Source organism: Streptomyces olivochromogenes (genome assembly GCF_001514115.1).
Taxonomy (GTDB): Bacteria; Actinomycetota; Actinomycetes; order Streptomycetales; family Streptomycetaceae; genus Streptomyces; species Streptomyces olivochromogenes.
On record NZ_KQ948461.1, the window covers coordinates 280,861 to 337,074 of the forward strand.

A 56,214-nucleotide genomic window follows, 5' to 3' on the forward strand; every position below is an offset into this window, starting at 1 on the left:
TACGTGGACTTGTCGCCCTGGTTCTGGCACGTGGTCTCGGCGTTGGCGAGATCGTCGTTCGTGGCGAACGCGTCGTTCGACTGGTTGCCGACGTAGTCGTGCAGGTGATGGGCGCCGTTGGTGACACCGGGGGCGACGATCACGTTGTCGGTGTTGAACTTCTTGTTGGCGTTCACACCGCACGCACTGGTGAACGTGCCGGTCGAGGCGTTGCCGCCGTTGCCCGGCTTCTGCGGCACGTTCGGCTGGAGCGTCGTGATGTCGACGAAGTCCGCTGCGACGGGGCCGCTGGCGGCGCTCGCGCCGCCGCCCTGCTGGCCGCCGCCCTGTTGCCCGCCCTGCTGGCCGCCGTTGTTGTTCTGCTGCTGGCCGTTGCCGTTCTGGCCATCGCCGTTGTTCTGGGTCTGGTCCGCGGGGACCGCGGTGCAGGTGGCCAGATCGTCGAGCGAGTTCGGGGCCTCGGCGCCCGCGTTCTTGAAGTCGGTCTTGATGCGGTCGATGACCGCGCCCCGCTTCTCCTTCAGCGGACCGAGGATCGCGTTCTGGACGAAGTCCGCGTCCTGCGCCTTGGCCTGCTGCTCCGAGGTCATTCGTGCGTACGCCTCGGAGACCTGCTGGTCGAGAAGGGCGATTTCCTTGTCGACCTCCGCCCTCGCCTGCTGTGGCACCTCGGCGAGCTTGCTGCCCACGTCCGGACAGTCGATCGTGGCGGCACCCGGTGCCCAGGTCTGGTTGCTCGATTTCGCCTGACCGGGCGCACCGGCCGAGCCGCTCTCGGTCGCTGAAGCGTAGACATTGACCGCTACCAGCCCTCCTCCGCCCAGTATCAGCGCGGCTGCGGCAAAAGTTGCACGCTGTGCACCCATGGGGCGTCTGCGCGTGTTGCGTCTCACGTGTGTACTCCTACGTCCCGTGGCAGGCCAGGCATGGAAATCCCCCGTCCCATACGCAGGCGGGCCCGGTAGCGTTCAAACGCCGCACGAATTCACAGCAGCCTCGTAGCTCGCGGCCAAACCTGCCACGCCGATCCCGGGCCAGCACCCGTCAAGCCCGCCCGTGTGCCTTCTGCGAGCGGCGCGACAGCGAGTCGATGACCACCGCGGCGAAGAGCACCCCGCCCGTGATGACGAACTGGACGGCAGCGGGGGTGTCCGTGAGCGCCATGCCCGAGGCGATCGACTGGATGATCAGCATGCCGAGCGCGGCGGACCAGGTCGTGCCGCGTCCTCCGAACAGGCTGGTGCCCCCGATGACGGCTGCCGCGATGGCATTGAGCAACAGGACGCCCGAGCCCGAACTCTGGCTCACCGAGGTGATGCGCGAGGCCAGGAACAGACCGCCGATCGCGGCCATGGTGCCCGAGATCGCGAGCACCGCGGTCTGCACCCCCGTGACACTGAGGCTGGCGCGGCGGGCTGCCTCGACGCTGCCGCCGAGTGCGTAGATCTGCCGCCCGTAGTGCGTGCGGCGCAGCACGATGTCCAGGCCGGCCACCACGGCGAGGAAGATCAGCAGGGCGAGTGGCAGGCCCTGGAAACGGTTGAGCAGATACGCGCCGGTGAACGCGATCACCGCGAGTACTCCGGTGCGTGTCACGATTCCCCGCAGCGAGCGATACGGCATGCCGACGGCTTTGCGGCGCCGCCTGTCCTGGTAGCACACGAGGAAGACCATGGCCGCGGCGATCGCCGCCAGGCCGTAGGCGACGGCGTCGTTGGTGAAGTAGTAGCTGGTCAGCCTGGCGACGAGCCCGTGTTCGTCGAGGTTGACGGTGCCGCTGGCCCCGAGGATGTACAGCATGAAGCCGTTCCAGGTGAGCAGGCCCGCGAGCGTGACGACGAACGCCGGCACCCGGGTCTTCGCGAAGGAGAAGCCCTGGATGGTTCCCGCCGCGGTACCCGTGAGCACCCCGATGAGGGCGGCAAGCCATTCGGGCACGCCGTTGTTCACGTTGAGAACGGCGAAGACGGCCGCCGCGAGACCGCTGATCGAGCCGACCGACAGGTCGAGTTCACCGATCAGCAGGACGAAGACGATGCCGACCGCGATGAGCCCGGTGCCCGCGACGTCCACGCTGAGATTGGACAGGTTGCGGGGCGAGAGGAAGCTCTGGTTCAGGGACTGGAAGGTGATCCAGACGGCGGCGAGGACGAGGACGACGGGCAGTGAGCCCAGTTCGCCGGCGCTCAGCTTGCGCCGGGCGACGGCGACCTGGCGATCGACGCCACGGGCGACGGCACGGGCGAAGACCTGCCCGCGGCTGGGCTGCGGGGCCTCGGTGTCGGGTTCGGTGGGTTCGGTGGGGTGGGCCCGAGCGTTGTCCGCCGTCCTGCGCATCCCTTTCACCACCTCGACTCGTGGGAGGCCATGCGGTGGGGCACGTTCTCCGTGGCGCCGGTGACGGAGGAGATGATCTGTTCCTGAGATGCGGTGTTCACGTCGAAGAAGCCGTTGTTGCGACCGAGCCGCAGCACGGCGGCACGGTCCGCGAGAGCTTTGACGTCGCCCATGTTGTGACTGATGAGCAGTACGCCCAGGCCGCGGTCGCGCAGCTGGTCGACGAGGTCCAGGACTTCGCGCGTCTGCTCGAATCCCAGAGCCGCGGTCGGTTCGTCCAGGAGGAGAACCCGCGGGTCGCACAGGAGCGAGCGGGCGATGGCGACTGTCTGCCGCTGGCCACTGGAGAGTGAGACGGTGGGGACCCGTAGATCGGGGACACCTTTGGTCAGGCGTTCCAGCAGGTGCCTGGTACGGCGTTCCATCTCCACCTCGTCGAGGAATCCGAACCTGCGGATCTCGCGCCCGAGGAAGAGGTTGCCGACGACATCGAGGTTCCCGCACAGCGCGAGGTCCTGGTAGACGGTGGCGATACCGAGGTCCCGGGCGTCGTGGGGGCGTTTGATGGGGACCGCCCGGCCTTCCCACTCGATGGTGCCCTTGTCCGCGGGGGCGACGCCGGAGATGACATTGACGAGAGTGGACTTGCCGGCCCCGTTGTCCCCCAGAAGAGCGACGACCTGGCCGGCGTAAATCTCCAGTTCGATGTCCGTGAGGACCTCGACGACGCCATAGCGCTTGCACACGCCACGCAGCGCCAGCAAGGGGGGAGTCGGCACGGTGACCATCTCCTTCCCGGGGCCCGGACCTGCTCGGAACCTGCCTGTCAGGTGAGCCCCGCCTTGCCGCATGCGGCCTCGAGTTGGGGGGTGCAGATCTGCCGGATCGTGTAGACGCCGTCCTTCACCAGGGTGTTCTTGATGTTGCCGACGGTCACGGGCACGGGGGTGAGCATGGTGGCGGGAACCGTCCTCCCGTCGCGGATCCTCACCTTGCCCGTGGCGACCCGGTCGAGGTTTTCGTGGCGGGCCGCGGCCACGGCCATGGCGGCGGCCGCGGAGGCCTCGGGTCCGAAGGGTTTGTAGACGGTCATGTACTGATCGCCGGCGACGATGCGCCGCAGGGCTCCCAGTTCGGCGTCCTGCCCGGTGACGGGAGGCAGCGGGGCGACCTTGTTCGCCTTGAGGGCGGAGATGCTGCCGGCGGCGAGGCCGTCGTTGGCGGCGTAGACCCCGTGGATGGTGGAGGCGCCGAGGGCGGAGATGGCGCCGGACATGTCGAGGTTCGCGGTCTCCGGCCGCCACTGGAGGATGTCGTACGCCTTGCCGATCTTCACTCTGCCGTTGAGCACGGACAGCGCGCCCTTCTTGAACGCGGCCGCGTTGGGATCGCTGGGATCGCCGTTCAGCATGACGATCTCGCCGCTGCGCGCCTTGGCGCCCATCGCCTTCAGCAGTGCCCTGCCCTGGAGCCTGCCGACCTCCTCGCCGTCGAAGGAGGCATAACCGGAGATCGGGCCCTCGGAGAGACGGTCGTAGGCGATGACCGGGATACCTGCCGCATGGGCCTTCTTGACCGCGACGCCGAGCGATCTGGAGTCGACGGCCACGAGCACGATGGCATCGACCCCTCTGGTGATCATCGAGTCCATCTGTTCCTGCTGGGTGGCCACATCGCCCTTGGCGTTGACATGCTCGACCGTGCAGTCGTGGCACAGCTCCGTGATCTTCTTCGTGAGCAGTGGCGTGTCCTGTGTCTCCCAACGGGACGTGGCGGCGTCCGGCAGCAGCAGGCCGATCCTCAGGTTGTCGCCACCGCCGGAGCTGCTCCCGGCGTCGTGCCCGCAGGCCGTGAGAGCGACGGCCGTCGAGATCGCGGTCATGACGACGGCCGCGCCCCGGATGCAGGCCTTCATGCGAGAGACCTCCCTGTCCTTCACCTCGCGCGGCGAGGGCCCGGTGGCAGGACGACCACGTCGTAAGTGTGACACCGGCTGAGGAATATGTCCTATTGATACCCATATACGATTCTGGTGTGTGGGTGCCTGATTTTCATCCGTCGGCACCTGACGCATCGACGGGAGGTAGGTCGCCGACATGCCTCATGAAGGCCGTGCCCGGACCGGGGTCTCGGACCCACGGGCATGCGAGGCCGACGCCGTCGGCACCGGTTCACCGCCTCCGGTGCCGGAGGCGGTCACGAGCGAGCGGGCCCTGACGTTCGTGGGAGCGGCGCTGACAGCGGTCTATCTGCCCGGTGCCGGGCATCAGGAGCTTCGCCTGGTGGAAACGGCCGGATGCGCCCGTGGCGAGTACGGGCTGCCGGAGCGTTTGCCACTGTCCGGTGACTCACCCGCGGCGCACACCTTTCGCACCGGCCGGCCACTGTGGCTGACTCCCGCGGCACTCGCCTCCTACTCCACGGGCGGGCCCACGCCCCCGCGGCCGGAGGCGTCGCTCGCCGCGCTGCCACTCGGGACGGACGGCCGGCGGCTGGGCTGCCTCGTCGTCGTGGGGGATTCGACGGACGGCTTCGAGACCGAACAACGGCGCTTCCTGGAGCCGTACGCCGACGCCGTCGGCGCCGTGCTCCGGACGGGAACCGGCCGGCCCGCTCCGCCTCCGCTGCTGAGTCCGGCCCTGCGGAGTCTGTGCGTCGGCTCCTTCGTCATCACGCCGGACACCGGCCTGATCGAGGCGGACGAGTCGCTGCTCGAACTGGCCGGCATCACGCCCGATGACTTCGACGGCAAGGCGGACACCCTGCTCGCGCATGCCCTCCCGGAGGACATGCACGCGCTGATGTCGGTCCTGGAGCCCTCCACCCAGACGGTCGGCCGGCGGGAACTGGAGTTCCGTGTCCGCCGCCCGACGGGTGAGATGCGCTGGCTGAGCCTGAGCTGCCAGGTGGTGGCGGGCCTCGACGGCCGGCCGGAGCAGGTAGTGGGTGTGGTGACGGCGACCTCGGTCCTGCGGCAGAGCGCCGACGACGTGTCCAGGATCCAGTGGCTGACTGCCGCACTCGACGATGCCGTAACGGTCCGTGACGTCAGCCGGGTGGTGGTCAACGCGCTGGGTGAGCCGCTGGGCGCCGACCGGGTGGCGCTCGCCGAGTTGCAGGACGACCGGCTCGCGGTCACCGTGCTCGATCCGCCCGAGCCCGCCGCCTGGCCGCAGTGGTGGCGTGCCGAGTGGCGTTCGGAGTGGCCCGACGCACCGGTCAGCGCCCTGCCCACCCTGCAGATGGCTCTGCGGGACGGACGCATGGATCTGTGGTCCGCCGGCGCGGCCCTCGAGCCCGGACTCGCGGGCATCGGCGCCGGAGGTCTGGCCGTCCTGCCGCTCCCCGCCAAGGGCTGGGTCGCCGGCGTGTGCCTGGTCGGCTGGGACCAGCCGCACGAGTTCGTCCCCGAGGAGCGGTTCCTGCTGACCGCCACCGCGGCGCTGGTGGGACAGGCCCTCAAACGTGCCCGCGCGCACGACGCCGAACAAGAGCTCGCGACGATGCTCCAGCGCAGTCTCCTGCCCCGGCGCCTGCCCGAGCTGCCCGGCGGGACGGCCGTCGCCCGCTATCTGCCCGCGAAGCGGGGGTTGCAGGTGGGCGGTGACTGGTACGACGTCATAGCCCTCTCCGAGGATCGGGTGGCGCTGGTCATCGGCGACGTGCAGGGACACAGCGCCGGAGCCGCGACGATCATGGGCCAGATGCGCACCGCGATCAGGGCGTACGCCGTGGAGGGCCATCCGCCCGACGTGGTCGTCTCGCACGCCAACCGGCTCCTCGTCGGTATGGAGACCGATCTGTTCGCCACCTGCTGCTACGCCGAGTTGGACATGGAGGAGGGCAACGCCCTGTTCGTACGGGCCGGGCACCTCGCACCGCTGCTGCGCCATCCCGACGGCAGGACCGAGGAGGTACAGGTCGAGGGCGGACTCCCGCTGGGCATCCTCGCGGACGCGGAATTCCCCATGACCACCTGCGCGCTGGCCCCCGGCACGGTGATCGTCATGGTCACCGACGGCCTGGTCGAGGCCGTCGACCTGCCCCTGGACGAGGGCATGGACCGGACCCGCACCGCGCTCGCCGCGGCTGATCCGGCGGATCCGGGGGAAATGGCCGACGAACTGCTCGGCGAACTCGACCCTCGTGAGGACGACGTGGCGCTGTTGCTGCTGCGCTACGACGGCATGAAGACCCGACCCATACGGGCCGGCTGGGCGGTGTGGCGGCTGCCCGACGCCGTCATGCACGCACGCCGTTTCACCGCACGCGCACTGCGCCGGTGGAAGGTCGAAGAAGTGACCGACGCGGCGTTGCTGGTCGTGTCGGAACTGGTCACCAACGGCCTCATGCACACTCAGGGCCCGGTCCGCGTCGACCTGATGCTCCGCGGAGACCGGGTGCGGGTCAGCGTGAGCGACTGCTCGCCGCGTGCCCCGGCCAAGCCGGTGATCGTGGACTGGGACGAGACCGGCGGCCGAGGTCTGCTGCTCGTCGAAGCGATGTCGGAGTCCTTCGGCTCCGTGCCGGTGGCCGGCGGCAAGCAGGTGTGGAGCGAGCTCGTCGTGCCGCACTGCGAGCAGGCTCGCGCGGGTGCGGGGCCCCGGACGGAGCGAGGGGGTCCGCCATGAGGACCCGTACATGGCACGTCGTCGCGGTGCTCGTCGCGGGATTCATGACGACGTCCCTGGCCGCCGCCTGCGAGGAAATGGAAGAGGAGAGGGACAAGGACGGCTTCACCGTCGGCCTGCTGCTCCCGAGCCGAACCGTGCCTCGCTGGGAGCGGTCCGACAAGCCGCTGATCGAGAAGCGGCTGAAGCAACTGTGCCCCCGCTGCACCTTGGAGTACGCCAACGCCCAGAACGACGCGATGAGGCAGCGGCAACAGATGAGCTCCATGATCACCAAAGGGGTCAGGGTCCTCATCCTCGACGCCACCGACACCAGGGCGCTGCGCTCCTCGATCCAGGAGGCGCACGAGGCGGGCGTCCCGGTCGTCGCGTACGACCGGCTCGCCGAAGGCCCGATCTCGGGCTACGTCAGTTTCGACGGCGCGCAGGTCGGCAGGCTCCAGGGCGAGGCGCTCCTGAAGGCCATGGGCGACAAGGCCAACGGCGGAAACGTCGTCATGATGAACGGCGATCCGACCAGCCCCAACGCTGAATGGTTCCGCAGCGGCGCCCTGTCCGTCGTCTCCGGCAAGGTGAGGATCGGAAGGGCGTACGACACCCAGGGCTGGAGCATGGACAGCGCCCACGCCAACATGTCCGCCGCGATGGCGGCCCTGGGCCCGGACCGGATCGACGGCGTCCTGGCGGCCAACGACACCATCGCCTCGGGCGTCATCTCCGCTCTCAAGAGCGCCCGGGTAAAGGACCTTCCTCCCGTCACCGGCCAGGACGCCGACCTCGACGCCGTGCAGCGCATCGTCAGGGGCGAGCAGTACATGACGGTCTACAAACCCTTCAAGGCGGAGGCCGACGCGGCTGCCGCCATGGCCGTCGCCCTGGGACGCGGAGAGGACCCCCGCGAGATCGCCACGACGACGACCGACAGCCCCACCACCAGGAACATCCCCTCCGTCCTGCTCACGCCGAGCGCGGTGACGGTGGACAAGATCAAACCGACGCTCCTCAAGGACGGCATGTACAGCGTCGACGAGATCTGCACCGCGGAGCTCCGGGCCGCCTGTGAAAAGGCCGGACTCACCCGCTGAAAGGCCGGACTCACCCCCCGCTGAGAGGAAGAGTGACGGGTACTCAGCGCACGGGAAAGCCGAAGGAGTACCCCTGCTGCTTCAGCCAGGGCAGGACCTCACGCAGGGCGGCCACGGTCTGGGAGCGGTCCCCGCCGGCGTCGTGGAAGAGGATGGTCGGGCCGTTGGAGATCTCGCTCTTGACGGTCGCGACGATGGCGCCCGTGCCGGGGTGTTCGAAGTCCTTGGAGTCGACGTTCCAGCCGAGCGGTCGCATGCCGTGGGAGGCGGCGAGCTGGCGGCTGTAGGGGGTGAAGGCACCGCCCGGGGCGCGGTAGTACTGCGGCCGGACGCCTCCGGAGGCCTGGGTGATCATGCGTTCGGCGTCCAGGATCTGCTGGGACTGGTAGGCCTGGGACTTCTTGTCCATGGTGGTGTCGTGCGAGACGGTGTGGTCGCACAGCCGGTGCCCGGCGGCCACCACCGCCTTGACCAGGTCCGGGTGGGCCTGGGCCTGGGTGCCCACCATGCAGAAGGTGGCCTTCACGCCGTTGTCCCGCAGCACCTGGAGGACCTCCGGCGTCCACGTGGGGTCCGGTCCGTCGTCAATGGTGATGTTGACACCGCGGGCCCCGCGGTCCGAGGCATGGGCGATGTCCACCGACACAGGCTTCCCGCCCGGAGCCTTGGACCCGGCGTTCGGCGCGCTGGAGTGCGCCGAGCTGCCCGCCGGCGTGTGCTGCCCCTCGACGGGGTTGGCCTGCGCGGTCCACATCGAGGTGGCGGCAGCCGCCGCCGTCACCCCGACCGCCGCCGCGAGAACCCGCCCGTGCCAACCCCGTCCCCCATGCCGCGACATGTCCGCCCCACTCCTCGTCGTCCTTGTGGATCTCGTGCACCCGTGAGGACGGCGATGGACCGCCGGGGGATGCGTCCGTTACCGATCACGGACAATTCCGCGGGGATTCGGAGACAGAGCGGCGACACCACGCAGGAAAAGTCCTCCGAACGAGCGGCGTTGAGCCCGGTGTTGGTGACGGGGACCCCCGCCTCCGGTATGCGGCCCGGGCTACGGCTGACCTGGTCCGACAGGGCTCGCTGCTGACCGACTGTCAGCGTGGGCGCCGCCGGCCGCGGTCCGGGTGTGCTCGCGGTGAGGGTGACGCGGCCCGTGGTGAGATCCTCGACGTCCGAAACGAGCCGCAACGCGGCCGGAGCGCCCTCCGTCCCGAGCGTCGTTCGGCCGATCTCCTCGCCGTCGCGACCGGCGACCGCAGTCAACTCGCCGGGGGCGTACGGCACGTGAACGTGGCCATGGCACGCTCGGGACTCGCGGCGCCGCCCGGGACCTCGGCACCGTTGAGCACCAGCCGCACACTGTCGCCCGGCGTGCAGACATGAACCGTCATCGGGCGACCGGGCTCGACGTCCCAGGTTCAGCTCGCCAACTCGTCGAAGTAGCCCCATCGGAGGGCCACTTGCTCGGTCCCCGGCAGCGTCGGGCGCTCCACCAACATCTCCACGGGGCTCACGCCGGACACGGCCGCCCGCCAGTGGGCGATCGTCGGAGCGGGGGGCATGCTGGCAGGATGGGGGTCATGTCGAGGGAACCGCTGCTGGTCAGAGCCCGTGGGCTGTGGGAGGGCCTGGCCCGGGTGCCGGTGTCGTTCGCGCCGACGGGCGGTGTGAACGTGGTCGTCTCCCCGGAGTCCGGGATGTGCCCGGTCGGCTGGGTCGGAGTGGTCGCCCTGGGCGGATCGGCGATCGTGACCGTGCCGAGCGACAGCGCCGCCGTGATCGTTCGCGACGCGGTGGCGGGTCTGCCGGTCGAAGACGTCGTGGATGGCGTTGCGCTCCGGGAGGTGCTGCCCGTGGCTCGGGTGCTGGGGCCGGCAGCGCTGTCGTACCTGTCTCCGGAGGCCTTCCGTCCGGTGGAAGCCGGTGCGTCGCCGGTGGAGCAAGTGCCGGCCAGTCACCCGGAACTGCGGCTTCTGGAGCGGGCGGCAGGCCGTGCGGACGCCGGTGAGGCCGCACTGGACGAGATCACGTCGCCCGTGTTCGTGGTCCGAGAGCACGGGCAGGTGGTTGCCGCTGCCGGATACCGGGCCTGGCCGAGTCGGACCGCGCACATCGGCGTGTTGACGGCGCCAAAGGCGCGAGGACGCGGCCTGGCGCGGGTGACGGGCTCGGCGGCGGTCGCGCATGCCCTCGCTGCCGGGCTCCTGCCGCAATGGCGCGCGCGGCCTCCCGCCTCCAGGCGTGTCGCCGCCGTACTGGGTTTCGAGGAGCTGGGCTCCCAACTCAGCGTGGAGATCGCCGGCTGAGATCGTCCGGAAGCGGTCGACGGCCGTTCTCGGGCCGCCCGTACCGGCGTCGCACGGTCGGCCTGGGCGACGACCCGCGCCTACGAGGGCGCGTTGTTCCGGCGCTGTTCCGCCGGTGCCGGGCCGGCCGCGGCGGGCGGTCGGCTCTGCGGCGGGTTGTCCTGGACGGGACGCGGCCCGCCGCGCAGGGCCGAGGCGAGGGCGGAGACCAGGGCCATGCCCGCGGCGACGCTGAAGACGATGGTCAGTCCGTGGTGGAACGGGCCGGAGACCAGTTGCGGGAAGAAGGTGTGGCCGGTCAGGGTGGCGTGCTGGGCCGCGGTGAGGTGAGTGAGGGTTCCGCCGGATCCGAGCAGGTGCTCGATGGGGTTGTTGCCGAGGAACGTGGCGAACAACGTGCTCACCGGGGGCAGCGACGCGGCATGCTCGGCGGTCCCGGCCGGTACGCCGTGCGCCTGGAGTCCGCCGCTGAGCGCCGCGGGCAGGGACGAGGCCAGTCCGGAGACCATCAGGGAGAAGAACACACCGATGGACAGGGCGGTGCCCGAGTTCTGGAACGTGGAGCGCATCCCCGAGGCGACGCCCCGGTACTCGGCCGGCACGCTGCCCATGATCGAGGACGTGTTCGGCGCGGAGAACATGCCCTGGCCCAGCCCGTTGAGCAGGAGCAACGCCGCGAAGAGCCCGTAGTCGAAGTCGATGGGCAGCGCGAGCAGCCCGAGGAAGGAGACCGCGACGACGACGAGGCCGGTCGTGGAGAACATCCGGGCGCCGAACCGGTCCGACAGGTACCCCGACACAGGACCCGCGATCAGGAAGCCGAGCGTCAGCGGCAGCATGAAGATGCCCGCCCACAGCGGGGTGTCCTCGAACGCGTAGCCGTGCAGGGGCAGCCAGATGCCCTGCAGCCAGATGATGAGCATGAACTGCAGCCCGCCGCGTGCGATCGCGGTCAGCAGCGCCGCCAGATTGCCCGCGGCGAACGCCCGTATCTTGAACAGCGACAGGGTGAACATGGGGTCGGCGACGTGCGACTCGACGTAGCAGAAGAGCAAGAGCAGTACGACGCCGCCGATCAGGCCGCTGAGGACCCACGGATTTCCCCAGCCGGTGGCGTCGGAGCCGTAGGGCTGGATGCCGTAGGTGATGCCGGCCAGCAGGATTCCGGCGCCCGCGGCGAAGGTGATGTTGCCCAGCCAGTCGATGCGGCCGGGGCGCCCCGCCGAGGTCTCGCGCAGGCTCAGGTACGACCAGATGGTGCCGGTGATGCTGATCGGCACGCTCACCCAGAACACCGCCCGCCAGTCGACGGCGGCGAGGAGGCCGCCGGCGAGGAGGCCGAGGAACTGGCCGGCGAGCGCGGTGATCTGGTTGATGCCGAGGGCCATGCCGCGCTGCCGGGTGGGGAAGGCGTCGGTGAGTATCGCGGCCGAGTTGGCGGTGAGCATGGAGCCGCCGAAGGCCTGCACGATGCGCCAGAGAATCAGCCACATCGCGCCGGCGCCGGCCCGGAAGGGGTCGAGCGACAGCGCGACGGAGGCACAGGCGAAGATCAGGAAACCGAGGTTGTAGATCTTGACCCGGCCGTACATGTCGCCGAGTCGACCGAGGACGACGACGAGTACGGCCGACACCAGGAGATAGCCCAGGATCATCCAGAGCAGATAGCCGATGTTGCCGGGCGCGAGCGGGTCGAGCCCGATCCCGCGGAAGATCGCGGGCAGCGAGATGATCACGATGGAGGCGTCCATCGTGGCGATCAGTACACCGAGCGTGGTGTTGGACAGGGCGACCCACTTGTAGCCGGGGCCCGCGGGGGTGTCCTTCCGGCGTGTCCAGCGCGAGGTGTGCGAGGTGCGCGCGGTCACAGCCGTTCCGCCAGTCGGTCGAGGAGGGGCAGGGCCGACGCGAGTGTCCCGCGCTCCTCCGGGGTGAACTCGTCGAGGACGGCCGAGAGCCGGTGTACGGACTCGGAGCGCCGCTCCGCCAGCATGGCCCGTCCCTCCTCGGTGATCGCCACGATGATTCGTCGCCCGTCCGCCGCGTCGGGGCCACGACCGACGAGCCCGCGCTGTTCGAGTACGGCGAGCGTGCCGGCCATCGCCTGTGGCCGTACGCGTTCCAGGTCGGCGAGGGATCCCGGTGAGCCGGGGCCGTCGGCGGCGAGTCGCGCGAGCACCGAAACGCCGGAGAGCGACACGTCCCCCACGGCGTGGGCCTGGCGCAGTCGCCGGGTCATGCGGCCCACGGCGAGACGAAGGTCGGAGGCGAGCCGGACGGTGTCGCTCGGTCCGTGGGCGTGATCGGTACCTGTTTCTCTATCCACCTGCACAAGTAATAACAATAGGTTTATCAGTCTGGACTGGCCAATCAAATGTTAGTAATGATCGAACGGGTGATCCCCGACGACGGCAGGTGATCCCGACGACGGCAGTCCACTTCCCGTGTGTCCGCGCTGTCGCGGCGCACCCTCTGTCGCGACCGAACGATTGAACGTACTCTGACAAGTCATAGAACTTCGGGCGTGATTGACTGGGGGAGCCGTCATGTCCTGGGACAACAACGGCCCGCGCGCCGGATTCGTCGTACCGCCGATGCCGAGCGCGCCGCCGCCCGCTCCTGCTGACGGGCTGCGAGCGGCCGCGGTGGCACTGCTGAACCTGTGCGGACTGGGCCTGGGCTATGCGCTGGTGCGCCGTTGGGGACTCGTGGCGCTGTGCTGGGTCGCGACCGCGCTGCTGCTCTTGGTGGCCCTCCCCGCGGACCCGGACGGCGTCCCGGGCGGAGCCGTCGTCGCCTACCTGGTCTTCCTCGGTCTCGCAGCCGTTCATGGTGCGGTCGTGGGTCTGCGGACCCGTCTGGTGTGGCCGCCGCGCGCCTTGCTCGCGATCGGGCTCGGGGTCGTCCTTCTGGCCGTGCCGACCGGAGGCGTCGTCCTGTACGACGGTGCGCGTGACGAGGCCACCGAGGCGATGCTCATGGACCGGTTGGAGCGGGCGGACAAGCTCGTCCAGACCGCCGGCAAGCAGCCCTTCGCGACGGCGGAGGCCGACTACCGCCGGGCACTGGGGGTCTATCGAGGCCTGCGCGGCGACCATCCCGGCTCACGCGCGGCCGCCCGGGTCCCCGACCGGCTCAAGACGTACTACGCCACAGTCGGTGCGCCCTTCGACCAGAAGAACTACTGCGACGCCATAGCGCCCTTGAAGTACCTGCGCACCGTTCCGAGGACCATGGGCAAGCGGGAACTCGGAGCACTGTCCACGTGGCCCGACGATCGGCTGGCGACCTCGCTCTACGAGTGCGCGTCGCAGTCGCTGAGCGGTGGCGAGGCGGACTGGACCGCGCACTTCAGCGATCTCCTGACGACGTTCCCGCGGTCCGCGTCGGCCGCGAAGGTGGAACCGACGGTCAAGACGGCGGTCGACAAAGCCGTGAAACAGGTGGCCGGCGGCGATCCCTGCACGGCCGTCCAGCACCTCAACAGCCTGGGCACCCAGGTCCGTGCGCTGCCGGGAGAGGAGGCGGGTGTGGCCGCGGACCTCCGCGAGGACGCCGACCGTGCCGACAGGACCGCGGACTCGGGTACGTACTCCTGCGGAGTGGACCAGTACAGGGACGGGCGCTTCGACGAGGCAGTCACCACGATGAACGACTTCGTCAAGAACAATCCGCACCACACGAACCGAGCCCGCGCCCAGAAGATCGCCATCGCGGCGGAAATCGCCCAGACGGTGCCGGCCGCGGGCAAGCGGCTGCCCACGACGGCGTCCGGGGGCAGTATCTCCGTCACCGTCAAGAACGACAGCCCCGACGACATCACCGTGATGTACACGGGGCCGGTGACGGGAAGCTTCCCTCTCGATGCCTGCGGGAGTTGCAGGTCCTACTCCCTCACCAGCACGCTGGTGCGAGGCTTCACACCGTGCAACGACAGCGGGAAGAACTATCCGCAACGGACCATCCGACTGCCCGCGGGCACCACGTACTTCGTGCACAAGGCCCGGAGCGGAACCGGGAAGTCCCCGGCCTCGGACACGGCCAAGCTGAGGTCCGGCTACATCTACACCGAGTGCGCCTACACGACGAGCTTCGGCTACTGAGGCCCCGGCGTGCGGGACGGTCCGCGGTGCGCGTCGCCCTCTGGCGGGCGATGCACGTGCGGGTCGACTCGCCGCCCCACGCGATCGAGGACGAGATCGGGCTGCGACGGGCGGCACCTGACCCGCTTCATCGAGGACCTGGTGGCCGAGCAGGTCGGCCACGGCGTCGCCCGGTACATCGTGCTGGGCGCCGGTCCGGACACCTTCGCCCAGCGCAGGCCCGAGACCGCCGCCCGTCTGACGTGAGGTTCGAGCCGGATCTCTACCGCGGTACGGCCGGATACTACGACCGGTTCCGGCTTCCCTACCCCGACGCGATGATCGCCGATCTCGTACGCCGGGCAGCCCTCTCGGGGCGTGGGCGCTTGCTCGACCTGGCATGCGGCACCGGCCAACTCGCCTTCCCGCTGCGCGGCTCGTTCGCGGACGTGTGGTGCGTGGACGCCGAACCCGGCATGACCGAAGTGGTCCGCGCCAAGGCGATCGCCCTCGGCGCGGCCCACATTCGTACGATCACCGTCGGCGCCGAGGATCTGCCCGCCGGGCCGGACAGCTTCGAGTCGATCGTCATCGGCAATGCCTTCCACCGGCTGCGCCGCGCTCCGGTCGCCGCACTCGCCCACACCTGGCTCAGGCCCGGTGGCTGCCTCGCGCTGTGCTGGTCGACCTCCCCCTGGGCGGGCTCCCAGGACTGGCAGCGGGCGCTCGCCGGCGTGCTGCGAACATGGCAGAACGCCCTCGGCGCGGCCGCACGCGTTCCGCCCGGCTGGGACCAGCCGAGACAGCGGGACCCTGACCACGACGTGTTGTCCCGTGCCGGGTTCGAGCCCGCCGGACGCCACGAGTTCTCGGTCGAGCACCACTGGACGATCCGTGAACTCGCCGGGCACATCCGGTCGACGTCGTTCCTGCCGCCGCCGGTGCTCGCGGACCACGCCGCCGCCTTCGACGCCGACCTCACCGCCGAACTCGGCCGCCACACGGCCGACGACCGCCTCACCGAGACAGTCGGCTGCGCCTACGAACTGGCCCGCAAGCCGGCACGGGCGTGAAAGCCGGCGGGCGACGGTGGTGGGCGACGGTGGTGGGTTGGGGGGTGCTTCAGGATGGCATCGGCTCGTCGAGGAGGGTGCGGGCGAGACGGCGCAGCTCGTCGTCGTCCTTCCACGTGACGCGACGCGGAGAGGTGGCACAGAGCTCCAGCAGGGGCCGCAGCTCCGGCGGGGTGATCGTGAGGGCACCGGCTGTCCGCATGCCGGCAAGGACGCACAGGGCATCACGGCGCTCGTACCAGGCGGTGTCGTTCGAGGCGTACGTGGTGGTGGGCGCGGCCCGAGCGAGCAGGAAGGGGAGCACGGGCCGCGGGTTGCCGGTGATGCGCCAGTAGGCGTCGGCGGCCTGCGAGCGGCCGTGTTCCCGTGGGTCGTGCAGTATCGCGGCGACCTCCGGGGCGAGTGGCGCCCCGAGCGGGCCCAGCCGTCCGACGGCAGGGAGGATGCCCGGCGGGGACTGCGTGCGCAGCAGGTCGCGCAGGGTCTCGACGGCCGGTTCGGCATCCCCGGTGATCAGGGCCCTGGAAACGGCGGCCTCCGCGTGGACGTCGTGCCGCGCCGTGGGGGCCACGGTGGCCAGCAGTTCGGCGGTCTCGGCGTCCGTGCCGGACGGGCCGAGTTCCCCCAGCAGACGGGCGGCCGCGACAGTGGGGTGTTCGCGCAGGGCCTGCTTGAGCTGAGGGAGGTGCGCGGCGGCCAGGTCGGGCCCGAGGGCGTCGAGCAGCTCCGCACTGCCGCGCGCGATCAGCTCGGGGAGCACCGGGCGCAGGCGGGGCAGGGCCTCGTCACGATGGTGGGTCAGGAACGTGGCGAGGACCGGTCCGCTGAGGTTGCCTGGCTGTTCGAGCAGTCGCAGGTCGCCACAGCCCGCCAGCGCCAGGCGCGCGCACTCGACCACTTCGGCGCGGGCCAGGGCCCGTTGGGCTGCCCGGATCGTCCGCTCCCGCCCCGTCGAGCGGGGTCGGACGATGTCCGGGCCGTCGGTGACCGTGGCAGCGACGCTGTGCGGGACACCGGCACCGTCGTCGTCAGCGCCTTCGACGTCGACCCACAGGAGCCCGTGCCCCTTCCCGCGGCTCGACTGGCGGCCGGCGACGCCGGGAGCGTACGGGGAGCCGGCCGCGTAGCCCTGCTCGTCAGCCGCGGCCTCGGCGAGCAGCAGGTCGCGGACATGGCTGCCGGGGTCCCCGGCCCGGGGCATCAGGCCTGCGATCGCGCGCACGATCGAGGAGCGCTCGGCGCCGTCCCTGTGCAGGGGCAGCGCCTCGGCCAGCGCGGCCACGCACGGTGCCTCACGGTCACGCCACCGCTGATCGACTTGTCCGACCAGGAGGGAGCCCCATCGGTGGGTGTCACCGGCCGCGATCCATGCGCGCGCGATGCTCAGCGCGCCCTCCGGGTCCTCGGTCAGGAGCTCGTTCTCGCGGTCCCGGGGCGCACCGGGATACGGGAAGGGCCGCGGGCGGGCGGTGAAACGGTGTGAGCCCGGGACAGCGGCGCCGTCAGCCGCGACGACCGCCACCAGGGCCGCGGGATACGGAGGTTCGGTCCGCTCCAGGCCGGACAGCGCGGCAGCCAGGCGGACTTGCCGATCGCGGTCGTCAATGGCCGCTGCCTCGCGCTCCCGTACGGTCGCCGGATCGGGATCGAGCAGGGCGAGGGCGGTGAGGGCGTCGGCCCGCGTCGAGGCAGACGGATCACTCTCGTAAAGGTCCGCGAGCGTGCGGACCACGGCGGGGTCGGCCGGACGCGTCCCGACGCACGCCAGCCGGATCGCGGCCTGCCGCACGAAGGGATCGGAGTCGGTCAAACACCCCATCAGCAGCGGGAGTTCGGCAAGGACCGCCGCGCGAACCCGTCCGCCGAGGGACTCCGGCGCGGGCACCCCCCACTCATCGAGCTCGGCGAGCCCGGTCAGCACCTCCAGGAGGGCTTCTCGATGCCAGGACACGTGCAGCGCCAGATGGGCCAGGAACGGCACCGCTTCCAGCGTCGCCGGATACAACGACCCCTGGTGGTTGAGGTTGTTGATCAGCTCCTCACCGACGTTCTCGCCGCGCTCCGTCTCCGGGGACTCTTCCGCGTACAGGACGCGGATCATCTCCGGAACGTCGCCGGCCGGCCCATAGGCATGCTCAAGGGCCGCCCACTCCACCTCGTTCAGTTCCTCGGGCGCACGCACGCCCGCACCCTACCGACCCCGGCGGCGACCTCGGCGGCGACCTGGGGGACGGCATCGTCGACGGACGGGGCAGCGGACGCAGTAGAGTGGTCGAACGGGCGCGCGGGGCGCCTCCGGGTCCGCGGGAAGGGCAGAGCCCACCTGGTGTACACGAGCACATCATGATGGCCTACCGTCCTTCGGCCGGTTCGGCGGACCACCGGTTCACCGAAGGAGGCTCCGTGCCGACCACACCGCAGACCGTGCCCCTGCCCGAACGCGCCAGTCTGGAACAGCTCAAGAAGCGGGCGAAGGACTTGCAGCGGGCCGTGCGCTCCCAGCAGCCCACCGCCTTGGCGCTCGTCGCGCGACACGCGCCTGAGAGTCGGGATCCGCTGGTCGAATTCAACCTCGACACAGCGCAGTTGGTGATCGCCCGCCTTCACGGTTTCCCGAGCTGGCCGCGCCTGCGGCAGCACCTCGCCGCGCGTCCCGGGTCGCCCGGTGACCGACCACGCTCCGCCACTCGTAGGGTGGAGGACTTCTACCGTCTGAGGACCGGGTGGGCCTCCGCGGCGGACGTGCGCCGCTGCGCCGCGGCCGCGACCCGTGCGCATCCCGATCCGGCCGACTGGCAGCCGTTGCTCACCGCGCGGCGCAACGGCATCAGGGTGATCGCGTTCGGCTCGCCGGACGGAGTGGTGTTCGCGGAACTCACCCCGAAGCGGGTCACGTTGTCCCAGCCCGCCGTCGGCGTGTCGGCCGGCGTGGGAGCGTTGGTGACGTTCCACACCGAGTGCGGCACCATCGCGGGCGTTGTCGCCCCCGAGGTCGGCAGCCTGGTCGTGGAACGGCCCGCGGACCGGCGCCCGCTGGGGTGGACGGTGGTCGCCGACGGTGTGTTCGTGGCTCCCAACGCGTTCCTCGTCGACTCCACCGGCCTCGTTCTGCGGACCAACGGCAGCCCGAAGGGCGAGCTCGTGCCCGTCGTGGCACTGCCGGCGCGCGCGAGCGCCGTCGTGGACCGGCCCGCACCGGCCGTCGAGGACCCCGCGCCCGCCACCGAGGAGCTGACCGCGGTTCTCGCGGCGGCCGACGCGCCTCCGATCGTCGATCCGGAGCAGTGGCGACCCGGTGCTCAGGCGGATCTCACACCGCACGAACGAGTCCGGCTCGGCCGCTACGGCAAGCTGCTCGTCTGGCACACCACCGGTGACCGGGCGAGTACCGAGGACCCGTTCGTGTTCGACTTCACTCCTCAAGAGGGCCCGGTTCGGGACTTCACCGTGGTCGGCAAGAACATCGCGGCCACCCGGATGTACTACGACTTCGCGGACGGCGCCAGCGGCACCATCGCCGTTGTGGGCCTGGTGGAAGACGCCCACATCGCCTCGGTCGTCCTGCGCCGCGACGGCATGCCCGACCTGGCGGCACGGATCGCCGGAGGGACGTTCCTCATCGCCGGGCCGGACCTCACCGACCTGCCGCAGCGCGGCCTCGTCACGGCCGTCCTGGTCGCCCGGGACCACTCCGGAAACGTACGCGAAGAGCTTCCCTACCAGCAGCAGGACTGACACGACCGCACGGGAAGGACGTCGACGAGTACGCGCAGGTGCGAGGCGTGGACGTCGTAGAGGGGGGCGTGACGGAGCACTGGGCCGGCGTGCCATTACTCCTCCCACGCCCCTTTTGCCTTCTATGCCCGTTCGCCTAGCGTGGTGGCGCACGACCACCGCCGGGTCCGGACCGTCGACGCGGGGGCGGTCGGCGTGAACTGGGGGGTGGGGACGATCAACAACGGAATGGCACGTCCATGGGGGCGGCGCTCTCGGGCGCGCGGGGTTCTGGGATTCGTCGCGGCCGTCTGCGCGGTGCTCATGCTGAGCACCGCGCCGGCACAGGCCGCGCAGCACCAGGACGCCAACGAGTACGCGATATGGAACTTCAACGGCGCCAACGGGTTCTGGAACATCGACCAGCGGGTCCGGATCACACAGAAGGCGAACCACTCGTACTGGGCCATGATGTGGGACTTCACGGCCACACCGGGCAACGGCGGGTACATGGGCCTGCAGACGGACGGGACGCGCTTCAATCACACGACAGGTGAGACGGCGATCTTCTCGCTCTGGAACGCCAACGCCGGCAGGGGGAGCTGCGGGCCGTTCGACGGCGAGGGAACGGGGCTCAGCTGTCGGCTCGCCTATCCCATCGACCGGCAGACCGACTACCGGCTCCGGGTGTGGCGCCTGAACGCGGACGCGGGAGGGCAGTGGTGGGGCGCGTGGATCCGGAACATGAGGACGGGCGTCGACACCGCCATCGGAAGTCTCCGGGTGCCGCGCAACCAGACCCTGCTCGGCGTCCCCTCCAACTTCAGCGAGTACTTCGGCACTGCCGTCCACTGCGACAGGGTGCCCCAGTCGGTCGCCTACTTCACCCAGCCCGCGGCGAACGCACAGGGCAACGGCACCTACCGGTACGGCTCCACGTACCAACGGTCGACCCGCGGCCGTTGCACGGGCGGAAACGTGCAGCTGGTCGACCTGGGGCGGACGAAGGCCGCCAAGGTGACGCTCGGCGGTCGGTGACATGTTGCCCTTGTGACCGGCCACAGGCCGGCCGGGGCTGTCTCCCCACCGTGTGACCAGGTGAGCTGAGGCAGTCGATGGCCCCGCGCCCGTCGGTGGGCGCGGGGCCGTGCGGTGGAGTGGAGCTACAGGGCGGCCGCGGCGCCCTGCAGGTTCTTGGCCGCCAGGGCCAGTCCCTCGGTCTGGGAGTAGGCGGCGTCCTCGTGTTCGATGTTCACCGCCATGTCGGGGTCGATCTCGGCGAGGGCGCGCAGGAACTCCGTCCAGTAGGGCACGTCGTGTCCGACGCCGACCGCCACGAACTTCCACGCGGGGTTCTCCGGCCAGGCGTTGCACCAGAAGCCGTAGCCGGTGGGGACCTTGTCGGGCGCGTCCGCGGGCACGCGGGTGAACGAGGTGTCCAGCACACCACGGATGTCGGCGCCGGGGCAGAGCGTCGCGTCCTTGGCCGCGGCGTGGAACACCAGCGGGCCCAGCCACTTGATACAGGCGACGACGTCCATGCCCTGCCACATCAGGTGCGAGGGGTCCATCTCCGCGCCCACGTTCGTCGCGCCGGTCTCGTCGACGAGCCGCTTCAGGGTGACCGGGGAGAACACCAGGTTGTGCGGGTGCATCTCGATGGCCACCCGGACGTCGTTCTCCCGGGCCAGCGTGTCGATCTCCTTCCAGAACTCGACGGCCACGCTCCACTGGTAGTCCAGGACGTCCAGGTAGACGCCGTCCCAGGGGTTGACGACCCAGGACGGGTACTTGGCGTCGGGGTCGGAGCCCGGTGTGCCGGACATGGTCACCACGTGCCTCACACCGAGCAGGCCGGCGAGGCGGACGGTGCGACGCAGGTCGTCGGCGTGCTTCGGGCCGACGCCGGGGAGCGGGTTGAGCGGGTTGCCGTTGCAGTTGAGGCCGGTCAGCTCCATCCCGCGGTCGGCGAAGGTCGCCAGGTACTCCTCGCGCGCGGTGGCCGAGGACAGCAGCAGGTCGACCGGGCAGTGCGGGGACGGAACGAAGCCGCCGGTGTTGACCTCCACGGAGGTCAGGCCGTTCTCCTTGAGGATGTCGAGGGCCTCGGTGAGGGGCCGGTCGTGCAGACAGGCGGTGTAGGCGCCGAGCTTGAGGGCCATGTGTGCTCCTTGGACGCGGGTGGGGGTCAGGCGGTCAGGCGGCGGGCGGAACCGTGACGGCGGCGCCACCGGCCAGGGAGGATTCGACGACGGCCCGGATGATCTCCATGGTCCGCAGCGCGTCGGCGAATGTGGCGCAGGCCGGCAGTGGCTCGGCGACGCCCGCGACCTGGTCGAGGAAGGCCCGGGCCTGGTAGGTGAAGTTGTCGGCGTTGCTGGCGCCCACACCAGGCGCCTCCATCGGGACCCCGCCCGCGAAGTACGGCAGTTGCGGGCCGACGATGATCTGGCGCGCGCCTCGGGTACGCGCCTCGGGCTGGGCGTCGTCGAAGAGGTACTCGGCGGGCCGGTGCTGGTCGAACGCGGCCCGGCCACCGACGCCCAGGACGTCGAAGGACAGCCCGTTGGGCAGGCCGAAGCCGGTGCGTGTCACCGAGAAGGTGCCGACGAGACCGGACTCGAAGCGGGCGGTGAAGGACGCGGTGTCCTCGTTCTCGACCTCACCGAACTCGTCGGAGACGGGAACCGCGTGGTGCCCCACGACCGCGCCCAGCGGCAGGGGCCGCTTGGGGATCTGCGTCGACAGCGAGGCCCCGGAGACCGAGGCGATGGGCCCCGCGACGTACTCGGCGGCGTCGATGACGTGCGAGCCGATGTCCCCGAGCGCACCGGAACCGAGGCCGCCCTTGAACCGCCAGCTCAGCGGCCCGTTCGGATCGGTCGCGTAGTCGCACCAGTAGCGGCCGCTGAACAGGGTCGGGTCACCCAGCTCGCCACGCCGGACGTGCTCGCGGATCGCGGCGACGGCGGGGGAGCGGCGGAAGGTGTACCCGACGGCGGTCACGACATCGGCGGAGCGCTCCAACTCGGCCATGGCGCGGGCGTCTTCCAACGACCCGGCGAGCGGCTTCTCGCACAGCACGTGCTTGCCCGCGGCGACCAGTGCCTCGGCGATCGGTCGGTGCAGCGCGTTGCCGACGACGATGCTGACGGCGTCGATCGTCGGGTCCTCGACGACGGCCTCCCAGCTCGGGAGTGCCTTCTCGAAGCCGTAGCGGCGGGCGGCGTCCTCGCCGAGTTCGACGTTGGCGTCGGCGATCGCGGCCAGCCGGACCGGCGGCAGCCCGGCGCCGAAGACCGTGTTGACGTTGCGGTAGCCGGCGGCGTGGCTGCGACCTGCCATGCCGGCGCCGATCACCGCGACGGAGAGGGGTTTGGCGGACGTGGTCATGGGGGTGCCTCTCTAAGGAAGGTTCACAAGGAAGGAATGTCAGCCCGCACCCGGGACGTCCGTGCCGGGGCGGTCGTGGTCCGTCAGGACCAGCTGGCCAGGTAGTCGTCGATCTTCTTCCTCATGAAGACGGAGGACTCCTTGGCGCGCTCTTCCCAGGCGAAGACACAGGCCGTGAGCGTGCCGTCGAAGCCGTTCGCGCGCAGCTCGCGGAAGAGTTCGTCGAAGTCGACCTCGCCCTGGCCGATGTCGAGGTGCTGGTGGATCCGGGCCGACGTGCCGGGCGGGTTGAGGATGTAGCGGTTGCCGGAGGACGCGGTGTGGTCCAGGGCGTCGGCGAGGTGAACGTGGGTGAGCAGGTCACCGGCGTACTCGATGATGCCGGGAGCGTCGTTGCCGATGTGGAAGGTGTGCGGGGCGCAGTACAGGAAGCTGACGTTCGGGTGGTTGATGCCGCGGATCAGGTTGATCGCGTCGTGGCCGTTCTCGATGAAGTCGTCGGGGTGCGGCTCCAGGGTGAGGCGGATGCCCTCCTGCTCCAGGAGCGGCAGCAGTTCGTCCATCGACTTCCAGAACTGGGCCTCGCTGCGGTCCGGATCCTCGGGCCGGCCGTTGAGCTCGGAGATCATGCTGTCCACGCCGAGATCGGCGGTGATCCGGATGGCGCGCTTCCAGTAGCGGACGGCGGCCTGCCGGGCATCCTCGTCCGGTCCCGACCAGCGGAACAGGGGCAGGACGGAGGAGACGCCGACGCCCGCCGAGTCCAGCGCCTTGCGGAACCTCTGTACGGTCGCGTCGTCGACGCGCGGGTGCCGGAAGAAGGGGATGAAGTCCTCCCGGGGGGAGAGTTCGATCCATTCGTAACCCAACTCAGCGACCACAGCGGGCAGTTCGAGGAGCGGAACGTTGCGGATCATGTAGGGGTCGAGGGCGATCTTCACGAGAGTGTGCCTTCCGGTCACGGGGAGACGGTGGAGCGTTGGGGCAGGACGTGCTCGGTCCAGCGGCGGTGCCCGGAGGTGGGTGGACCGCCTTGTGGACCGGGATGCCGTCACGTCATGTCCGCCCTGCGCGTGGGGCCTTTACGTGCCCGAACGAGATCTCGTTCTTGGCGCCCGGGGGAGGACACGCGTCAGAGGGTGCTGCGCGGTCCGCCCGTCGGTCTCCTTGGGGCCGGGGGCCGGCGGTGTGGTCACCGCCGGCTCGGCCTGCTGGGTCACGGTCCTCACCGGGTGCCCTTCGCGGCGAAGGTCGCGACGGTGTCGACGTTGGACTTGTCGACGAAGGCCGGGCCCGTCAGGATCGGCTGCTCGCCGCCGCCGCTGTAGTTGCCGTTCGTCTTGTAGAGCCACAGCGAGTCGACGGCCAAGTAGCCCTGGAGGTAGGGCTGCTGGTCGACCGCGAACTGGATGCTGCCCTTCTCGATGGCCGAGATGAGGTCCTTGTTGAGGTCGAAGGTCGCGACCTTCGCCTTGCTGCCGGCCTCGGACGTCGCCTGCGCGGCCGTCAGCGCGAACGGGGCGCCGAGTGTGACGACCTCGTCGATGGACTTGTCCTGCGCGAGCTTGGCGGTGATCGTCGACTTCACGGACGGCATGTCGGTGCCGTTGACGTAGAGGTTGTCGGTCTTGCCGCTGAAGGTCTTCTTCACACCGGCGCAGCGCTGTTCCAGGTTGACGTCCCCCTGGGCCTGCACGACGCACAGGGCGTGCTTGGCGCCGGTGTCGTTGAGCTTGGTGCCGAGCGCCTGCCCGGAGACGGACTCGTCCTGGCCGAAGAACGACAGCAGACCCTGCTTCTTCCATTCGGACAGGCCGGCGTTGAAGCCGACGACCGGGATGCCGGCCGCCTCGGCCTTGGCGACCACGGCCTTCATGGCGTCGGGCTTGGCGAGGGTGACCGCGATGCCGTCGACCTTCTGGTCGATCGCGTTCTGCACGAGGTTGGCCTGGTCGGCGGCGGTCTCGTCGTTGGAGTAGATGAGCTTGACGTTGTCCTTGGCGGCCGCGGCCTCGGCGCCCTTGCGGATGGTGTCCCAGAAGGTGTCGCCCGAGGGTGCGTGGGTGACCATGGCGATCGTCATGCGGGGGGTGTCGGCCTTGCCGGCCGACACCGCGGCCCCGCTCTCCGCGGCCTTTTTCCCGCCGGAGCTGCTGGAACAGCCGGCGAGGGTGAGAGCGGCCGCGGCGGCCACCGCCACGGCGGGGGCGAATCTGCGGAAACGGGGAGAACGGGGAAGGGATGTGTGGCTCATGGCGCGTGCACCTCGCTGTGCAAGTGAGAGGGAGTGACGGGCAGTGGGCTGTGGGCTCGCGGCTGCTGGATGGGGCCGGGGAGGTCGGGGCCGCGTCGGTCGGGGCGCGGTGCGCGGGGGAGACCTGGCTGTATCGGGTGCGGCGGGCCTCAGAAGCGGGTGGGGTGCCCGGAGCTGTTGGCGGCCGGAGACAGGCCCTCGACCCGGTGGGGTCAGTGGCCTTGGGTGCGATGACCGTCTCGGGGTCGAGACGGCGGTGTGGCTTGGGGAACTGACTTCGTTGGAACGTCAGGACAATTTAAAGCGCTTTAAGTTCTGGTACTATCGGCTCGTTTCGTGAACGTGTCAAGGGTGTTGCCCGAGGAGATGCCGGGAGGTGCGAGTGGACGACGACGCTTCCGCGAGTCGCAGGGACGGCGCGAGCAAACGCCCCCGGCTGGAGGACGTGGCCGCCCGCGTGGGCGTGTCCACCGCGTCCGTCTCCCTGGTGCTGCGGGGTGTGCCGGGCCCCAGCGAGCGCACCCGGCAACGCGTCCTGAAAGCCGCCGCCGAGCTCGGTTACCAGGTGGACCGCACCGCAAGTCTGCTGGCCAGCAGGCGCACCCGGCTGCTCGGCGTCATGGTCGACATCCACAGCCCCTTCCACGCGGATCTGGTCGAGCATCTCCACACGGCCGCCGAGGAGGTCGGCTACGACCTCGTCCTCAGCACCCAGACCCGTACCCGCGACGAACACACCGCCGTCGAGACGCTGCTGGCCTTCCGCAGCGAGGCTCTGATCCTGCTCGGCCCGACCGCCTCCGGGGACGCACTCGCCGCGCTGGACCGCAAGGCTCCCGTCATCGCCGTCGGCCGCCGGATCGCCGACGCCGACCTCGATGTCGTCCGCTCGGCCGACGACGACGGGGTCGGCCAGGTGGTCGACCACCTGGTGGAGCTCGGCCACCGCGCGATCACGTATGTCGACGGCGGCAAGGGTGTCATCGCCACCGACCGTCGCCGCGGCTACCGCGCCGCCATGCGTCGGCACGGCCTGGAGGCGCACATCGGGGTCCTGCGCGGTGACAACACCGAGGCGGCCGGCGAACGTGCCGCCCGCCAGCTGCTCGACGGCGCCGAACTCCCCACCGCCATCGTCGCGTTCAACGACCAGTCCGCCATCGGCGTCCTGGCGGCTCTGTCCCGTGCCGGGGTCGCCGTCCCGGGCGAGGTGTCCGTGGTCGGCTACGACGACGACGCCCTCTCCCGCCTGAGCTGTTTCAATCTGACCACGGTCAGCCAGAGCGCCCGTGAACAGGCCCGGCATGCGGTGGTCGCCGCCGTCGAGCGCCTGGACCAGGGCCGCACCGAGCCCCGCGAGGTCGTACTGACCCCACGGCTCGTCCTGCGTGGCACCACCGCGGAGCGCGTCTGACAGGCGTTTCGGGGTCGCGGCGGTTGTGGTGCGGGTCGGCGTCAGGCGGCCGGGCGCACCAGGCCCGACTCGTAGGCGAAGGCCACCGCCTGCACGCGGGCGCGGGCGCCGATCTTGGCGAGGATGTGGCTGACGTGTGACTTGACGGTGGTCGGCGCGATGGACAGCCGCGCGGCGATCTCGGCGTTGGACCAGCCGGAGGCGACGGCGGTGAGGACGTCGCGTTCCCGCTCGGTGAGCATGTCGAGCCCTGTTTCCTGCTCGGTGGTGCGGGCCGGGCGCTCCTGGCGGACGGCGTCGATGAGCGCGCGGGTGACGCTGGGAGTGGTGACGGCGTCTCCGGCGGCCACGATACGGACGGCCGCGGTCAGTTCGTCGGGGGTGGCGTCCTGGGGGAGGAAGCCCCCAGCTCCGGCGCGCAGTGCCGCATAGGCGTACCCCTCGTGGCTGCTGGGGGTCAGGACCAGTACGCGCGGGGGGCGCCCGCCGGCTCTGACGGTCTCGGGGGCCGGAAGCGGGGTGAGGGGCCGGGTGATGCGGCGGATGGCCTCGACGCCGTTCGGATCGGCTGCGTGGTTGCCCATCACGACGACGTCGGGACCGAGCGTGGCACTCAAGCGGACCGCCTCGGCGCCACTCGTCGCCTCGCCGACGACGGTCAGGTCGGGTTCGGCCGCCAGAAGCATGCGCAGACCGAGACGGTGCAGGGACTGGCTGTGCACGACGAGTACGGAGGTCATGACGGGCGCCCTTCGTGAGGGTGGGGGCGACCGCCGACGTGGGTCGGGTGCCCGCCACCGCACTCCCCGTGAACGAAACGGTTTCGTTCACTTCGGTGTCATCAGCGTAGCTCCGGTGCTATCGAAACGGCATCGTTTCCTTTGTGGTCTCGGTCACTTCTCGACCCGCGGGGCGCTCAACGGTCTATGGAGTGGCCTTGCATGACCATGCGGAATGTTGCATAATCTTGCCATGTCCAAGGTCCTGACTTCCCTCCCCACCGGCGAGCGCGTCGGCATCGCCTTCTCCGGCGGGCTCGACACTTCGGTCGCCGTCGCCTGGATGCGCGACAAGGGCGCCGTCCCGTGCACGTACACCGCCGACATCGGTCAGTACGACGAGCCCGACATCGCGTCCGTGCCCGGCCGTGCCACCGCGTACGGCGCCGAGATCACCCGGCTCGTCGACTGCCGTGCCGCGCTGGTCGAGGAAGGGCTTGCCGCGCTCGCCTGCGGCGCGTTCCACATCAGGTCGGGCGGGCGCCCGTACTTCAACACCACGCCGCTGGGGCGTGCCGTCACCGGCACGCTGCTGGTGCGGGCCATGCTCGAGGACGGGGTGCAGATCTGGGGCGACGGCTCCACGTTCAAGGGCAATGACATCGAGCGGTTCTACCGGTACGGGCTGCTCGCCAACCCGCACCTGCGGATCTACAAGCCCTGGCTGGACGCGGACTTCGTCACGGAGCTCGGCGGCCGCAAGGAGATGTCGGAGTGGCTGCTCGCGCACGGGCTGCCGTACCGGGACTCGACGGAGAAGGCGTACTCCACGGACGCCAACATCTGGGGCGCCACGCACGAGGCCAAGACCCTGGAGCACCTCGACACCGGTATCGAGACGGTCGACCCGATCATGGGCGTGAGGTTCTGGGACCCGTCGGTGGAGATCGCCACCGAGGACGTGACGATCGGCTTCGACCAGGGCCGTCCGGTCACCATCAACGGCAAGGAGTTCGGCTCGCCGGTCGACCTCGTCATGGAGGCCAACGCGATCGGCGGCCGGCACGGCCTCGGCATGTCCGACCAGATCGAGAACCGGATCATCGAGGCCAAGAGCCGTGGCATCTACGAGGCGCCCGGCATGGCGCTGCTGCACATCGCCTACGAGCGCCTGGTCAACGCGATCCACAACGAGGACACCGTGGCCGCGTACCACAACCAGGGCCGCCAGCTCGGCCGTCTGCTCTACGAGGGCCGCTGGCTCGACCCGCAGGCGCTGATGGTGCGCGAGTCGCTGCAGCGCTGGGTCGGCGCGGCGATCACCGGCGAGGTGACCGTGCGGCTGCGCCGCGGCGAGGACTACTCGGTCCTCGACACCCGGGGCCCCGCGCTCAGCTACCACCCGGACAAGCTCTCCATGGAGCGGACCGAGGACTCGGCGTTCGGCCCGGTGGACCGCATCGGCCAGCTCACCATGCGGAACCTGGACATCGCCGACTCCCGTGCCCGTCTCGAGCAGTACGCGGGCCTGGGCCTGGTCGGCAGCGACCACGCGACGCCGATCGGCGCCGCGCAGGCGGCCTCGACCGGTCTGATCGGCGCCATGGACGAGGGCGGCGCCGAGGTGATCGCCTCGCGGGGCGAGGCCGCGGACGAGGAGACGATGCTGGACCGCGCCGCGATGGAGTCCGGCACGGACTGACGCAGGTCACCGGTCGTACACACCCGGGCGGCGGGCCCCGGCGGATTCTGTTCCGCCGGGGCCCGCCGTCGTCCGTTGCGCGAGGGGGAGGGATGCGCCGCCTTGGCTCCCGTCGCCGAACAGCGACCTCACGCGCGGGAAGTGCCGAACAGCGACCTCACGCATGGGAAGTGCCGAACAGCGACCTCACACAGGGGGAGTGGCGGCGCCAGGCTCACCGACGCACCGTCCGCCGACGTTCCCTGTCCGCCGGGGAACTCCCAGCGCATCTGGCAGGGCATCACATCGCGACAGCCGGCGAGCGCCAGTGGCCGGAGGCTGCGGTCCGCAGGGCTACGGGTGCAATATCACCTTCGTGTAGCCCTCGATCCGCTTGTCGAACTTGTCGTAGCCCGACGGTGCCTGATCCAGGGGCAGTTCGTGGGAGACGACGAAACTGGGCTTCGCCCTGCCCTCGATGATCATGTCGCGCAGGTACCGGTTGTAGCGCTTCACGTTGCACTGTCCCGTACCCATCCGCAGGCCCTTCTCGAAGAGCTTGCCGATCGAGACGAGGAGCATGCCCTGCTTGGCCTGTTCGTCCGGGCCGCCGGGGTCGGAGGGTACATAGAGGCCGGGCACCCCGAGCGCTCCGGTGGCTCGCACCGTGCCGACGAGCGAGTTCAGGACGGTCGCCGGTTCCTCGCGGTCCGTGCCGTGCCCTGTCGCCTGATAGCCGACGGCGTCAATGCCCTTGTCCGTGCCGATGCCCTCCGTCTGGTCCTTGATCTGCTCGATCGGGTTGCCCTCGGAGAAGTTGATCGGAACCGCGCCTATCTCCTCGGCCTTCTGCAGCCGTTCGGGGACCCGGTCCACGACGAAGACCTTCTTCGCGCCGCGCATCAGAGCCGAGTAGGCGGCCATGAGTCCGACCGGGCCTCCGCCGTACACCGCGACGCTCTCGCCCGGGCGGACCTGGGCGAGCTCACAACCGTGGTATCCGGTGGGGAAAATGTCGGCGAGCAATATGAAATCGCTCTCGTGCTCGTTTCCCGGCGGCAGCTTCAGGCAGTTGAAGTCGGCGAAGGGTACGCGCAGATATTCGGCCTGGCCACCCTTCCAGGGTCCCATGGCGACGTATCCGTACGCGCCGCCCGCGAAACCGGGATTGACGGTCAGACAGTAACCGGTGAATCCCTCGACGCAGTTCATGCAGAACCCGCAGGCGACGTTGAAGGGCATGACCACACGGTCGCCCTCCTTGAGCGAGGTGATGCCCTGGCCGAGTTCTTCGATGATTCCCATGTTCTCGTGGCCGAAGACGATGCCGGGCTCGGCGGCGGTACGTCCCTCGTACATATGCAGATCGGATCCGCATATCGCGGTGGAAGTGACCCGTACGATCACATCGTTCGGGTGCTGGATGCTGGGCTTTTCAACCTCTTCGACCGCAACGCTGAACGGCCCTTTGTAAACGACGGCCTTCACGGCTGCCACCTCCGCTCGGTGACGCATGTATGAGATGTCCACGCCCCCGCCCGCATTCTCCGCGTGACCCATCTCTCATGATTCTCCGTCCTGCGCGATCGGACAAGCCGGTAACGTCGATGTGAATAACTGCCCGGTGCCGTGCAGAGAAATACAGTGGAGAGGGAGGCCGAAAGATGTCAGCACAGCGACTGGGAACGCTGCTTGTCCCCGTGCCGGGATTGTCCGGCACCACCTATCCGCCGGGAACGACCGTGACGGTCCGCGGCCGAGGCGCTACGGTCGACGCCTTCGTCAACGGCGACTGGCTTCCCCTGTCGTGGTGGGAGTTCTCCGACGGCCTGCGCGAGGACATCGCCGACCGCTGACCTTCCGCGCCGATGCCGTCGTGGGCATCGGCGATGACGATGGTCCTGGGTGCGGTCGTGGCGTTCCTCTGGAGTTCAAAGCCCCCGGCAGTGAGCCTCTGTGCCTGCCGGGGGCTTCGTGTGCCCGCCCACCCGTCATGGATCGGTGGTGCGGGCGTCCGTGTCGGAGTTCCTCTAGCGGTGGGCCGTGGCGGGCCGGCCGCCCTGGCCGGTGTTCCTGTCCCGTCCCGTGCGGAGCCGCTGGGCGGCGAGCGCGAGGGCGCTGAAGGCGATGACGGCCGCGCTGTAGACGACCGAGGTCTCGTGCAGGCCGACGTTCGTGGCGGCGATCCCTGCGACCACGGCCGGGATGCTGAAGGCCAGGTAGGAGATGACGAACGCGACCGCGAACAGTTCGCCCCGCTCGGCCGGCTCGGCGATTCGGGCGAGTGTGCCGAAGCTGGCGAGAGCCGAGCCGCCGAAGCCGACTCCGGCGATGGCGGTGCCGGACGCGGCCATGGTGAGCGAGTGCGCCTCCACACCGCCCAGGCCGACGGCCGTGCCGAGCAGCAGCAAGGTGGCCGCAAGGGCGAGCGTGCGCTCGGTGGGCCAGCCGCGCAACGCGAACGCCGTGATCGAGGCGGGCACGCAGAGCAGGGTGACCACGAGGCCGCCGACGACATGGCTGGACAGGCCGAACAGGTTGGCGGCCACTGACGGACCGAGTGAGAGATACAGTCCGCCCAGTGCCCAGCTCGCCAACAGGATCGGCACGAGTGCCATCAGGTCCGCACGCAGTCGCGGGGCGACGCCGAGGCGCGGCTGAAGCGACCGTACGACGCCGGGTCGGCGCTGTGCCGTCTCGGGTATGAGGGCGACGAGCAGACCGGCGAGGACCAGAGACGCGAGCAGCAGCACGTAGACCAGCCGGGTCGGGTGCGGCCCGTACTCCGCGAGGACACCACAGCCCAGTGCACCGAGGCCCAGCCCGAACGGCGGGGCCGCACCGCTGATGACGCCGGCGCGGTGCGGCGCGTGGGGCGGGTTGAGATCGACCAGGGTCGCGCCGAGTGTGGTCATGGCCGCGCCGGTGGCGATGCCCTGGACGAAGCGGGCCGTCAGAAGGATCGAGACGTCGTCGGCGACGATGAACAGTGCCATCGCCACCGCTTCGAGGGCGATGGCCGAGGCCAGCACCGGTCGGCGGCCGATGTGATCGGACAGTGCGCCGAGGACCAGGAGTGCCCCGATCATTCCGACGACGTACACCGCGAAGACGGTGGTGAGCGTGGTCGCCGAGAAGCTCCACTGGTGCTGGTAGATGACGTAGAGCGGCGAGGGCGCGCTCGACGCGGCCATGAAGAGGACGAAGACGGCCGCGATGGAGGCGAAGGCCACCGGTCGGCTCAGCCCCCGCCGCACACGGCCGGACGGTGGGCCTCCTGGGGCTGAGGCCGACGGGATCTTCTTGTGGGACGTGGGTGCGTCAGGCATGCGCTCTCTCTCCGAATGCAGCGATCACTGCGTTAGCAGTCCTCCCCTAACGCAGCGATCAGTGCGATAATTTCCGCATGACCGAAGCAACAGTCCAGCCCCGTCCCGGCGGCCGCTCCGCGCGGGTGCGCGCGGCCGTTCACCGCGCGGTCGGGGAGCTGCTCGCCGAAGAGCCGGCCGAGGTGCTGACCATTCCCGCCATCGCGGCGCGCGCCGGCGTGCACGCGACCACGGTGTACCGGCGGTGGGGTTCGTTGGCACAGCTCCTGGCCGACGTCGCCACCAGTCGGTTCAGTGGCGATGTCGTGGTGCCGGACACCGGGTCTCTGGTGGGTGACCTGGAGCGGTGGACGGGCGATGTCGCCACCGACCTCGCCGACCCCGACGTCCTCGCCCTGATGCGGGCGACGATCGGCTCGGGGCCGGAGGGCGGCTGCGCCTGCACCGCCGACCGACACGCTCAGCTCGGCGCGATCATCGAGCGGGAACGAGCTCGAGGAGGCAAGGTGCCGAGCGTGGAGCGGGCCGTCGACGGACTGCTCGGTCCGCTGTACTACCGCGCGATCTTCAGCGGGGAGCCCGCGTCCGGCGAGTGGGCGCGGGGTCTGGTCGCGCCGTTGCTCGCGGCGGTCTAGTGCTGTGACCGGACAGGTCACCCGGGGTGGAAGGGCGGTGGCCGCAGCCGATCGTGCGGGGCGGGGGCGCAAGCTCCGTGTGCGTCCGCCGCGCCATGACACCCGGCGAAGCTGCGGTCATCGCGCGGAAGGCGGCGCCCGTCGCGTCACACGTCGTACGCCGAGAAATCGACGACCGCTGGCGAGTCCTCGCCGTACCGCACGACTATGTCTACCGCCATCGCGCCGCCTTCGGCTTCAGGGCGCAGATCGATGTGAGCGCAGACGTCCACCGGTGTCCCGGAGCAGTCCTCCGACGTGAGACGGATGTCGGGATAGGCCTCCTTCAGCCATGCGTCCAGGCCGGTTCGGGTGATCGAAAATCGCGCGTGAGCGGCGGCCGTCACCCTGCAAGACGGACAGGACGCACAAACGTTCCCCGCGGTTCTCGGTCCGTTGTTCCGGGCGCCCATGGCAAGGTCATGGCTCTCGGTGCTCGTGGGCCGCCGATTCCAGCGCCGTGATCTCCGCCTCGGCCAGGCGGGCCTCGGCGTCGACGTCGATCGACCGGGTGAGCAGCCAGTAGAGCACCGCGGAGACGGGCAGCCCGATGAACAGGGCGATGTCCGCACCGCCGAGCGCGTGGGCGGCGGGTCCGACGTAGAGCGTGCCGACGGAGAAGAACGGCACCATGACGGCGAAGCCGACCAGGTAGGAGATGATGCCGTGCCAGCCCCAGCGGCCGTAGATGCCGTGCGGGTTGAAGATCTCGGCGACCGCGTAGTGGCCGCGGCGCACCACGTAGTAGTCCATGAGGTTGACGGCGGTCCACGGGATGAACAGGTAGAGCACCACCAGCAGGAAGTTGTTGAAGTTCTCGAGGAAGTGGGCGGTGGAGGCCAGTGCCCCCACCACGGACAGCACCGCGGTGAGGCCGATCGTCACGAGCCGTACGGCGACGGTGGGCCGCACTCTCTTGAACGAGTCGATCGCGCTGATGAGCGTGAGGGACCCGCCGTACATGTTCAGGGCGGTCACCGAGATCAGGCCCAGGGCGGAGAACAGCAGGACGATCGCGCCGAAGCCGCTGAAGACCTTGTCGCCCGCCGCGTTGATCGAGCGCACGGTCTCGAAGTCCTTGCCCGCCCACGCGGCGAGCAGAGCCCCCAGACACATCAGCCAGATGCCGCCGAGCGCCGACCCGAAGTATGTCCAGTAGAAGGTCTTGCGGACGGTCACGTCCGGCGGGAGGTAGCGGGAGTAGTCCGAGACGTAGATGGCCCAGCTGATCTGGTATCCGGCGACCACGCCGAACTGCGCGAGGAACGGGGTCCACTGGAAGCCGTCGAGGTCGAAGGAGCCCGGGGGATAGTGCAGGGTGAGGAGGATGCCCACGGTGAAGATCCCGAAGACGACCAGGAAGGTGTAGGTGAGGACCCGCTCGGCGCGGTGGATGACGTCGTAGCCCACCAGCGCGATGACGAACCCGATGAGGGTGACCACGACGACCCACAGCTTGACGCCGCCGTGCAAGGTGGTGTGCAGGGCCTCACCGGCCAGGATCGTGTTGAAGATGTTGAACCCCGCGTACTGCACATAGGCGAACAGCCATACGAGCAGGGCCCCGACGTAGCCGAACTGCGGCCGTGACTGGATCATCTGCGGCAGCCCCAGCTGCGGGCCCTGCGCGGAGTGGAAGGCCATGAAGAACGTGCCGAGGATGGTGCCCGCGGCGATCGCGATCAGCGACCAGATGAGGTTGCCGCCCTCGGTGATGCTGATCAGCCCCACCGCCAGGGTGGCGATCTGTGCGTTGGACATGAACCACAGAGGCCCCAGGTGCCAGAGCTTTCCGTGCCGCTCGTCCAGGGGGACGTAGTCGATGGAGCGGATTTCCAGACCCGATACCCGTGGCTGCGACGACGTCGTCACGAGTGCCTCCTTTGAGCGGGTTCATCATGTGATGAGAAGATTAACCGCCTATGATCACGTTCTTCCTCTTGTCGTACCGGCCGAGGAGGGCCGTACCGGTCAGTATGTCCGACCGGTACGCAGTGCAACCCCCGGTGCGTCACGCCACTGAAAGGATGAAATCGGCTCTTCGGCGCCTCGGGGGCCAGCGACGACGTACTCCTGGAAAGGCCCGGGGAGTTCGGCGACGCGATGGGCGACAGCGTCGCCGTCTCGGGCAACGCGAGTGGGGCCGGCGGTGACGACGTCATCGACCTCGGCGAGGGCGGCGGCACGATGGCGACCGGGGACCACTCCGCTTCCGGGAGCACCGCGGTCGGCTCCGGCAACGACCGGATCGCGGGAGGAAGCGTGGGGGAGTTCCTCATCGTCGGCGACAGTTCCCTGGGGGACGCCACCGGGGCGACCGCCGGGCGCGATGTGATCTACGGGCGCGGTGGCAACGACCTCAGGACCAGAGGTCTCCATAGGCCGCGGGTCGGGGATTACGCGCGGCCGGGGAGTTTGCTCGCGAGCACGTCGACGTACTCGATGACGGGCGGTTCACGGAGCAGCTCGGGTCCCTTCTCCGCGAGTGCCTTGCCCACGCCGCCGACCAGATGGGCCCGGCGGTCGGCGTCGTCGGGGAACGCGTCGAAGATGGCGAAGGTGGACTCGTCCAGCTGCACGGCGAACCACGCCACCGTGGCGGGCTCGTCCTCGACGACGGCCCGAGCGCCGGTCAGAAACTCCGCGAGGTCCCTCTCCCTGCCGGGTTTGGCCTGGACCCGGACCCACAAGCCGACGTTGACCATGCCAGCCGCCTCCCAGCACGCAGCTTGTGGTCGTTTTGTCACTGCCTCAACCCTGCCACGCCCGAGGGGCATGTCAACCGGGGCCACTTCTCGCGGGCTCGGCCCGCGGCGCCGCACCCCCCTTCGAGGTGAAGCCGTGTCCGTGCCGGTCCGCAGGACCGGGCCCCGGTTGACGATCTGGCTGCTGACACCGTCGGACACGGCTGCCCCGCTCTTGCCCCCGCGTCTTGCCCCCGTGCCGTTCCGGCCGCAGAGTTCAGTCCGCCGCGCGCCGAGCGGAATGATCGAACGCCAGCGAGTGCTGCTCGGGCTCGGGCCTGCCGTCGCGCCGGGCCTCGTGCTGGTCGAGGAGGGTCAGCAGGCCCTCTACGCTCAACCCGGCCTCGGCCGGGTGCCGCAGGATGGTCCCCGGTTCGATGTGGTAGACGTTGGAGCGGCCCTGGCGGGTGTGGGTGAGATAGCCGTCCTGCTCCAGATCGGAAATGATCTTCTGGACGGCGCGCTCGGTGAGTCGGCACCGGGCGGCGATGTCACGGATACGGGTTCCCTGGTCCCTGGAGATCGCGGCCAGCACTCGGGCGTGGTTGGTCAGAAAGGTCCAACCGGTATGTCCCTGCGGTACTTCACCCATGTCTTGAGGATACGGCTCGGCATTCGCGCATTCAAAAGGGTGAAAGAAAGTTCCTGTATCTCTTGACGTGTGAGGATCCGAAGGCCGACGCTTGGAGTAGTGAGATAGGCGGATGCCCCAGGAGCGACTGCCATGCACGAACGTCCACTCTCCGTCCAGGTCGGGAGCGCAGGCTTCGGCCCGTTCCTGAAGGTCGAGGCACGTCCGGCCGGTGAGCGGACGGCCGGCGCGTTCTCCGGTGACATCGACACCGAGCACCGACTCCAGCGCTCCCTGCGCGAAGCCCCCGTGCGGTCGATCGGTGGACCGCCGACGGCCGTGACAGGCATCCCGGCGAGAACGACTCAGCGCACAAGGAGGATGGGTTGAGCGACGACGCCGAGCAGGACCTGCGCACCGAAGTCGTCCAGCTCAAACGGGCCATGCGGACCCGGCCGGTCATCGATCTGGCCCGGGGAGTCCTGATGGCCTCGTTCGGCCTGAGCGCCGCCGACGCCTGGAATGTCTTGGTCGAGGTGTCCCAGCACACCAACACCAAGGTCCACCATGTCGCCGAAGACCTGGTCGGCGCCGTCAACGGAGATCCGCTTCCCGACCCGCTCCGGCAGCACGTGTCCGCGGCGGTCGCCGAAGTCCTCGGTCCCCATGCCCCCAACCATCCGCGTACCGAGTGGACCTCTCTCGTCGACCGGACGTCACAGGCGGGCGGCGACAACGACACGCCGCCGATGTCCGACCGACATCGCGATCTGTCGTCGGACCCACTCTGACCCCTGGTCCTTGGCCCCGTCACACACGCTTGCGGCCGACGCCCGCGTACACCCAGTACTCCGACGGGTTCTCCGGGATGTGGTCGTCCGGGGCCGGGCGCCACAGGGGTACGTAGACCAGGTCGGGCTGCACCAGGTCGAAGCCCTCGAAGAGGTCCCGGATCTCGCCGCGGGAGCGGGCGGTGACCGGGGATGTGGCCTTGGACCGGTACAGCCGCCCCACCGCGGCGGCCGTGTCCGGGCGATCCTGGTTCGTCGCATGCGTGAGCGCCAGCCAGCTCCCCTCCGGCAGGGCGTCCCGGAACGCGGCCACGATGCCGGCGGGGTTCTCCTCGGGCGTGATGAAGTGCAGGATCGTGATCATCAGCACCGCGATGGGCTGCTCGAAGTCGATCAGCTTCCGTACCTGCGGGGACGACAGGATGTCGGCCGGCCGGCGGATGTCGGCGTCGACGATGTCCGCGCCGGGATTGTCGGCGAGCAGTGCGGTGCTGTGGGCCACGGCCACCGGGTCGCTGTCCACGTAGACCACCCGGGCGTCCGGGCTGGCCGCCTGTGCCACCTCGTGCACGTTGCCCTGTGTCGGGATGCCCGATCCGAGGTCGATGAACTGCCGTACCCCGGCCTCGACCAGAAAACGCACGGCACGGCCGAGAAAGGCGCGATTGGCCCGCGCCAGCGTGCGCACCTGGGGGTCGATCGCCGTGAAGGCCGCCAACGCCTCCCGGTCTATGGGGAAATTGTGCTGTCCGCCGAGCATCGCGTCGTACATCCGGGCAACGCTCGCCTTGTCGGGATCGATCCCCTGTGGGAGACCGTCGTTGTCGGCCAACTCAACTCCCTGTCATGTCCGTGATCTTGACGCTCCATCATATAGTTGCCGACCATGTGTGGCGGGTCGATGCCCAGGCCACGCTGCCGGAGCCGCGCCCCACCGGAAAGGCACAACCCTGCGGAACGAAGCGCACTGTCCCATGGACGACGAACCCGCCATCGCGCGTTCACCCCGTCGGCCGGCCTTTTCCCCCGCGGCCGACGCCATCGGCTCGGAACTCGACCTGCGCCTGACCGGCAGCCATGTCGTCGACGCGCTGACGCCCGGGTTCTGCGACGCGGCCTCCGTCTACCTGCTGGAGCGCTGGCTGCTGGAGGAGAACGCGTACGCCTGCGCGGAACCACCGCAGATCGAGGCCCGCCGACTGGCGCTGCGCATCGGAACGGACGCGCCCGAGGACTGGGAGGGGCTGCTGCCGGTCGGCGAGGTCATCGTCTTTCCGCGCGGTACGCCCTACACACGGGCCATCGCCACCCTCGAGGCGCAACTGCTCGACACGGTCGACGCCCATACGTCCGCGCGGCTCAGCACCTCCGGTGGCGGTGACTCCCGCATGGACGTCCTCCTGCGCACGGCTTCCTTCCTCGTCGTCCCGCTGCATCTGCGCGGTACCGCCGTCGGATTCATCGCCTGCACGCGCGGCCCGGACCAGACGCCCTTCCTGCCCGCCGACGCCGAGGCCGTGGAGTCGCTGGCGGCGCGCGCCTGCGTGGCCCTGGACAACGCGCGCCGATACGAACGCGAGCGTCGTACGGCACTGGCCATCCGTCGAAGCCTGTTCCCCGCCACCGGGCAGGTGTTCGAGGGGTGCCGTATCGCCCACGGCTACCTCCCCGCGGGGCACGACAACATCATCGGAGGTGACTGGTTCGACGTGCTGCCCCGGCCGGGAGGCCGCGTCAGTCTCATCGTCGGGGACGCCATGGGGCACGGTCCGGAATCGGCCGTCGCCATGATCCAGCTGCGCACCGCCGTCCGTACCCTGGCGGGACTGGACATCACCCCGGCCGAGCTGATGCACCGTCTCGACGCGCTCGCCTGTGACACACCGGGAGCTTCCTTCGCCACGTGCATGTACGCCGAGTGGGACGCGGGGCGTCGCATCTGCACCTTCGTCGGAGCCGGCCACCCGCCCCCGCTGATCCGCGATTCGGGCGGACGGACCGGGCCGGTCACTCTCACCAGCCCGGGCCTGCCCCTCGGACTCGGCATGGGGACGTACGAACCCACCGTCCTGCACGTGCCCGACCCGGTGCTGCTCCTGCTCTACAGCGACGGCCTGGTCGAGTCCCGCCACACCGACATCGACCAGGGCATCGCCCGTCTCGCCGGCCTTCTCGACACGGACGGAGACGACCCCGGCCGCGTCACCGGCCCGGACACCCTGGACTCCCTGTGCCGGCGGCTGCTGCACGGCACGTCGGCCACCAACGACGGAGCGGACGACCGCACGCTCCTGCTCACCGAACTCGTACCCGCGAAGATCCCACCCCCGCCGCAGGAGCCGGAGAGCTCCCCCGATCGCCTGGCGCGACCGCGTTAATCGCCTGCCGCGACCGCGTTAGGAGTTGCCCTGCGGTGGTACACGGAGGAGACGAGGGGGGCTCATTGCGGGAGGTTGCAATGCTTGTCCTCGGCATCATTCTGCTCGTCGTCGGTTTCGTCACGGGCCTCAGTATTCTTTGGACGATCGGCGTGATCCTTGTGATCATCGGACTCGTCCTGTGGATCCTCGGGGCTGCCGGACACGCTGTCGGTGGTCGCCGCCACTACTGGTGACTGGGGCCGCGGGCAGCCCCCTGTGCGCGCCGGGTCGTGAAACGGTGGTCGCCGGAGCCGACCTGGTACACCACGTAGCCGTCCTCGGTCCGCAGAAACGTCGCGGGGGTGTGGGTCACCACGTCCGGGTCTTCCCCGGGGACCCACACCTCCGCGGTCGTGTTGGGAGGCACGGCGCACGTCAGGGCGAAGCCGCCGGATCGTTGCCGCCACCCTGTGGAGACCGGGCCGTAGACGGAGGCGAACGTGGCGCGGGCGGTGGTCACGTCGCCGCCCGGGCGGGGGCGTATGACGATCTCGCGGTAGCCGGGCCGGCCCGCCGAGATACCGGCGATGTTGGTGTACATCCACTCGCCCACCGAACCGTACGCGTAGTGGTTGAAGGAGTTCATGGCCGGGGTCTGGAAGCTGCCGTCGGGCTGGATGGAGTCCCAGCGTTCCCACATCGTGGTGGAGCCCTTGTCGATCTGGTAGCCCCAGCTGGGGAAGGAGCGTTGCCCAAGCAGCCGGTGGGCGACGTCGGTGTGGCCGGTGTCGGTGAGGACGGGCAGCAGCCGTGGCGTACCGAGGAAGCCCGTCGAAAGGTGCCAGTCCTTGGCCTCGATGAGCGCGACGAGGCGGTCGGCCGATGCCTTGCGCAGCGCGTCCGGCAGGAGGTTCATCGACAGGGCGAGGACATAGGCCGTCTGCGTGTCACCCTTCACCTTGCCGGCGGCGGTGACGTACGCGTTCTGGAAAACGGTGCGGACTCGCTCGAAGAGGTCGAGGTAGGGGGCGGGGTCCTTGCCGAGCTCCTCGGCCGTGCGGGCCGCGAGGTCGGCGCTGTGCGCGAAGTACGCGGTGGCGATGACGTCCTTCGGAGTCTCGTCGGAGACGTTCAGCCAGTCGCCGTACCCGCCGGCCGGCCGCAGCAGGTGGTCGCTGTTCTTCTCCAGGTACTTCAGCCAGGCCTGGATGGAGGGCCAGGCGTCTTCCAGGACCTGCCGGTCTCCGTACGCCTGGTACAGGGACCAGGGGACCGTGACGCCCGCGTCGCCCCATCCGGCGACACCGTTGCCGACCGTGCCGACCATGGGTGCCACATCCGTGAAGGCGCCCTCCGGGGTCTGTGCGTCGCGCAGGTCCACGAGCCACTTGGTGAGGAAGCGGGCCGATTCCATCGTGTACGCCGCCGTGGGCGCGAAGACGTTGATGTCGCCCGTCCATCCCAGGCGCTCGTCGCGCGCGGGTGTGTCCGTCGGGACGGACAGGAAGTTGCCGCGCTGCCCCCAAGTGATGTTGCTGTGCAGCTTGTTGAGCATCGGGACGTCGGTCTCGAAGTCGAGGGTGAAGGGCGCGGAGGTGTGCATGACGCGGCCCGTCACGGCCGTCGCCGGGGGAGTGCCGGGGAACCCGGTCACCTCGACGTAGCGGAATCCGTGGAAGGTGAAGCGCGGCTCGTACGTCTCCTCGCCGCCGCCCTTGAGGGTGTACGTGTCCGTGGCGGCGGCGGTGCGCAGATTCGCGGTGTAGAGGGTGCCGTCCGGGTTGAGCACCTCGGCGTGCCTCAGACGTACGGTCGTTCCCGCCTCGCCCGCGACGCGCAGCCGTACCGATCCGACCATGTTCTGGCCGAGGTCGAAGACGAAGACGCCCGGCTCCGGTTCGGTCACCGTCCTTGCCGTGAGTTCCCCGGCCACCCGGACCGGGCGGTCCACCTGCGCGACGATCAGGTCGGGAGCGGCGTCGCCCGCGGCGCGGACGCCGAGCCAGGCACGGTCGTCGAAGCCGGGTGAGGTCCACCCCGAGGTCTCCTTGCGCGCGTCGTACGTCTCGCCGCCCAGCAGGTCGGCGGAGACGATCGGTCCGGACGCGGCCCGCCAGTCCGTGCCCGAGACGATGCGCTCACTCGTCCCGTCGGCGTACTCGACCTCCAACTGCGCTAGCAGCGCGGGGTGTTCGCCGTACTGATGGGGTCCGAACATACCGACGTCGCCCGCGTACCAGCCCGGAGCCACGTACGCGCCGACGGCGTTGGCGCCGGGCCGCAGGAGCGTGGTGACGTCGTACGTCTGGTACTGGACGCGTTCGCGGTAGTCCGTCCAGCCGGGAGCGAGCTGATCGCGGCCCACACGGCGGCCGTTGAGATGGGCTTCGTACAGGCCGAGAGCCGTGGCGTACAGGCGGGCGCGGGCCACCTTCTTGCCCGGCAGCCTGAACTCGTGGCGCAGCTGGTCGGCCGCGTACGACGCAGGGACGACCCGCCCCCAGGGCCCGGCTCCCCAGGCGGCGGCCTCCTTCGCCGCCGGCCAGCCGCTGTCGTCGAAGTCCGCCTCGCGCCAGCCGGCGGAGGGCTCCTTGTCCGTCGACCTCCAGGAGTCGTCGGTGACGATCCGCTGTTCGCCGGATGCCGTGTGCAGGACGAGGACGGCGACCAGACCGGCGGGTCCCTCGGTCGCGTTGGTCGCCGAGACCGCGAGGACGTTCTTCCCGGAACGCAGCTGAGCGAGGACGTCGATGACGGCCGGTCGGCGCCAGCCCTCGTTGTCCGTCGCCAGGTCGGTACGGGCCACCTCGGTGCCGTTCACGGAAACGGCGTACACGTTGTCGGCGGTGATGGCCAGGGTCGCCGCCGTGACGCCGTCCGGGAGATCGAGGGCGTGACGGAACCAACGGGTGCCCGCGGGCGCGCTGTTGGCCGGTTCGCCCTCGGGGAACCAGATCCACGCGCTGCCCTCCAGGGATGGTGCGTCGGTGAGAGCCGGAGGAGCCGAGACCCACTCCGCCGACCACTGCGCGGCGTCCATGAGGCCCGTCTCCCACCATGCCGCCGCGCTCCAGGGGGAGGCGTCGCCCTTGGCGTCCCAGACGCGTACGGACCAGAAGTAGCGTGTCCGCGGCTTCAGTCGGGGTCCCGCGTACGGGACGAGTACGGACTCACCGGAGGTGACCTTCCCGCTGTCCCAGACATCAGGGTGCGAGAGGTCCGACGCGCTGGAGGCGACACGGATCTGATAGGCGCTCTGGCGCGCGCCCGGTTCGTCCGAGGCCATCGGCCAGCTGAGCCGCGGGTGTTGCGCGTCGAGGCCCAGGGGGTGCTGGACGTACTCGACGGTGGGCGTGGTGATGCGCAGGGCGCCGCGTGGCGCACCCGTTCGGGCTGGTGCGGACGCCGCCCCGGCCACTGCTGATCCGGTGTCGGCGACGGCCGCGGCCGTCGTGGCCGCCGAAGCCGCCAGGAAGTTCCTCCTGCTGATCACTCGGGCCCCTCACGTAGAAACGATGAATCGATTCACGGCGGTGAACGTAGGGGCGTGCGGGATGGAGGTCAATGAGTGTGCGGGATTTTCTTGCTGAGCTGCCGGGTGCAGACGTGCTTTCGGTAGAGCCCGACGTGTCCGGGGCGAGGGCGATTGAACGGTTTCAATCGCCCCGTGTGCTCAGGACGAACTGACGAGGCGGTCCAAGGAGTCGGCGAGGACGGGGGTGAGGGCCGCGGCGTAAGCCTCGGAGAGGTGGCTCTCGTCGCGGTAGACGGCGGTGTCGGCGACGACGACGGGGCAGATGCCCGTGCGGATCGCGCAGACCCAGGGCCGGGGGTCGATGAGCGTGGCGCCGGTCGCGGTGGCGGCGTTGCGGACGGCGGACTGGCGGGTCGCATCGTGGATCGCGTCCGGCAAGTGGTTGGCGCAGGCGTGCAGTTGCAGGGAGTTGTCGGCGGCGCAGTCGACCGGGTCGCCCTTGGGCCACGGGGTGTCGAGCAGGGCGGCCACCCGGGCCCCGGAGGTGCCGAGGTCCCGGAAGGTGTCCGCGAAGCCGGTGGTCCACTGCCGCAGGGTGTCGTCGGCGGGCTCGGCGGGGTCGCCCGCGTCCGAGGAGGAGACGACCACCAGGGCGGGGTGAAGGGCGTTGATCCTCGCCACGGCGTCGGAACGCCAGGTGTCGCAGGCCGTGTACGGCTTGTGGCGGTTGATGATGGTCACGCCGGCGACCTTGCAGGAGGCCTTCGTCAGTGAGACCAGCTTCCATCCGCGAGCGGTCGCGAGGCCCTGCAGAGCCGGGAACCACTGGGCCGCGTGGGAGTCGCCGAACAGCACGACGGTCCGGGAGGACGCGCGGTCGCCGTAGACGCACGGCGGATTCCGCGTGCTGTCGTAGTCGACGTGGCAGCCGTCCCGGTAGACCGCGGACCGGGAGGACTTCACCTTCGGCAGGGCCGGAGTGAGGTTGTTCGGCAGGCTGCCGGAGGACGCGGCCAGGAGCTCGGCCAGCCGCGCCTGCGGGTCCGGCGCGTCGGCCAGCTCCCGCGCCAGTACCGGCGCGGGGCCGCCGACTTCGATCGTGGGCGGGACCGCCGCCGCCGTCAGCGCCAGCACCGTCGCCCCCGCCGACAGCCCGACGCCGAGCACCAGCGCCCGGTTCGGCCGCCCCCGGAACGCCCGGTGGAAGCGGACCGGGTTCTCGACGAGGCGCAGCGTCAGCCAGGCCAGGCCCAGGGCGACCGCGCACAGCCCGAGCGCGAGCGGCACCCCGGCGGTGCCGTCCGTGAGGCCCAGCGCCACCGGGCCTACGACCAGCAGCGGCCAGTGCCACAGGTACCAGCCGTACGAGAGCCCGCCCAGCCACACCATCGGCCGTCGCCCGAGCAGCCACCCCGCGCCGTGCGAGGCGGGCGCGCAGCCGCCGGCCAGGACGAGCGCGGCGCCGAGGACCGGCAGGAGGGCGTGGTAGCCCGGGAAGGGCGTCTGGTCGTCGTACCAGACCGCCGCCAGCGCGACGCAGGCCAGGCCGAGCCAGGACAGCGGGGCCGCGAGGGCGGCGGGCAGCCGTTCCAGCCGGGCCGTGGCCAGCGCAACCAGCGCGCCGGCGCCGAGCTCCCAGCCCCGGGTGGGGGAGCCGAAGTACGCCCAGGGCGCCGAGGAGTTCGTCACCAGGACACTGACCACGAACGACCCCAGGCACAGCGCCCCGAGCACCAGCGCGATCAGTCGGCGCCGGCCGCGGGCGGCCCGCCAGCTGAGCAGCAGGAGCAGCGGCCACACCAGGTAGAACTGCTCCTCCACGGCGAGCGACCAGAAGTGCTGGAAAGGCGAAGGCGGACTGTTCTGGGCGAGATAGTCCGTACCGGCCGCCGCCAGCCGGAAATTGACCGCGTACAGCGCGCTGCCGAGGGCGTCGCCCGCGTACTCGGCGAGCCGCGCCTTCGACAGGAACAGCCATGACCCGGCCAGCGTGACCGCGATGACCAGGGACGACGCAGGCAGCAGCCGCAGCGCACGGCGGGCGTAGAAGGTGCGGACCGACAAGCGACCGGTGGTGGCGAGTTCACGCAACAGCAGCGACGTGATGAGGAAGCCGGAGATCACGAAGAAGACGTCGACCCCGACGTATCCGCCGCTGACCTGAGACACCCCGGCGTGGGAGAGCACCACGAGCGTGACGGCCACCGCGCGCAGCCCCTGGATGTCCCACCTCAACGAGTGGCCTCGGGGTGGTGCGGTTCCGCCGCCCGCTGGGATGGTACGGACCTCGGCGGGCGTGGTGCTCGGCATCAGGCGCAACTCCTTGGGGGACTGACATGGATTGATGCCGTACTGTCCGGCCGCCGCCCGGAGTTCGGGTGAACAACGCCTCAACTTCAGGAGAATCCCCGGCGTGACGAGAATCCCCTGCGCGCCTGTGCGAAACCCGCTGGTCGGAGGGTTGACCCCGTCATGCGGATGCCAGTCGGTCGAATGGGGGAGGGCAGGTAATCCGTTCGAGCGTCGCGGTCCGCCACCGGTCCGTGGCGATGGTGGCGGCGGGGCGGCTCCCGCACGATCTCCCGGGGGATTCCTGGAATGTCGTGCTCGAGTGAGGGACGTCTTGTCGACCGATTCCGCGACGGCGGCCGACCATGCCGCCGTTCGTGCAATTCCGCTGGGTGAGGCGCTGGACGTTGCGCCGCTGTCCCGGTTCCATGTCCGTTTCTGGCTGCTGGCGGGACTGGGCATCCTGCTGGACGGCTTCGACTTCTTCATCATCGGGGTGGCCAATCCGCTGGTCGCCAAGGACTTCGCGGTCGGCTCCGCGCTGCAGGGACTGGTCTCGGCTGCCGCGATCGTCGGTGCGATGTTCGGCGCCGCGCTGCTGGGGCCGTTGGGGGACCGGATCGGCCGTAGCCGGATCTTCCGGCTGGACCTGTGGATGTTCGTCGTCTTCTCGGTGCTGTGCACCCTCGCCTGGGACGCCTGGTCGCTGGCGGCGTTCAGATTCGCTCTGGGGCTGGCGGTCGGTCTCGACTATCCCATCGCCGCCGGCTACCTCGCCGAGATCCTGCCGTCCAAGAACCGCGGGCGGTGGTTGGTGGGCGCGTTCAGTCTGCAGGCGGCCGGGATCCTGCTCGGCGCGGTGGTCGGCGTCGTGGTCCTCAACGTACGGCCGGAGGTCGACGCCTGGCGGATCATGCTGGGGTTCGGTGTGCTGCCCGCCCTTCTGATCATCTGGCTGCGGCGCGGGGTGCCGGAGAGTCCGCGCTGGCTGGCCCAGAACGGACGCGAGGAGGAAGCCTGCGAGATCGGTCGGGTACTCACCGGTGTGCCCGTGAAGGTGACCGGTGCCGACCGGGAACGCCAGGAGAGTCCCCCGGAGGGGTTCCGTGCCTTCCTCCAGCCGCAACTGTTCTCCCGGCGGTGGAGGCGGCGCACGATCTTCACCGCGGTGCCCTGGTTCCTGATGGACATCGCCACCTACGGCGTGGGCATCTTCACCCCCACCCTGCTGGCCTCGTTCGCACTGGCCGGTGCCAACAGCACGTTCATCGCCGATGACATCGCCTCCACCAAGGGCACCGCCCTGCTGGACGTCTTCCTGGTCATCGGCTTCTGGCTGGCCATCGTGCTGGTCGACCGGGTGGGCCGGGTACCGCTGCAACTGACCGGATTCGGCGTCATGACCCTCGCGCTGTGCATCCTGGCCGGGAGCGCCCAACTGCCGGGCGGACCGCAGGCCCACCTCTCCATGGTCGTGGTCGGGTTCGCCCTGTTCAACACCTTCATGAACCTGGGCCCCAACTCCACCACCTTCACGCTGCCCGCCGAGGTGTTCCCCTCCGAGATGCGAGCCGCCGGCCACGGCTTCGCCACCGGGTGCGGCAAGTTGGGCGCGGCCCTGGGCACCTTCCTGTTCCCGGTGCTCCTGGCGCGGCTCGGCGAGAGCCTGTTGCTCTACGGCGTGGCGGTCACCAGCGCGCTCGGCTTCCTGGTGACCTACCTCTTCCGTATCGAACCGCGCGGACGGTCGTTGCAGGAGCTTTCGGGACTCGATGCCGCCGCGCTGGCGCCCCGTATCGCCCCTCCGTGACCCGCCGGCGTCACCGGTCGCGCCCAGGCTTGCGAAGCGGACTGGCGGTCCGTATGCTCCGATGCATACGGACTGTCGGTCCGTTTTCATTCGGGTGTCCCGCCGTGGGGACCGTCATCACTGGATACGCGCTTCTCGTGACGAGTGGCCGTACCCCACGGGCTGGGATCGCCGAGTCTTCGAGCAGAACGGAAACCTTGATCATGGCAATGCCGATGACGGCCGCGGAGCTGTACCGCCACGGTCTGCGACTGCTGCTGGAGAAGGACATCCCCGGCTGGGTGGACCTGTGGGACGAGGCCGGCGTCCTCGAGTTCCCCTTCGCGCCCCAGGGCTGGCCGGAGCGGCTGGAGGGGCGGCAGGCCATCGCGGACTACATGCGCCACTACCCCGACCACGTGGACGTCCACGACTTCCCCGACGTGACGATCCACCAGACCACCGTCCCCGAGACGATCGTGGTGGAGATGCGCGGAGTCGGCCGCCTGGTCGAGACCGAGGGCCCCTTCGACATGACCTACATCGCCGTGGTCACGGTCAGGGACGGACGCATCACCTCCTACCGCGACTACTGGAACCCCCTCGCCGTTCAGCAGCCCGGCGCCGCCTTCGTAGGAGCCGACCGATGAACGCCGCCGGCGCCACCTTGGTCATCGGGGCCACCGGCACCACCGGCAGCCGCGTCGCCGCCGGGCTGATCGCCGAGGGCCACCGCGTCAAGGCGGCCGGCCGAAGCGCCACCCCGGTGGAGGGCGCGGAGGCTGTCCGCTTCGACTGGAACGAGCCCGCGACCTTCGGTGAGGCCCTCGACGGCGTCGACGGCGTCTACCTCGTCCCGCCGATCGGCTCCTCGGACCCGGCCTCGGTCATGCTGCCCTTCCTCCGCCGGGCCCGATCGGCCGAGGTGCACCGCGCGGTGCTGCTCAGCTCATCGGCGATCCCCGCGGGCGGTCCTGCGGTGGGACAGATCCACCAGGCCCTGCCCGGCCTGTTCGAGCAGTGGGCGGTGCTGCGGCCGTCCTGGTTCATGCAGAACTTCACCGGCTTCACCCCCCACGCGCGCAGCATCCGTGAGGACGGCGCCATCCTGACGGCCACGGGAGGCGGCCGCGTCGGGTTCGTCGACGCGGAGGACATCGCCGCCGTCGCCGTACGCGCCCTGACCGACGAGCAGGCCCCCGACGCCGACCTGATCCTGACCGGGCCGCAGGCGCTGAGCTACGACGACGTCGCCGCGGTCATCACCGAGGTCACCGGCCGACCCGTCGTGCACCGGCATCTGACGTTCGAGCAGCTGCGCGACCGCTGGGCGGCGGAGATACCGCTGGAGTTCGCCACCATGCTGGCCGGCATGGACCGTGCCATCGCCGACGGCGCGGAGGACCGTACCTCGGACACCGTCCAGCGTCTCACCGGCCACCCTCCGGGCACGTTCCGCACCTTCGCCGAACGGGAGTTGTCATGAAACAGCCGATGTTCCACGACGATCCACCCTTCTGGTTCGAGACCCTTCGCAATCTCGGTCTCGCCGCCTAGGGCGGCTCGGACGTCGGCGAAGTCATCGCCACCGCCTCCCGCGTCACTCCCGGCGACTACGACAGCCGGCACGACGCCTGGCTCTCCATCGCCGAACGTCTGGAGGCCGAGGCGCGCGGCAGCCACCCCGTCAGCGCACGCGACGGACTGCTGCGTGGCTCCGGCTGCTACCGGGCGGCCGAGTTCTTCCCCCATGGCTACCCGGGCGGGCCTTCCGGCCGGACTGGGAGAACGTGGTCGGTCCCGTCCTGGACTTCCTCACCCAGGACCCGGGTGCCGATCCGGCCCGTACCGCGCTGCTCGGCGTCAGTCTCGGCGGCCACCTCGCGCCCCGCGCGGCCGCCTACGAGCCGCGCCTGGCAGCCGTCGTCGCCCTCGACGCTGTCTTCGACGCCGTCTCCGCCCTGACCGCGCACCTTCCGCTGCCGCACGAGGAAGCCGTCCGGCGCGCGGCAGCCGAGCACGACGAGGACATGGACCGCCTGATCGCCGATGCCCGGGCGCAGAGCCCGATGGCTTCTACTCCACCGCCGCGGAATCCGATCCGCGCAAGCTGTACCGGCACCTCACCGCGCCGAAGACGCTTCTCAGCTTCACCGAGAAGGAAGGCGGCGACCCTCACTGTCACCCGGGCGCCCTCCGCCTGGCGGTAGCGCGCGTCTTCGACTGGCTCGACGACACGATCTGACCCGTTGCGCGTCACGCGGAACCCTCGGCTGCCGCCCCTGTGCGCGGGAGGTGCGGCCGGGCGCGAGCCGCCACTCACGCGAACCCACCGCATATCATTCCCGGGGGCCGGGACAGGCCGAAGACCAAGGAGGCCCCGTGGCCCAGCGCACAGAACGCGCGGACGCCCTGCGCAACCGAGAAGCCGTCCTGGCTGCCGCCGACGCCCTCTTCGCGGCCAGCGGCAGCCCCCACAGTGTGTCGATGGACGACATCGCCGCGGCCGCGGGTGTGGGCAAGGGCACCCTCTTCCGCCGCTTCGGCGACCGCGCCGGCCTGATCGGCGCTGTGATCGCCTCCCGCCTCGACCCCCTGCAGCAAGCCGTGCGGGAAGCGCAGGACGCAGCCGGATCCTCACCGCGGCAGCTGGTGCTGGACCTCCTCGACGCCTCACTCCGCTTCAAGATCGAGAACCGGAACCTGATGACGGCCGCGGAGGACGCCGGTCTGAGCAGCCCCTACCAGGCCGAGCACTACGGCTGGTGGCACGAAATCCTGCGTGCCGCACTGGAACGGGTGCCCGGTGTCCACAACGCGGATTTCACCGCCCACGCCCTGCTGGCAGCCATCCGCGCAGACCTCGTGGCGCACCTGATCGACGATCAGAAGATGACGCCCGAAGGACTGCGCTCCTCGCTCGCGGCCTACATCGACAACGTCCTCGGCGGCAGTTCCGGTCCGCCCGGCACACGCAAGGACGCGTGAGCGACTGCTCCCGGGCTGACATGCGGTGAGGCCGGGCGGGCGTCGGTCCGGGCTTGGCGCGGTCTTGTATCAGTGACGCGGCGGCGGCCACCAAGGACATCGCGATGGCCAAGGCGAAGACCACGACCAGGCCGTGGTGGAAGGGGCCGGATATCAGGTGCGGGAAGAACTCCCGTCCGGTCACGGTACGGGCGTCGGCCGGCGACAGCTGCGCGAGCAGGTGGGGGCCGAGCAGTTGTTTGACGGGGTTGTAGCCGAGGAAGGCGGCGAAGAGCGTGCCGACCGGGGGCAGGGCGGCGGCCGCGTGTGCGGGGCCGGGCGGCACGCCCTGGGAGGTCAGCCCGGATGTGAGGGTGTGCGGCAGGGATCCGGCGAGCCCGGCGATCATGAGGGAGAAGAAGACACCTATGGACAGCACCATCCCGGCGTTCTGGAAGGTGGCCCGCATGCCGGAGGCCGCCCCACGGGCCTCGGGCGGCACGTTCGACATGATGATGGAGGTGTTCGGCGCCGCGAACAGACCGCCGCCCAGTCCGTTGAGGAAGACGAGCAAGGCGAAGAGCGGATAGCCGAAGTCCGTCGGCAGCACCAGTAGCCCGGCGAACGAGGCCGCCATCACGATGAACCCGGAGACGGCGAACGGCCGCGCCCCGAACCGGTCCGACAGATACCCGGCGACCGGCCCGGCGATCAGGAACCCGATGGTCAGCGGGACGAGGTAGATACCCGCCCACAGCGGGGTGTTGGCGTAGTCGTACCCGTGCAGCGGCAGCCAGATCCCCTGCAGCCAGATGATCAGCATGAACTGGAGGCCGCCGCGGGCGATGGAGCCGAGCAGCGTGGCCGCGTTGCCGCCCGCGAAGGCGGCGTTGCGGAAGAGCCGCAGCGGGAACATCGGGTCGTCCGACCGGGTTTCGACCAGCCAGAAGACGGCGAGCACGGCGACCCCGCCGGTCAGCCCGGCGAGCACCCAGGGATTCGTCCAGCCCATGGTGTGTCCGCCGTACGGCTGAATCCCGTAGGTGATCGCGGCGAGCAGGGCCGTCAGCCCGACGGCGAAGGTGACGTTGCCCCACCAGTCGATGCGGGCGGGCCTGCGTATGCCGGCTTCGTGCAGGGAGCGGTAGGCCCAGACCGTGCCGGCGAGCCCGATGGGCACGTTGACCCAGAAGACCGACCGCCAGTCCCACTCCGCCAGCAGCCCGCCGAGCACCAGCCCGACGAACGAGCCCGCGATACCGGCGACCATGTTGACGCCGAGCGCCATGCCGCGTTGCCGGGCCGGGAAGGCGTCGGTGATGATCGCGGCGGAGTTGGCCATGAGCATCGCGCCGCCGATTGCCTGGACCACCCGCCAGCCGATCAGCCAGAGGGCACCGGGGCCACCGTGGAGCGGGTCCAGGGAGAGCACCACCGAGGTGACGGTGAAGATCAGGAAGCCTGCGTTGTAGATCCGTACGCGGCCCCAGATGTCGCCGAGGCGGCCGAGGGTGACCACCAGCACAGCCATGATGAGCATGTAACCCATCAGCATCCACAGGAGATAGCTGACGTTGCCGGGCTGGAGCGGTTCCAGATGGATGCCGTTGAAGATGGCGGGCAGCGAGATCAGCACGATCGAGGCGTTGACCGTCGCGATGAGCGTGCCGAGGGTGGTGTTGGACAGTGCCACCCACTTGTAGCGCGGATGGTCCACCGCGATGTGGCGGGTGTGTCTCGGCGGGGGCTGCCGGACTCGGCCCACGTCGTCCCGGGCGAGCGTCAAGTGCCGCCCCTTCTTCGGCATGGACTGCTTCACGGCTCACCTCGGCTCGTCATGACGAAGCCGCCATGTGACATCCGCGCCCGGAGGGTCGGTGCCGTGCACCTGGATATGTCCGCGTGGCGATGACCAGGCCGTCGAAGTCGATCCGCTCGCCGCCGGCCAGTACGACCTGTCGGTCGGTCATGTCCAGGGCCACGGCGGTGTGGGTGAGCATCAGGGTGAGGCCTGGCGCTGCCGGCGCGTTCCGGTCGCGCAGGAAGACGCGTTCCGGTGGCCAGGCGCCGGAGAGAACCTGCTTGGACAGTGGCGGCCGGTCGTACGGGATGTGGGGCTCGTCCCCGATGAGGGTCAGCGCGCCGTCGTAGCCCCGGTGGCGCAGGAATTCGGCCGCGGACAGTCCGGCGGCCGAGGCCCCGACGATGGCAATGCTGGGGAGCGTCATGACGGTGCCATCACGCCGGAGGGCTGGTCCGCTCACGGCGGGGCCGCACGCTGGCGATGAACATCGGAATGCCTCCTCTGGTTTTCCCCAAGGGCGGCTGGTCGGGCCGCCCCTTCTGGGTCCGGCAGCGGCGGGAAACGGGCCCGGGTCAGGATTCCGTGACGGTGATGGCCCACGACGGGCAGCTCGCGGCGGCCTCGCGGGCGGCCTCGCGCAGCTCGGGCGGTGGAACATCGGTGCGCAGAATGACGATGCCGTCTTCTTCGCGCTGGTCGAACACCTCCGGCACGGCGAGCACGCACATCCCTGACGCGATGCATTTGTCCTGGTCGACGCTGATGCGCATGACGACCTCCTGGGTGCGGTCCGGTGATTCGGTGGGCCGGTCGTTCGAAGAGGGCCTCACCAGGTCACGGGGAGTTTGTAGACGCCGTAGACCAGTCCGTCGCTCTTGAACGGCAGCTGATCGAGGTCCACGGCGAGGCGCAGGGTGGGGATGCGCCGGTAGAGGGTGGCGTAGACGACCTGGAGTTCCACTCTGGCCAGTGGCTGTCCGAGGCACTGGTGCACTCCGAAGCCGAAGGCGAGGTGTTGGCGGGTCCCGCGGTCGATGTCCAGCCGATCGGGATCGGGGAAGACCGACGTGTCCCGGTTGGCCGCGTCGTTGGCCAGGATCACGCCGTCACCGGCGCGGATGACCACGTCCCCGAAGTCGATGTCGGCCAGTGCCACCCGGCGCCGTCCGGTGTGGACGATGGACAGGTAGCGCAGCAGCTCTTCGACCGCGCTGGCGATCAGGCCGGGGTCGCCGGTTTCGCGGAGCGCCGCAAGCTGGTCGGGGTGCTGCAGCAGCGCCAGCGTGCCCAGCGCGATCATGTTCGCGGTTGTTTCATGCCCGGCTGTCAGCAACAGCGTGCCCATGGCCGCCGCGACGCGCGTGGAGATCTCGCCGGTGGCCACCTGCTCGACGGCCAGCTTGGAGAGCAGGTCGTCGCCGGGGTGCGCGAGCTTCTCGGTGACCAGTGATTCCAGATAGTGCACCAGCTTGTCGATGGCTTCTCCGGCCGCCTTCGGTGATGTGTCGCGCTTGACCAGGATCCGGCTGTTGCTCTGGAAGAAGCCGTGGTCGGCATAGGGCACGCCGAGCAGTTCACAGATCACACGTGAGGGCACCGGGAGGGCGAACTCCTCGACGAGGTCCACCGGCTTGGGTGCTGTCAGCATCGCGTCGATCAACTCGTCCACGATCCGCTGGATCGCCGGCCGCAGGGCCTCGACCCGTTTGATGGCGAACCGGGCGGTCACCATGCGGCGCAGCCGGGCGTGGTCGGGGTCGTCCATGTTGATGAAGGTCGGCGCCCGCTTCCTGCGTTCGAGCGCGCCGGCGCTGACGTGCGGGTAGCCGGGGTGCGTGTTGTCGGAGCTGATGCAGGGGTCGGACAGCAGAGCACGCTCGTCGTCGTAGCGGGTCACCAGCCATGGAGTGCTGCCGTCCCAGAGCCGGACCCGGCTGATCCGGCCTTCGGTCTGCAGCGCTCGCAGAGCCGGAGGTGGGTCGAAGGGGCAGCCGGACGCCCGGGCCATCGGGTACTCGGGTATCCCGGCCGGGGCGGTGGCCGTGGGCGAGGGGGCCGCTGGGTGGGTCATGGGTGACACCTCCTCGGGTTGCTCGCCGAACGAGTGTTCAGTAAGTTGCCAAACACATGTTAGTCGATTCCGGCAATACGGGCAAAAGGCTCTTTTCCTGCTCTTTGAAACGCTTGCGGTGCCCGGACTCCCGGCCCGCCGGAGACCTCAACTGCCGTCGAACACCAGCGACAGCAGTTCGTCCACGAGTTCCAATACCAGGGCCTCGGCGTCCTTGCGTGGGTGGCGGGTGTGCGACAGCGCCACGGTCCCGTGCGCGCCGACGAGCAGCATGATGGCCGCCCGCTCGGTCGGCAGTCGCAATCGCGCCCCCGCCTGTTCGCAGGCGGTCAGGGAGGCGGTCAGTTCGCCGATCACCCTCCAGAGCGGAGCTCGGCCTCCCTTGGCGAAACGCACCCCGAACATCACGCGGTAGTGGCCCGGGTTGGCCATCGTGTAGCGACAGAACGCGTGCAACTGTGCCCGTAGCCGACCAAGCGGATCGGTTGTCGCCACGGCGTCCTGAGCCTGGCGCATGAGGTCGATCAGCTGGTCGTACTCGTGGTCGAGCACCGCGTCGATCAGCTCGGATTTGTCATGGAAATGCCCATAGATGCTGGCCGGTGCGATGCCGACCTCCCGGGCGACACCTCGCAGCGTGAAGCCGTCCTCGGTGCCGAGCTCGCCGAGTAGCCGACTGGCGCCCTCCAGGATCTCGGCGCGCAGCCGCTCGCCGCGCCCCCAGGGATTGCGCGCCCTCCCGCGACCGGCACCGGCGGGGGACTTCGCGACCTTGCCGGCATCTTCCCCGGCCATGAGGGCACCCTCTCTCGACTTCCCCACAGTCACCCATATTGCATCAAATCGTGGTGAAGCGTGGTGAGTGGGCGGCCGGGGCCGGGCCCTGTGACTTGCTCGTGTCCAGCGTGCAGAACACGAGGCGACTCGCGGGGGTTCAACCAATGGGCCGCTCAGCGTCTTGAACATCGTCCGGAGCCACGGCTGAACGCCGCGATCCCGGGCGCCGGGGCAGGCCGGGATCGGAGGCCTGAGCGGGAGCGGCCGGTCCGCTCGGTGCTGCCAGGACGGTGATCAGGGCGAGCCGCAGGATGAGCGGCAGGCCGCCGAGGACGACGTCGTCGGAAGTCGGGCGCGACAGGCTGGAGTTGGCGGCCTCCGCATGGAGTGGGGTCAGCGGGGGAGAGCGGGTGGTGAGCGGGGCCCGTCGCGAGGGGGAGCAGGCCATCGAGATTGCCGCTATATCCCGGATCGATGGATTGCTTTCTTCGTCGGAGAACTGGCGGCAGACGTGGGCGTCAACAAGCCCGTCCAGCCGCGCCCGGCGACAGACCGCCGCCACCCTGCGAACCGTGTCATTTCGGCGAGCGCTCCTGCGCTCGTCGCCGTGCGAGGCGCGACGTCAGTTCGCGGCCTCGGTCAAAAGGGCGCGCGCCTTGCGTTCGACCAGGACCGGAACGAAATCGCGCACGGGCCGCTCACTGAAGGCGGCGTGTGCCGTGGCTACAGCCGCTTCGACCTGCTCGGGCGTGCACGTCTCGTCGTAGGCACTCGTGAGACGTTCGACGACTCCGCGGATGGCGTCTTCCTCGCGCGTCTCGACAGCCATGACGTCCCCTGCCCGAAAGATGTGCTCCTCAGCTTCCGCTGGAATCGTCACGCGGAAGCGCCATGTCCTGGTGATCATTGCACTTGGCCGGCGGCGTATCGCGGGAAACCGGCCACGTCTGATGGGCCTGAAGAGCGACGCTCACCAGGGCCGGCAGCAGGTCCATGTCTGTCTCGACTTCGCGGCGTATCGTCACCCAACGCGAGCCGGGCACCGAACGGATCGCGGTTGCGCCCCTGAGGTGGTCTTCGAAACGCTTGATGGCACGGGCGGTGAGGTGCAGGTCAACGTCCTGGTCCGTAGGGAAGTGGACGATCTCGTCCTGGACCGAGCGCAGCGCCCGCCCCGTGCCACAGCTTGACGGTGTCTCGGCGAGGTCCGGCCAACTCGCCAGTTGCGCCATGGCACGCAAGGCCACCGTCATGTACCCGTTACGCCCAGCTCGCCACGAAGTCACCATGACTTGGGGAAGCCGTAACCGAGGCGTACTGCCCGAATGTCCGGATACCGGATCGCAGGCAGACGGGCTTCTGCGGCGCCGTCGGCCCCCGGAGTCCGCCGTGGGTGACGTGTCGTCACTGGTGCGGCATGTTGCGGCGGGTTGTGACGGCGTAGGTCAGAGCCCGCTTTCGAGGTCGATGAGGACGGCCGTAGCCGGTGAGTGTGCGCCCTCTTCGAGGAAGACGAGCCGGGAGTCGCGGATCGCGTCCTTGTAGGCCTCGGCGACGTTCGAGCGGACCACCACGTCGCGCCGACCCCACAGGATCGATGTCCGCTTCTGGATCCCGCCGGCACGGGCGTTGAGGTAGTAGACCCGGCCGGTACGGATCGCGCGGACCATGGCGTTGGTGTGCCCGCCGTCCCCGCCCTCGCAGTGGACGATGGATCAGTCGGGGAACATCTCCGGTCTCACGCCCCGAGCCACGAGGCGGTCAGAGCCAGTACGGCCGAGCCGTCGGCGTCGGCCAGCTTGACCGCGGTGAAGCCGGCCGCGGACTCGGAGCTCTGGTAGCGGAACCGGGGCTCGGCCGCGGTCAGCGCGCCCACGACGGTCTCCG

51 protein-coding genes and 3 pseudogenes (2 of these 54 cut by a window edge) are annotated in these 56,214 nt (G+C 69.9%); 21 read left to right on the forward strand and 33 right to left on the reverse strand.

The genetic code is table 11. The annotated features are described in order from the left end of the window. From AQJ27_RS28785 to AQJ27_RS28800, 4 genes are all read right to left on the reverse strand, one after another. Positions 1 to 866: the 5' portion of a DUF1996 domain-containing protein gene (locus AQJ27_RS28785; RefSeq protein WP_067374930.1), read on the reverse strand. 1,255 nt of this gene lie to the left of the window's left edge; only the first 866 of its 2,121 coding nucleotides appear in the window; it begins with the start codon at positions 864 to 866; its stop codon lies beyond the left edge, outside the window. Positions 867 to 1,044: 178 nt separating this feature from the next. Continuing rightward, positions 1,045 to 2,337, reverse strand: coding sequence for a sugar ABC transporter permease (locus tag AQJ27_RS28790; protein WP_067374931.1), 1,293 nt, complete (start codon positions 2,335 to 2,337; stop codon positions 1,045 to 1,047). 5 nt (positions 2,338 to 2,342) lie between these two features. Further along, positions 2,343 to 3,125, reverse strand: a complete 783-nt coding sequence (locus AQJ27_RS28795; RefSeq protein WP_067374933.1) for an ATP-binding cassette domain-containing protein — start codon at positions 3,123 to 3,125, stop codon at positions 2,343 to 2,345. 38 nt (positions 3,126 to 3,163) lie between these two features. Beyond that, the gene (locus AQJ27_RS28800) at positions 3,164 to 4,252 is read right to left on the reverse strand and encodes a sugar ABC transporter substrate-binding protein (RefSeq protein ID WP_067374934.1); all 1,089 of its coding nucleotides are present in this window, start codon (positions 4,250 to 4,252) and stop codon (positions 3,164 to 3,166) included. Positions 4,253 to 4,433: 181 nt separating this feature from the next. On the opposite strand from AQJ27_RS28800, the gene AQJ27_RS28805 reads away from it, so the two are divergent. Together AQJ27_RS28805 and AQJ27_RS28810 are read left to right on the forward strand one after the other, a co-directional pair. Then, on the forward strand, positions 4,434 to 6,968 hold the full coding sequence (locus AQJ27_RS28805) for a SpoIIE family protein phosphatase (RefSeq protein WP_067374936.1): 2,535 nt from the start codon (positions 4,434 to 4,436) through the stop codon (positions 6,966 to 6,968). After that, on the forward strand, positions 6,965 to 8,053 hold the full coding sequence (locus tag AQJ27_RS28810) for a sugar ABC transporter substrate-binding protein (protein ID WP_067374938.1): 1,089 nt from the start codon (positions 6,965 to 6,967) through the stop codon (positions 8,051 to 8,053). The genes AQJ27_RS28805 and AQJ27_RS28810 overlap by 4 nt, the downstream gene beginning before the upstream one ends. 43 nt (positions 8,054 to 8,096) lie before the next feature. Here AQJ27_RS28810 and AQJ27_RS28815 read toward each other — a convergent pair whose 3' ends face one another. Both AQJ27_RS28815 and AQJ27_RS57955 read right to left on the reverse strand, forming a co-directional pair. Then, positions 8,097 to 8,891 (reverse strand): polysaccharide deacetylase family protein, encoded by a 795-nt coding sequence (locus tag AQJ27_RS28815; RefSeq protein WP_067374940.1) that lies wholly within the window; start codon positions 8,889 to 8,891, stop codon positions 8,097 to 8,099. Between the two features lie 577 nt (positions 8,892 to 9,468). Further along, a complete protein-coding gene (locus AQJ27_RS57955; protein ID WP_201264403.1) occupies positions 9,469 to 9,612 on the reverse strand; it encodes a hypothetical protein in 144 nt (47 codons plus the stop codon). 18 nt (positions 9,613 to 9,630) lie between these two features. Here AQJ27_RS57955 and AQJ27_RS28820 point away from each other — a divergent pair, with 18 nt between their 5' ends. After that, positions 9,631 to 10,356: a GNAT family N-acetyltransferase gene (locus AQJ27_RS28820; protein ID WP_067374942.1), complete on the forward strand. Its 726-nt coding sequence runs from the start codon at positions 9,631 to 9,633 to the stop codon at positions 10,354 to 10,356. Between the two features lie 80 nt (positions 10,357 to 10,436). Here AQJ27_RS28820 and AQJ27_RS28825 read toward each other — a convergent pair whose 3' ends face one another. After that, on the reverse strand, positions 10,437 to 12,224 hold the full coding sequence (locus AQJ27_RS28825) for an MFS transporter (protein ID WP_079065322.1): 1,788 nt from the start codon (positions 12,222 to 12,224) through the stop codon (positions 10,437 to 10,439). Further along, the gene (locus AQJ27_RS28830) at positions 12,221 to 12,682 is read right to left on the reverse strand and encodes a MarR family winged helix-turn-helix transcriptional regulator (protein WP_235613723.1); all 462 of its coding nucleotides are present in this window, start codon (positions 12,680 to 12,682) and stop codon (positions 12,221 to 12,223) included. The genes AQJ27_RS28825 and AQJ27_RS28830 overlap by 4 nt, the downstream gene beginning before the upstream one ends. 220 nt (positions 12,683 to 12,902) lie before the next feature. On the opposite strand from AQJ27_RS28830, the gene AQJ27_RS28835 reads away from it, so the two are divergent. The 3 genes and pseudogenes from AQJ27_RS28835 (at position 12,903) to AQJ27_RS28840 (ending at position 15,511) form a co-directional block, all read left to right on the forward strand. Next, positions 12,903 to 14,459 (forward strand): hypothetical protein, encoded by a 1,557-nt coding sequence (locus AQJ27_RS28835; RefSeq protein WP_067374946.1) that lies wholly within the window; start codon positions 12,903 to 12,905, stop codon positions 14,457 to 14,459. 50 nt (positions 14,460 to 14,509) lie between these two features. Beyond that, a pseudogene (locus AQJ27_RS52615) lies at positions 14,510 to 14,699 on the forward strand (class I SAM-dependent methyltransferase); the annotation flags it as partial. 2 nt (positions 14,700 to 14,701) lie between these two features. Continuing rightward, entirely contained in the window at positions 14,702 to 15,511 is an 810-nt protein-coding gene (locus AQJ27_RS28840) for a class I SAM-dependent methyltransferase (RefSeq protein ID WP_067374948.1), read from the forward strand. Between the two features lie 49 nt (positions 15,512 to 15,560). Here AQJ27_RS28840 and AQJ27_RS28845 read toward each other — a convergent pair whose 3' ends face one another. Beyond that, a complete protein-coding gene (locus AQJ27_RS28845) occupies positions 15,561 to 17,693 on the reverse strand; it encodes a HEAT repeat domain-containing protein (protein ID WP_067374950.1) in 2,133 nt (710 codons plus the stop codon). Positions 17,694 to 17,914: 221 nt separating this feature from the next. Here AQJ27_RS28845 and AQJ27_RS28855 point away from each other — a divergent pair, with 221 nt between their 5' ends. Continuing rightward, positions 17,915 to 19,246 carry a hypothetical protein gene (locus tag AQJ27_RS28855; RefSeq protein WP_159064412.1) on the forward strand — a complete coding sequence of 444 codons (1,332 nt, stop codon included), beginning with the start codon at positions 17,915 to 17,917 and terminating at the stop codon, positions 19,244 to 19,246. A 144-nt stretch (positions 19,247 to 19,390) separates the two neighbouring features. Beyond that, a complete protein-coding gene (locus AQJ27_RS28860; RefSeq protein ID WP_067374956.1) occupies positions 19,391 to 20,263 on the forward strand; it encodes a DUF3472 domain-containing protein in 873 nt (290 codons plus the stop codon). Positions 20,264 to 20,388: 125 nt separating this feature from the next. Here the strand turns inward: AQJ27_RS28860 and AQJ27_RS28865 are convergent, their stop codons facing one another. The 5 genes and pseudogenes from AQJ27_RS28865 to AQJ27_RS28880 form a co-directional block, all read right to left on the reverse strand. Beyond that, the gene (locus AQJ27_RS28865; RefSeq protein ID WP_067374958.1) at positions 20,389 to 21,387 is read right to left on the reverse strand and encodes a sugar phosphate isomerase/epimerase family protein; all 999 of its coding nucleotides are present in this window, start codon (positions 21,385 to 21,387) and stop codon (positions 20,389 to 20,391) included. Positions 21,388 to 21,421: 34 nt separating this feature from the next. Next, positions 21,422 to 22,618, reverse strand: coding sequence for a Gfo/Idh/MocA family protein (locus AQJ27_RS28870; protein ID WP_067374960.1), 1,197 nt, complete (start codon positions 22,616 to 22,618; stop codon positions 21,422 to 21,424). 83 nt (positions 22,619 to 22,701) lie between these two features. Beyond that, complete coding sequence (locus AQJ27_RS28875) at positions 22,702 to 23,559, reverse strand: sugar phosphate isomerase/epimerase family protein (RefSeq protein WP_067374962.1); 858 nt, start codon at positions 23,557 to 23,559, stop codon at positions 22,702 to 22,704. Positions 23,560 to 23,733: 174 nt separating this feature from the next. Beyond that, positions 23,734 to 23,847, reverse strand: a pseudogene (locus AQJ27_RS60855) (ABC transporter permease); the annotation flags it as partial. Further along, positions 23,844 to 24,872: a sugar ABC transporter substrate-binding protein gene (locus AQJ27_RS28880; RefSeq protein WP_067374964.1), complete on the reverse strand. Its 1,029-nt coding sequence runs from the start codon at positions 24,870 to 24,872 to the stop codon at positions 23,844 to 23,846. The pseudogene AQJ27_RS60855 and the gene AQJ27_RS28880, both read right to left, overlap by 4 nt. Positions 24,873 to 25,254: 382 nt before the next feature. On the opposite strand from AQJ27_RS28880, the gene AQJ27_RS28885 reads away from it, so the two are divergent. After that, positions 25,255 to 26,286 (forward strand): LacI family DNA-binding transcriptional regulator, encoded by a 1,032-nt coding sequence (locus tag AQJ27_RS28885; protein ID WP_067374966.1) that lies wholly within the window; start codon positions 25,255 to 25,257, stop codon positions 26,284 to 26,286. A 41-nt stretch (positions 26,287 to 26,327) separates the two neighbouring features. Here the strand turns inward: AQJ27_RS28885 and AQJ27_RS28890 are convergent, their stop codons facing one another. Continuing rightward, entirely contained in the window at positions 26,328 to 27,026 is a 699-nt protein-coding gene (locus AQJ27_RS28890; protein ID WP_067374968.1) for a LuxR C-terminal-related transcriptional regulator, read from the reverse strand. A gap of 232 nt (positions 27,027 to 27,258) precedes the next feature. Between AQJ27_RS28890 and argG the strand changes: the two genes are divergently transcribed. Then, a complete protein-coding gene (gene argG / locus AQJ27_RS28895; protein ID WP_067374970.1) occupies positions 27,259 to 28,707 on the forward strand; it encodes an argininosuccinate synthase in 1,449 nt (482 codons plus the stop codon). Between the two features lie 333 nt (positions 28,708 to 29,040). Here argG and AQJ27_RS28900 read toward each other — a convergent pair whose 3' ends face one another. Next, positions 29,041 to 30,174 carry a glutathione-independent formaldehyde dehydrogenase gene (locus AQJ27_RS28900; protein WP_067375114.1) on the reverse strand — a complete coding sequence of 378 codons (1,134 nt, stop codon included), beginning with the start codon at positions 30,172 to 30,174 and terminating at the stop codon, positions 29,041 to 29,043. 176 nt (positions 30,175 to 30,350) lie between these two features. Here AQJ27_RS28900 and AQJ27_RS28905 point away from each other — a divergent pair, with 176 nt between their 5' ends. Continuing rightward, on the forward strand, positions 30,351 to 30,542 hold the full coding sequence (locus AQJ27_RS28905; protein WP_030190387.1) for a hypothetical protein: 192 nt from the start codon (positions 30,351 to 30,353) through the stop codon (positions 30,540 to 30,542). A 174-nt stretch (positions 30,543 to 30,716) separates the two neighbouring features. On the opposite strand, the gene AQJ27_RS28910 is transcribed toward AQJ27_RS28905, so the two are convergent. After that, entirely contained in the window at positions 30,717 to 32,015 is a 1,299-nt protein-coding gene (locus tag AQJ27_RS28910) for an MFS transporter (protein WP_067374972.1), read from the reverse strand. Positions 32,016 to 32,092: 77 nt separating this feature from the next. On the opposite strand from AQJ27_RS28910, the gene AQJ27_RS28915 reads away from it, so the two are divergent. Further along, positions 32,093 to 32,650, forward strand: coding sequence for a TetR/AcrR family transcriptional regulator (locus tag AQJ27_RS28915; RefSeq protein ID WP_067374974.1), 558 nt, complete (start codon positions 32,093 to 32,095; stop codon positions 32,648 to 32,650). A 146-nt stretch (positions 32,651 to 32,796) separates the two neighbouring features. On the opposite strand, the gene AQJ27_RS28920 is transcribed toward AQJ27_RS28915, so the two are convergent. The 4 genes from AQJ27_RS28920 to AQJ27_RS28935 all read right to left on the reverse strand — a co-directional run bounded on the left by AQJ27_RS28920 (position 32,797) and on the right by AQJ27_RS28935 (position 36,025). Then, positions 32,797 to 33,036, reverse strand: a complete 240-nt coding sequence (locus AQJ27_RS28920; protein WP_067374976.1) for a hypothetical protein — start codon at positions 33,034 to 33,036, stop codon at positions 32,797 to 32,799. Positions 33,037 to 33,109: 73 nt separating this feature from the next. Beyond that, on the reverse strand, positions 33,110 to 34,561 hold the full coding sequence (locus AQJ27_RS28925) for a purine-cytosine permease family protein (RefSeq protein ID WP_067374978.1): 1,452 nt from the start codon (positions 34,559 to 34,561) through the stop codon (positions 33,110 to 33,112). A gap of 524 nt (positions 34,562 to 35,085) precedes the next feature. Further along, positions 35,086 to 35,394, reverse strand: coding sequence for a putative quinol monooxygenase (locus AQJ27_RS28930; protein ID WP_067374979.1), 309 nt, complete (start codon positions 35,392 to 35,394; stop codon positions 35,086 to 35,088). A gap of 256 nt (positions 35,395 to 35,650) precedes the next feature. Then, entirely contained in the window at positions 35,651 to 36,025 is a 375-nt protein-coding gene (locus tag AQJ27_RS28935) for a helix-turn-helix transcriptional regulator (RefSeq protein ID WP_067374982.1), read from the reverse strand. A gap of 132 nt (positions 36,026 to 36,157) precedes the next feature. Between AQJ27_RS28935 and AQJ27_RS28940 the strand changes: the two genes are divergently transcribed. Both AQJ27_RS28940 and AQJ27_RS52620 read left to right on the forward strand, forming a co-directional pair. Continuing rightward, positions 36,158 to 36,394 carry a hypothetical protein gene (locus AQJ27_RS28940; protein WP_067374984.1) on the forward strand — a complete coding sequence of 79 codons (237 nt, stop codon included), beginning with the start codon at positions 36,158 to 36,160 and terminating at the stop codon, positions 36,392 to 36,394. Continuing rightward, a complete protein-coding gene (locus tag AQJ27_RS52620) occupies positions 36,391 to 36,795 on the forward strand; it encodes an ANTAR domain-containing protein (protein WP_235613722.1) in 405 nt (134 codons plus the stop codon). Before AQJ27_RS28940 ends, AQJ27_RS52620 begins: the two co-directional genes overlap by 4 nt. A 19-nt stretch (positions 36,796 to 36,814) precedes the next feature. Here the strand turns inward: AQJ27_RS52620 and AQJ27_RS28950 are convergent, their stop codons facing one another. Next, positions 36,815 to 37,627, reverse strand: a complete 813-nt coding sequence (locus tag AQJ27_RS28950) for an SAM-dependent methyltransferase (RefSeq protein ID WP_079065323.1) — start codon at positions 37,625 to 37,627, stop codon at positions 36,815 to 36,817. Positions 37,628 to 37,769: 142 nt separating this feature from the next. On the opposite strand from AQJ27_RS28950, the gene AQJ27_RS28955 reads away from it, so the two are divergent. Beyond that, a complete protein-coding gene (locus AQJ27_RS28955) occupies positions 37,770 to 39,173 on the forward strand; it encodes a PP2C family protein-serine/threonine phosphatase (RefSeq protein ID WP_067374986.1) in 1,404 nt (467 codons plus the stop codon). Between the two features lie 80 nt (positions 39,174 to 39,253). Beyond that, a complete protein-coding gene (locus AQJ27_RS57435) occupies positions 39,254 to 39,409 on the forward strand; it encodes a DUF6131 family protein (protein ID WP_096240213.1) in 156 nt (51 codons plus the stop codon). Here AQJ27_RS57435 and AQJ27_RS28960 read toward each other — a convergent pair. Continuing rightward, a complete protein-coding gene (locus AQJ27_RS28960) occupies positions 39,400 to 42,648 on the reverse strand; it encodes an alpha-L-rhamnosidase (RefSeq protein ID WP_067374988.1) in 3,249 nt (1,082 codons plus the stop codon). The two genes, AQJ27_RS57435 and AQJ27_RS28960, sit on opposite strands and share 10 nt — an antisense overlap. A 180-nt stretch (positions 42,649 to 42,828) precedes the next feature. After that, a complete protein-coding gene (locus tag AQJ27_RS28965) occupies positions 42,829 to 44,940 on the reverse strand; it encodes an acyltransferase family protein (RefSeq protein ID WP_079065325.1) in 2,112 nt (703 codons plus the stop codon). 313 nt (positions 44,941 to 45,253) lie between these two features. Here AQJ27_RS28965 and AQJ27_RS28970 point away from each other — a divergent pair, with 313 nt between their 5' ends. From AQJ27_RS28970 to AQJ27_RS60210, 5 genes and pseudogenes are all read left to right on the forward strand, one after another. Further along, positions 45,254 to 46,729, forward strand: a complete 1,476-nt coding sequence (locus AQJ27_RS28970) for an MFS transporter (protein WP_159064413.1) — start codon at positions 45,254 to 45,256, stop codon at positions 46,727 to 46,729. Between the two features lie 203 nt (positions 46,730 to 46,932). Continuing rightward, positions 46,933 to 47,358, forward strand: coding sequence for a nuclear transport factor 2 family protein (locus AQJ27_RS28975; protein WP_067374990.1), 426 nt, complete (start codon positions 46,933 to 46,935; stop codon positions 47,356 to 47,358). Further along, a complete protein-coding gene (locus AQJ27_RS28980; RefSeq protein ID WP_067374992.1) occupies positions 47,355 to 48,194 on the forward strand; it encodes an NmrA family NAD(P)-binding protein in 840 nt (279 codons plus the stop codon). Before AQJ27_RS28975 ends, AQJ27_RS28980 begins: the two co-directional genes overlap by 4 nt. A gap of 304 nt (positions 48,195 to 48,498) precedes the next feature. Further along, a complete protein-coding gene (locus AQJ27_RS58890) occupies positions 48,499 to 48,918 on the forward strand; it encodes an alpha/beta hydrolase family protein (RefSeq protein ID WP_067374994.1) in 420 nt (139 codons plus the stop codon). 172 nt (positions 48,919 to 49,090) lie between these two features. Then, positions 49,091 to 49,270 (forward strand): annotated as a pseudogene (locus AQJ27_RS60210) (helix-turn-helix domain-containing protein); the annotation flags it as partial. Positions 49,271 to 49,532: 262 nt separating this feature from the next. Here the strand turns inward: AQJ27_RS60210 and AQJ27_RS28995 are convergent. The 9 genes from AQJ27_RS28995 to AQJ27_RS29035 all read right to left on the reverse strand — a co-directional run. Further along, positions 49,533 to 51,482 carry an MFS transporter gene (locus AQJ27_RS28995; RefSeq protein WP_425275233.1) on the reverse strand — a complete coding sequence of 650 codons (1,950 nt, stop codon included), beginning with the start codon at positions 51,480 to 51,482 and terminating at the stop codon, positions 49,533 to 49,535. A 28-nt stretch (positions 51,483 to 51,510) separates the two neighbouring features. Next, a complete protein-coding gene (locus AQJ27_RS29000) occupies positions 51,511 to 51,903 on the reverse strand; it encodes an FAD-dependent oxidoreductase (protein WP_067374997.1) in 393 nt (130 codons plus the stop codon). A gap of 148 nt (positions 51,904 to 52,051) precedes the next feature. Next, the gene (locus AQJ27_RS29005; RefSeq protein ID WP_067374999.1) at positions 52,052 to 52,249 is read right to left on the reverse strand and encodes a ferredoxin; all 198 of its coding nucleotides are present in this window, start codon (positions 52,247 to 52,249) and stop codon (positions 52,052 to 52,054) included. Positions 52,250 to 52,305: 56 nt separating this feature from the next. Then, positions 52,306 to 53,550, reverse strand: a complete 1,245-nt coding sequence (locus tag AQJ27_RS29010; RefSeq protein WP_067375002.1) for a cytochrome P450 — start codon at positions 53,548 to 53,550, stop codon at positions 52,306 to 52,308. Positions 53,551 to 53,697: 147 nt separating this feature from the next. Next, the gene (locus tag AQJ27_RS29015; protein WP_096240211.1) at positions 53,698 to 54,345 is read right to left on the reverse strand and encodes a TetR/AcrR family transcriptional regulator; all 648 of its coding nucleotides are present in this window, start codon (positions 54,343 to 54,345) and stop codon (positions 53,698 to 53,700) included. Positions 54,346 to 54,949: 604 nt separating this feature from the next. Continuing rightward, complete coding sequence (locus AQJ27_RS29020; RefSeq protein WP_067375004.1) at positions 54,950 to 55,156, reverse strand: three-helix bundle dimerization domain-containing protein; 207 nt, start codon at positions 55,154 to 55,156, stop codon at positions 54,950 to 54,952. Between the two features lie 28 nt (positions 55,157 to 55,184). Then, complete coding sequence (locus AQJ27_RS29025; protein WP_067375005.1) at positions 55,185 to 55,580, reverse strand: luciferase domain-containing protein; 396 nt, start codon at positions 55,578 to 55,580, stop codon at positions 55,185 to 55,187. A 192-nt stretch (positions 55,581 to 55,772) separates the two neighbouring features. Then, positions 55,773 to 55,997, reverse strand: coding sequence for an alpha/beta fold hydrolase (locus AQJ27_RS29030; protein WP_067375007.1), 225 nt, complete (start codon positions 55,995 to 55,997; stop codon positions 55,773 to 55,775). A gap of 68 nt (positions 55,998 to 56,065) precedes the next feature. Continuing rightward, a protein-coding gene (locus AQJ27_RS29035) for an SDR family oxidoreductase (protein ID WP_067375009.1) crosses the window boundary here: on the reverse strand, positions 56,066 to 56,214 show its end. Its footprint extends 679 nt past the window's final position; the window shows 149 of its 828 coding nt (coding positions 680-828); the start codon falls outside the window, past its right edge; it ends in the stop codon at positions 56,066 to 56,068.

Excerpts from the sequence above, each read along its gene's own strand:
- AQJ27_RS28790 (WP_067374931.1), bottom strand. The coding sequence starts at position 2,337 with ATGCGCAGGACGGCGGACAACGCTCGGGCCCACCCCACCGAACCCACC.
- AQJ27_RS28795 (WP_067374933.1), bottom strand. The coding sequence starts at position 3,125 with ATGGTCACCGTGCCGACTCCCCCCTTGCTGGCGCTGCGTGGCGTGTGC.
- AQJ27_RS28800 (WP_067374934.1), bottom strand. The coding sequence starts at position 4,252 with ATGAAGGCCTGCATCCGGGGCGCGGCCGTCGTCATGACCGCGATCTCG.
- AQJ27_RS28805 (WP_067374936.1), top strand. The coding sequence starts at position 4,434 with ATGCCTCATGAAGGCCGTGCCCGGACCGGGGTCTCGGACCCACGGGCA.
- AQJ27_RS28810 (WP_067374938.1), top strand. The coding sequence starts at position 6,965 with ATGAGGACCCGTACATGGCACGTCGTCGCGGTGCTCGTCGCGGGATTC.
- AQJ27_RS28815 (WP_067374940.1), bottom strand. The coding sequence starts at position 8,891 with ATGTCGCGGCATGGGGGACGGGGTTGGCACGGGCGGGTTCTCGCGGCG.
- AQJ27_RS57955 (WP_201264403.1), bottom strand. The coding sequence starts at position 9,612 with ATGCCCCCCGCTCCGACGATCGCCCACTGGCGGGCGGCCGTGTCCGGC.
- AQJ27_RS28820 (WP_067374942.1), top strand. The coding sequence starts at position 9,631 with ATGTCGAGGGAACCGCTGCTGGTCAGAGCCCGTGGGCTGTGGGAGGGC.
- AQJ27_RS28835 (WP_067374946.1), top strand. The coding sequence starts at position 12,903 with ATGTCCTGGGACAACAACGGCCCGCGCGCCGGATTCGTCGTACCGCCG.
- AQJ27_RS28865 (WP_067374958.1), bottom strand. The coding sequence starts at position 21,387 with ATGGCCCTCAAGCTCGGCGCCTACACCGCCTGTCTGCACGACCGGCCC.
- AQJ27_RS28870 (WP_067374960.1), bottom strand. The coding sequence starts at position 22,618 with ATGACCACGTCCGCCAAACCCCTCTCCGTCGCGGTGATCGGCGCCGGC.
- AQJ27_RS28880 (WP_067374964.1), bottom strand. The coding sequence starts at position 24,872 with ATGAGCCACACATCCCTTCCCCGTTCTCCCCGTTTCCGCAGATTCGCC.
- AQJ27_RS28890 (WP_067374968.1), bottom strand. The coding sequence starts at position 27,026 with ATGACCTCCGTACTCGTCGTGCACAGCCAGTCCCTGCACCGTCTCGGT.
- argG (WP_067374970.1), top strand. The coding sequence starts at position 27,259 with ATGTCCAAGGTCCTGACTTCCCTCCCCACCGGCGAGCGCGTCGGCATC.
- AQJ27_RS28905 (WP_030190387.1), top strand. The coding sequence starts at position 30,351 with ATGTCAGCACAGCGACTGGGAACGCTGCTTGTCCCCGTGCCGGGATTG.
- AQJ27_RS28910 (WP_067374972.1), bottom strand. The coding sequence starts at position 32,015 with ATGCCTGACGCACCCACGTCCCACAAGAAGATCCCGTCGGCCTCAGCC.
- AQJ27_RS28915 (WP_067374974.1), top strand. The coding sequence starts at position 32,093 with ATGACCGAAGCAACAGTCCAGCCCCGTCCCGGCGGCCGCTCCGCGCGG.
- AQJ27_RS28930 (WP_067374979.1), bottom strand. The coding sequence starts at position 35,394 with ATGGTCAACGTCGGCTTGTGGGTCCGGGTCCAGGCCAAACCCGGCAGG.
- AQJ27_RS28935 (WP_067374982.1), bottom strand. The coding sequence starts at position 36,025 with ATGGGTGAAGTACCGCAGGGACATACCGGTTGGACCTTTCTGACCAAC.
- AQJ27_RS28940 (WP_067374984.1), top strand. The coding sequence starts at position 36,158 with ATGCACGAACGTCCACTCTCCGTCCAGGTCGGGAGCGCAGGCTTCGGC.
- AQJ27_RS28955 (WP_067374986.1), top strand. The coding sequence starts at position 37,770 with ATGGACGACGAACCCGCCATCGCGCGTTCACCCCGTCGGCCGGCCTTT.
- AQJ27_RS57435 (WP_096240213.1), top strand. The coding sequence starts at position 39,254 with ATGCTTGTCCTCGGCATCATTCTGCTCGTCGTCGGTTTCGTCACGGGC.
- AQJ27_RS28965 (WP_079065325.1), bottom strand. The coding sequence starts at position 44,940 with ATGCCGAGCACCACGCCCGCCGAGGTCCGTACCATCCCAGCGGGCGGC.
- AQJ27_RS28975 (WP_067374990.1), top strand. The coding sequence starts at position 46,933 with ATGGCAATGCCGATGACGGCCGCGGAGCTGTACCGCCACGGTCTGCGA.
- AQJ27_RS28980 (WP_067374992.1), top strand. The coding sequence starts at position 47,355 with ATGAACGCCGCCGGCGCCACCTTGGTCATCGGGGCCACCGGCACCACC.
- AQJ27_RS28995 (WP_425275233.1), bottom strand. The coding sequence starts at position 51,482 with ATGCCGAAGAAGGGGCGGCACTTGACGCTCGCCCGGGACGACGTGGGC.
- AQJ27_RS29000 (WP_067374997.1), bottom strand. The coding sequence starts at position 51,903 with ATGACGCTCCCCAGCATTGCCATCGTCGGGGCCTCGGCCGCCGGACTG.
- AQJ27_RS29005 (WP_067374999.1), bottom strand. The coding sequence starts at position 52,249 with ATGCGCATCAGCGTCGACCAGGACAAATGCATCGCGTCAGGGATGTGC.
- AQJ27_RS29010 (WP_067375002.1), bottom strand. The coding sequence starts at position 53,550 with ATGACCCACCCAGCGGCCCCCTCGCCCACGGCCACCGCCCCGGCCGGG.
- AQJ27_RS29015 (WP_096240211.1), bottom strand. The coding sequence starts at position 54,345 with ATGGCCGGGGAAGATGCCGGCAAGGTCGCGAAGTCCCCCGCCGGTGCC.
- AQJ27_RS29020 (WP_067375004.1), bottom strand. The coding sequence starts at position 55,156 with ATGGCTGTCGAGACGCGCGAGGAAGACGCCATCCGCGGAGTCGTCGAA.
- AQJ27_RS29025 (WP_067375005.1), bottom strand. The coding sequence starts at position 55,580 with ATGACGGTGGCCTTGCGTGCCATGGCGCAACTGGCGAGTTGGCCGGAC.
- AQJ27_RS29030 (WP_067375007.1), bottom strand. The coding sequence starts at position 55,997 with ATGGTCCGCGCGATCCGTACCGGCCGGGTCTACTACCTCAACGCCCGT.